This is a genomic window from Enterobacteriaceae endosymbiont of Donacia proxima (assembly GCF_012569285.1).
Lineage (GTDB): Bacteria > Pseudomonadota > Gammaproteobacteria > Enterobacterales > Enterobacteriaceae.
In genome coordinates this window covers 398,629-456,299 of the sequence record NZ_CP046198.1, presented here as the reverse complement: position 1 = coordinate 456,299, position 57,671 = coordinate 398,629, and the positions used below count along the sequence as shown (strand labels likewise).

The following is a 57,671-nucleotide window of genomic DNA, read 5'->3' as shown; positions in this document are numbered from 1 at the left end:
ATTGTTTTCCACCATTATCAAAAATAACATACATAAAATTATAATCCTTATAAAAAATTTATTAATATAATAGTTATTATATTTATAATAACTTTATATTAATAAATTTAACTTTTTAACCTTATTATTTTGGCACCTAAATTGATTAACTTATTTTCTATATTTTCATAACCACGATCGATATAATTAATGTTATTAATTATAGTTATACCTTTAGCAATACATCCTGCTAAAACTAAACTTATTGCACCTCTTAAATCATTTGCTTTAATTTCAGAACCATAAAGTGAATTTACACCTTTACAAAATACTTTATTATCTTTAATAAAAATTTTAGCTCCCATTTTTATTAATTCATATATATATATAAAACGATTTTCGAATATAGTTTCTGTTATTATACTTTTACCTAATGCAATACAATTTAATAAAGTAAATTGAGGTTGTATATCAGTAGGAAATTGAGGATATGGACCTGTTGTAATATTAATAGCTTTAGGTTTTTTATTATTCATATTAAGACTGCACCAATCTTTACCTATTTGAATTTTTGCACCTACATATTTCAATTTTTTTAACAAAATATCTAAATATTTAGGATTAGTATTTTTACATAAAATTTGACCTTTAGATATAGCAGCTGCTATTAAAAAAGTTCCGGTTTCAATTCTATCTGGCATAATAGTATAAATACCTCCTGTCAATCTTTTAACTCCTTTAATTATAATTTTTTTAGTCCCCCCGCCTTTAATATTTGCACCTATCATATTTAAAAAATTAATTAAATCTTCTATTTCAGGCTCTTTAGCTGCATTTTCAATTATAGTTATGTTATTAGCATAAATTGCTGCTAAAATACTATTAATAGTAGCTCCTACACTACTTTTTTTCATAAAAATATGAGCACCTTGAAATCTATTATTTATAGATGCTTTAATGAATTCATTTTTAATATAAATATTAGCACCTAATTTTTTTAAATTTTTAATATGCAAATCAATTGGTCTTTGGCCTATAGAACATCCACCAGGTAAATATATTTTTATTTTTTTAAAACGTATTAATAATGGACTTATTAACCAAATAGAAGCTCTAATAGATTGAATCAATTTTTTAGGTAAAATATAATTTTTGTATAAATTATTTGCATTTATTGTTAATGATTTACCTTTTTTTATTTTTACACCTAAAGTTAAAAGTAATTTAATAGTTATATCTATATCTTTTAATTTAGGAATATTTTTAATTTCTATTAATTCATTTGTTAAAAGAGATGCAAATAAAATAGGTAAAGCAGAATTTTTTGATCCAGAAATACTAACTTTTCCTTTTAATTGTACTGGACCTTGTATTAGAAATTTATCCATATTAAACTCTATAAATATTAATAGAATTAATTAAAAAAATAATTAATTTTGTTTTAAGATTAAATTTTTAAAATAAATAAAAATTTAACGTTTAGAAAATTGAGGACTACGTCTAGCTTTTTTTAAACCAAATTTTTTACGTTCTACTTTACGATCATCTCTAGTAATAAAACCTGCTTTTTTTAAATCTTTTCTAAAAAAATTATCATATTTTATTAAAGCTCTTGTAATACCATGTCTAATTGCTCCTGCTTGGCCTGAAACACCGCCTCCTTTAACAGTGATATATAAATCAAATTTATCACGCATTTTAACCAATTGTAAAGGTTTTAATACCATAACACGATGTGTATTTCTAGTAAAAAAAATATTTATTTCTTTTTTATTAATTAATATATTGCCAGTTCCTATTTTTATAAAAATTCTCGAAGAAGAACTTTTTCTTCTTCCTGTTGTATGATAATTATAATTTATTTTATTCATAAATTCATGTCCTTAATAAAATAATTAAATATTTAAAATATTATTTTTTTGTGCTATATGTTTATGTATTGTTCCTGTATAAATTTTTAATCTATTTAACATTAATATTCCTAATTTATTTTTAGGCAACATTCCTTTGACAGAATGTTGAATAACTTTACAGGAATTTTTTATCATTAATTTCTCTAATGATATTTTTTTTAATCCTCCTGAATATCCACTATGACTAAAATAAAATTTATTTTTTAATTTATTTCCAGTTATTTTAATTTTACTAGCATTTATAACTATAATATAGTCACCTATATCAATATGAGGTAAATATAAAATTTTATGTTTACCCATCAAATAATGGACAATTATACTAGATAATCTTCCTAAAATTTTATTTTCTGCATTTATAATAAACCATTTACGATTAAACTTTTTATTTAACAAAATATTCATTTTATATATATCCAAAATGTAAAAAATTTTATTTAAATTATTTATTTTTAATTTTTTAATAAAAAAATACATATTATTATTAAAATATGATAATATAGATAAATAATAAATGCAATTAGTCTTTTTATTTTTAAATTTATTCTATCGAATAAAATAAAATAGAATAAATAATGTAATTTTTATTTATATAAAAATTAATGTAATAGATTTGTTTTAAATAAAATATTTTTCTTTTATTTTTTTGGTGAACTTTATGAGTATAATTTCTGCAAAAAAAAAAGAAGCTAATTTAATTAAAATATTTAAAAATTTAATAAAACAAGAAAAATTTAGTACTCAGGTTGAAATTGTTCGTGCTTTACAAGAAGAAGGATTCCAGAATATTAATCAATCTAAAGTTTCTAGAATGTTAACTAAATTTGGTGCAGTAAGAGTTAGAAATATAAAAATGGAAATGGTGTATTGTTTTCCCCTAGAATTAGGTGTTCCTAATACAACAAGTCCATTAAAAAATTTAGTATTAGATATTGATTATAATGATATTTTAATTATTATTCATACAAGTCCAGGAGCTGCACAATTAATTGCACGATTATTAGATTCTTTAGGAAAATCAGAAGGTATATTAGGTACTATTGCCGGTGATAATACTATTTTTGTAGTACCTACTCGTCTTTTTAAAACGATTCATTTATATAATTCTATTCAAAATTTATTTGAACAAAAATTATAATTTTATTAATTATTTATCTTTTTATATATTTCATACCTTTCATATAAGGTTGAAGTACATCAGGGATTTTAATCGTTCCATTTTTAAGTTGATAATTTTCTATAATAGCAGCTAATGTTCTGCCTACAGCTAAACCAGAACCATTTAAAGTATGTATAAATTTAATTTTTTTATCTTTTATTCTTCTATATCTAGCTTTTATTCTCCTAGATTGAAAATCACCCATATTAGAACAAGAAGATATTTCATAATATTGATTTTTTGAAGGAAACCATACTTCTAAATCATAAGTTTTACTTGAAGCAAAACTCATATCTCCTGTACATAATAATATTTTTCTATATGGTAAATTTAATAATTGCAATATTTTTTCTGCATGTACAGTAATTTGTTCTAAAGTTTTTATTGAAAATTTTGGTTTTACTAATTGTACTAATTCTACTTTATCAAATTGATGTGTACGTATTAATCCTTTATTATATTGACCATATGACCCAACTTCTGATCTGAAACAGGGGCTATGAGCAACATATTTAATAGGTAATTGATTTTCTCCAATAATTTTATTAGATACTAAATTAGTTAATGGTACTTCTGCTGTAGGAATTAAAAAATATTGACATTTATTATTATCTTTACCATTTTTTATATGGAAAAGATCTTTATTAAATTTAGGTAATTGTCCAGTACCATATAAAGCATTTTCTTTAACTATATATGGTATATAAACTTCTTGATAATTATGCTGATTTATATGTATATCTAACATAAATTGGATAAGTATCCTATATAAATAAGCTATTGTTCCTTTTAATACGAAAAATTTTGATCCACTTAAATGAACACCAGATTCTATATCAATTCCTTTATGTAATAAACCTAATTCTAAATGATCTTTTATCGTAAAATCATAATTAATTATTTTACCCCATTTTTTAATTTCTTTATTTTTTGTATTATCAATTCCTATAGGAACCTCATGAAGAGGTAAATTAGGAATAGAAGAATAAATATATTCTATGTTTTTTTTAATATTATCTAATAGAGATTTATATTTTAAAATATTATTAGTCATAATAATAGATTTTTGTTTTAAATCATAAATATTATTAATATCTTTTTTAGATAAAATAGAAGATATCTTATTTTTTTCTATTTGTAATTTTTCTATTCTAATTTGAAATAATTTTCGTTTTGTTTCTAATTTATTTATTAAATTAATATCTAAAATAAAATTTCTTTTTTTTAACATTTTATATACATAATTAATTTTATTACGTAATAATTTTATATCTAACATAATGTTTTTCTTAAAAATGGAAATATAATATTTTACTATAAAATTAAAATTTATATAAATTTTTTTTAAATTATTAATTTAAATATTCGATATTTTATATATAATAAAATAAATATTTTAAGTAATTAAAAAATATGAAAAATATAAAAAAAACAAAATTACTAATTATAGGTTCTGGACCTGCTGGTTATACAGCTGCTATATATGCAGTAAGAGCAAATTTAAATCCTATTTTGGTAACAGGAAATGATATTGGAGGACAATTAATAAAAACATTTAATATAGAAAATTGGCCAGGAAATTTTCCTAAAATAACAGGCCAAAAATTAATGGATAATTTATATAATCATACAATATTTTTAAAAGCTAATATTATTAATGATACAATAATTAAAATTATTAATTTCAAAAAAACACCTTTTATTTTAGAAGGTAATTTAAATACATATATATGTAATAGTATTATTATTGCTACTGGATCAAATCCTAAATCTTTAGGTTTATATTCAGAAAAAAAATTTATGGGTAAAGGAGTGTCATCATGTACTATTTGTGATGGATTTTTTTTCCGTAATAAAATAGTTTCAGTTATAGGGGGGGGTAATACTGCTATAGAAGAAGCAATATATTTATCTAATATTGCTTCTAAAGTACACTTAATACATAGAAAAAATATTTTTAATGCCGAAAAAATATTACTTAGTAAATTAAAATTTTTAATAAAAAATAAAAAAATATTTTTACATACTCCTTATGTACTAAAAGAAATTTTAGGCGACGAAAAAGGAGTTAATAGCATTAAAATTAATTCTATTCATAATAATAATATTATAAATATTTCAACATTAGGTGTATTTATATTAATAGGTACTATTCCTAATAGTAATTTATTCAAAAATAAAATAAAATTAGATAAAGATGGTTATATTATTACAAATAATTATAAATTAAATAATTTAAATTTTACACAAACAAGTGTACCTGGTATTTTTGCAGCTGGTGATGTTATGGATAAAAATTATAGACAAGCAATTACATCAGCAGCTACAGGATGTATGGCTGCATTAGATGCACAAAAATTTTTAAATAATATTAATAAATAATTCATTTAATTTTAAATTAAAAAAATTAAATTTTAACGACTACGAAAAATTATTCTACCTTTTCCTAAATCATATGGAGTTAATGCTACAGTTACTTTATCTCCAGTAAGAATACGAATATAATTTTTTCTCATTTTTCCTGAAATATGTGCTGTTATAATGTGCCCATTTTCTAGTTTTACATGGAAAATAGTATTAGGTAAAGTATTTAATACTATACCTTGCATTTCTATATTATCTTTTTTAGACATTATTATTCCTTATTAATATAATTATAATATTATAATATTATATTATTTTTAATATAATTCCAGTAATATTCTCTTTTATCTATTAAATTATTATGTTTTCCTTTTTCAATTATAGAACCGTTATTTATTAAATAAATATAATCCATTTTTTTTAAAATATAAATATCATGTGTTATAATTATAACAGTCTTTTTGTAAAAAAATGATAAAATTAATTTTATTATTTTAATAGATGAAGTTTTATCTAATCCTTCTGTAGGTTCATCTAATAAGATTAAATTTCCATTATGAATCATAATTCTTGCAAGACCTAATTTTTTTAATTCTCCTCCAGAAAGAAATCTTCCTCCGTCACCCATCCATGTATTTAAACCTTCATCATTTAATAACTTTTCTAAACCTACTAATCTTAAAATTTTTATTAAATAAGCATCATTAAAATTTTTATTATTTTGATTATTTAATAAAATATTATTTCTTAATGTATCACTAAAAAGATATATTTTTTGGGACATTACACTTATATTATTTCTTAATAAAGATAAATTCCAATTTTTTAAATTATATCCATTTAAGAAAATTTTACCTTTTACAGGATCCCATGCTCTAGTTAATAACATAAATAATGTTGATTTCCCACTACCATTATGTCCAGTAAAAGCTATTTTTTGATATTGATGTATATATAATGATATATTTTTTAATATGTATATATTTTTTTTATTAAAATAGAATGATAAATTATCTATTTTTAATAAAATTAAATAATTATTATTTTTTATAATATTATTTGTAAATATTATGGTAGGTTTTTTTTCTATTAAATAGAAGATTTTTTTAGCTGATAAAAAAATTTCATGAATATTTTGAAAAACATTACTTAAAGGAGATAATATTTTATAAAATGTAATAAAAAATAATAAAAATAATATAATTTGATATTTATATATATTATTATAATAATAATATATTATTATTAATAATATATTAATATTAATCACAATATTCATTAATAATTTAGATTGGACATTATAATTATTTTTTATTAATTGTATCTTTTTTAATCTTAATTCTAAATTATCTATTTTATAAGATATATATTTTATTCCTTCAAATATTTTATATTCTGTATGTTGTAAAATAAAATTATTTATGTAAAAAAAATATCTTTCTTTTAAAGAAATATATTTTTCTCCTATTATTTTACCTTTTTTGTAAAAATAAAAAAAATAAAATAATATTAAAAATAAAATAGTAATACATAATATTATACAAAAAATAAAATTAATAATACTTAAATAAATTAAAACTATAATAGTTATTATACTAATAACTATTATGGGAATTAATATTCTTATATATAAAAAATCTAAAATTTCAATATCTGAAATTAATATATTTAATATTTTAATATTAAACATAGACATTAAATTAGATGGATATAAAGGAAATATTTTATTAAAAATTAATATTCTAAAATTATTTAATAAATATAAAGTATTATTATGTTGAATTAATTTTTCAAAGTATTGTGTAATAGTTTTTATTATAGAAATTATTCTAATAATTATTGTAGGTATTATATAATTATAATACGTATTATTATTTTTTATTCCAATTAGAAAAGTAGAAGTTAATAAAGATCCGGATATTATAGATAATAATAAATTCATCAAATTATTAATTATTGATAATAATATACCTAACATAATTTTTTTAAAAAACTTACTATTATATTTAAAATAATATAATAAATAAAACATATTAAATTACTCTTTTAAAGAATATATTATTTTTTTTATATAAATTTTTATGATATGATTTTTTTATAATTTGCCCATTTTTCATATACCAAATTTCATTATAATAATTAATTTGATTAATTTTATGTGTGATAGTTATACTTATTTTTGAAGTTGACAAATTCTTTTTTATTGTTTGTAAAATATCATTTTGACTATTAATATCTATATTAGCTATAGGTTCATCTAATAATAGTAACATATAATTTTTAATTAATGCTCTAGTAATTACTATTTTTTGAATTTGTCCTACTGACAAACATATATTTTCTTTATTAATAATAGTATTTAATCCATTAGGTAATTTTTTTAAAAAATTAATTATATTAATTTTTTTTAAAATATTATTTATTTTAATTTTATCTAATTTTTTGGAAAAAAATAAATTTTTTTTAATTGTTGTTGCAAATAATTGAGGATTTTGTTGGACACATGATATTTGTTTATACCAACTACATAAATTAATTTTATTAAATTCAACATTATTTATTTTTAAAGATCCTTCATATGGATAAATTCCAAGAAAAACATTCAATAATGTTGTTTTACCAGCTCCATTAGGACCTGTAATAATTATATTTTGTCCAGAAAATATTTCAAATGATATAGGACCTATTAATATATGTCTTTTATTATTTTTTATAACTAAATTAGTAGCTTTAATTGTTAATTTTTTAGTTTGTTTTAAAAAATAATTTTTTTTTATATTTAAACTAATAGATTTATTATCTAATAATTGCACAATATTATTTGCAGCTCCAATAGCTTTTGATTTTATATGGTATAATATACCTAAATTATTAAAATTTTGAAAATATTCAGAAACAATAATAAGTATAAAAAAACTATGTAATATTTTAATATTTTTATTGTAAAAACCGATCTTTATTATATGTAAATATGAAAAACTGAAATACATAATAATAAAAGCTAAAGCAATAGAAGAAAAAAAATCTAAAATAGCAGAAGTTAAAAAAACAATTTTAAATATTTCAAAATTTTTTTTTCTTAATTTTTCAACAAATAATATCATTTTATTTATTTCAATTTTTTGAAAATTAAATATTCTAATAGTTTCTATTCCTTTTAATCTATCAAAAAATATTCCACTTAAAATAGATAATATTTTAAAATTTTTTTTATTTTTATTTATAGTTTGATCTCCAATTAATATTATAAAAAATATTATTAAAATACTTATAATAATTATTATAATTCCAAATATCCAACTAATCAAAAATATAGTAATTAAAGTTACTAATGAAAACATCGTAACTGCAAAATATTGAGGTATATATTGATGATAATAATCATGTAAATTTTCTATATTATTTATAATTAAAGATAAAGTAACTCCTGAAGATTGATTTTTAAAATAATTAAAATATTGTGAGGTTAATTTATGCAGAATTTTTTTTCTAATAAAAAATATAATTTTTTGACTATATAAAAAATTATACTTTTCTATTAAAAAAGAAAGTAATACATTCATTATGAAACATAATAACATAATTTTATAATAAAAAAGAACATTTTTTTTATTTGTATTTAAAAAAAAAAATTCTACTTGTGTCGTTAACATCCAATTTTTTATTATTAATAATAATATATTAATAAAATTTAAAAAATAAGATATCATTAATATATTTTTAGCTAAAAAAATATTTTTCTTTAACCAAAAAAGTGTTTTTTTTTCTTTATATATATTCATATTTAGTAAATAATTTTATGAAAAATAAAATTATACTATGTTGAATATATCAACATAGTCTATAAAATTCATTTATAATTGTTCTTCGATCCTAATTAATTGATTATATTTAGCATTTCTATCAGAACGACTCATAGAACCAGTTTTAATTTGATCTGCATTTGTACCAACGGCTAGATCAGCAATAAATGTATCTTCTGTTTCTCCAGATCTGTGTGATATAATAACCTTATATCCTGATTTTTTAGCTATTTTTATAGTTGATAATGTTTCTGTAAGAGATCCAATTTGATTTAATTTTATTAATATAGAATTAGCAATATTATTCTTAATGCCTTTTTTTAAAAATTTAGGATTTGTGGCAAATAAATCATCACCTACTAACTGAATTTTATTACCTAATAATTTAGTTTGATATATAAAACCTTCCCAATCATTTTCATCTAAACCATCTTCTATAGATGTAATAGGATATTTTTGAGTTAAATTATATAAAAAATTTGTGAATTCTTTAGAAGAAAAATTAATATTTTCACTTTTTAAATGATATTTATTATTAAAAAATAATTCAGATGCAGCACAATCAATAGCAAAAGTAATATCTTTACCAAGTATATACCCTGCATTTTTAATTGCTTGTGAAATCATATCAAATGCTTGATTATTATTTTTTAAATTAGGAGCATATCCACCTTCATCTCCAACTGAAGTAATTAGTTTATGTTTTTTAAGCACGAATGATAAATGATGAAAAATTTCTGAACCACAACGTATTGCTTCTTTAATATTTCTTGAATTAATAGGTTGGATCATAAATTCTTGTATATCTAAATTATTATCTGCATGTTTCCCACCATTAATAATATTAATCATAGGTATAGGCATAAAAAATTTTTTATCTATACTATAGATATCAGCAATATATTTATATAATGGTAAACGATGAAATAAAGCAGATGCTCTAGCATTAGCTAATGAAACAGCTAAAATAGTATTAGCTCCTAAATTAGATTTATTTTCAGTATTATCTAAATTAATCATAATTTCATCAATACATGATTGATCAGATGAATTTTGATGAATTAAATATTTATTTAAAATAGTATTAATTATTTTTACTGATTTTAAAACTCCTTTCCCTAAAAATCTTTTCTTATTATTATCACGTAATTCTATCGCTTCTTTAGATCCTGTAGAAGCTCCAGAAGGGACAGAAGCAATTCCAATAATATTATTATTTAAATGAACTTCTGCTTCAATAGTAGGATTACCTCTAGAATCGATAATTTCTCTACCTATTATTTTTTTTATTTTAGACATTTTATTTCCTTAATATAATTCATAAATACTTATAATAAATTATTTTTAAATTTATATATGAAAAAAGTATTTAAAATAAATATAAATTTAACTTTTTTTTATATAAATTTTATTAATTAATTTTTTTTTTTTGAAATCTTTTAATAGAAGATAAAATCTCTTTTTGAGCTTGAAATAAATCTCCCCAATTCTCTATTTTACACCATTTTTTGTTTTCTAAATCTTTATAATGTTTAAAAAAATATATAATTTGTTGTTGTAATAGTTTTGGTAAATCTTTAATTTTTTTAATTAATGAATATTCTTGTGAAATTTTATTATGTGGTACTGCAATAATTTTTTTATCATCTCCTGATTCATCTGTCATATTTAATATTCCTATAGGACGACATCTTATTACAGTTCCTGGGATGATAGAATATTTAGTTATAACAAGCACATCTAGTGGATCACTATCTAGTGATAATGTATTATTTATATATCCATAATTACATGGATAAAACATAGGTACACTAATAAAACGATCTACAAATAATATTCCATATTTTTTATTAACTTCATATTTTATCGGATTTGAATAAGAGGAAATTTCAATAATTACGTTAATATCATTAGGAATATTTTCTCCAGAATTAATATTATTATAATTCATATTATTTTTCCTTTAGTTATATTAAAATTTCTTATATATAAAAATTTTTATTAATTTTAAAATTTATATATTTTAAATATATATATATGATAAAATAATTAATATTACTAATTATATTTTTAATATTAAATAAATTTTTATAAAGAAGATAAAATCTTATGGCTAGAGTTACAATAGAAAAAGCAGTTCAAAAAATAGGTAATAGATTTGATTTAGTTATTTTAGCAGCTAAAAGAGCAAGACAAATACAAATAAGAGGCAAAATTCCATTATTATCTGAAAAAAATGATAAAACTACTATTTTAGCATTACGTGAAATTGAAAAAGGGTTAATTAATAAAGAAATCATAAATAATTATGAAAAAAATAATGAGGAAGAAAAATTTAAATCTATAAATTTGGACAATTATTAGTTTTTTTATAAATTTAAATATTACTTATTTAAGTAGATATTTTGTTTGAATAATAAACTTAAAAATCAATATTCAATGCTTTTGAAGCATTTTCTTTGATAAATAATTTTCTAGGTTCTACTTCATCGCCCATTAAGGTTGAAAATAATTTATCAGCTAGAATTGCATCTTGAATCGTTACTTTTAACATATTACGAGTCAAAGGATTCATAGTAGTTTCCCATAATTGATTTGGGTTCATTTCACCTAATCCTTTATATCTTTGTATAGAAAAACTTTTTTTAGTTTCTTTTAATAACCATTCTATTCCTTCTTCAAAAAAATTAATATTTTTATATTTTTCTCCTTTTTTAACATAAAAAATACCTTTTTCTTGTAAAGAACATAATTTTATTCCTAATAAACATATTTTATTATATTCATTGCTTGTAAAAAAATCATTATTTAATGAATATTTATTTATATTTTCATATTTATTTTCATAAATTACTAATTCAAAAATATTATTATTAATATCTTTATTTATATCGCTTGAAAATTTAATATTTATATAATTTTTATTTAAAAAGAAAAGTAATTTATGTAACCATATATCTACATTAATATAATTATTTAATTGAGTTAATTTTTTATTATATAATAATGCATGTAATATTTTATTATTAATAGTAAATTGAGAAGATTGTATAATTTTTTTAATATAATTATATTCATTTATTAATATTATGATTTTTTTTCCAATTAATTTTTCTTTAGATTTTTTAAAATAAAAAACAGCTTTTTTTACAGCTGATTTTAATATAAACATTTCCATTTCTTCATTATTTCTAATATAAAATTTTTTATTACCTTTTTTAATTCTAAAAAGTGGAGGTTGTGCTATATATATATAGCCTTTTTCAATAATTTTAGGCATTTGACGATAGAAAAATGTTAATAATAAAGTACGGATATGTGCTCCATCAACATCTGCATCTGTCATGATAATAATATTATGATATCTTAAATTATTTAAATGATATTTTTTAAAATTAATACTGAAACCTAATGCTGTAACTAAAGTTATTATTTCTTGCGAAGTAATAATTTTATTAAATTTAGCTTTTTCTACATTAAGAATCTTGCCTTTTAAAGGTAAAATTGCTTGTGTTCTTCTATCTCTACCTTGTTTTGCAGATCCTCCTGCTGAATCTCCTTCTACTAAATAAATTTCAGATAATTTAGGATTTTTTTCTTGACAATCAGATAATTTTCCTGGTAGTCTTGAGACGTTGTTTATATTTTGATTTTTTATTATATTTTTAGTTTTTCTAGCTGTATCTCTTATTTTAGCTATACTAATAATTTTTTCTACAATATTTTTAGCATCATCTGGGTTTTCTAATAAAAAAAACATTAATTGTTGATTTAAATAACATTCTACTGATGATTTTACTTCTGATGATATTAGTTTTTCTTTAGTTTGAGAAGAAAATTTTGGATTTAAAATTTTTATTGATATAATTGCAATTAAACCTTCTCTAGTATCTTCTCCTTTTAAAGGAATATTCTTTTTTTTATTATATCCTTCTTTTTCTATATAAAGTTTTATTGTTCTTGTTATAGCTGATTTTAATCCAGATAAATGAGTACCTCCATTTTTTTGAGGTATATTATTGGTAAAACAGTATATTTCTTCATTAAATGAATTGTTCCATTGCATAGCAATTTCTATATCAATATCATTATTTTTAGTATAACAATAAAAAATTTGCTTATTAAGAAAATTTTTATCTTTATTTAAATACTTAATATATTCTTTTATACCTCCTTTATATTGAAAGATATCTTTTTTATTTTTTTTATTATCAGTAATTGAAATAATTAATCCTGAATTTAAAAAAGATAATTCTTTTAGTCTATTAGATAAAATTGTATAATTAAAATTTTGGATTGTAGTAAAAATATTATAATTAGGCCAAAATCTAATATGTGTTCCAGTAGTATGACTAATACCAATAATTTTTAATTTTTCTTTAGGTATTCCATAAAAATATGATTGTTTATATAATTTTCCATTTCTTCTAATAATTAATTCTAATTTTTTTGATAAAGCATTTACTACTGAAATTCCTACTCCATGTAAACCTCCTGATAATTTATAAAATTTATTGTTAAATTTACCTCCTGAATGTAATATAGTCATAATAACTTCAGCAGCTGATACTTGAGCTTCTTTATGTATGTCTGTAGGTATTCCTCTACCATCATCAATAATAGAAATAGAATTATCTTTGTGTATAATTACTTGTATATTTTTACAAAAACCGGAAAGAGATTCATCTATCGAATTATCTATAACTTCAAATACCATATGATGTAATCCGGTACCATCATCTGTGTTACCAATATACATTCCTGGTCTTTTTTTTACAGCATCTAATCCTTTTAAAATTTGGATACTTGATGAATCATAATATTTATTTGTCAAATTAAACTCTCATTTTTTAAAATTAAATAAAATTTATATCTTCATTGGCATAATTAAGTAAATTTTATTTTTATCATAATTATCTTCTATTTTAATGCTAGAAATAGTATCAATAAATGATAATTTAATAAAATTACTTTCTAATATATTAACAACGTCAATTAAATAATTAATATTAAATGATATTTGAATATTATATTCCTTTTTATTTTGAAATGTTTTTATTTCTACTATTTCTTCAGCTTTTTCATTATTAATATTACTAGTAAAAATTTTTAAATATTTATTATTAAATAATAAATTTACTCCCTTTGTTCTTTCATTTACTAGAATAGAAATTCTATTTAAAGCATTTTTAAATGAAATACGATTAATTTTAATTATTTGATAAAATGATGTAGGTATAATTTTTTTATAATCAGGAAAATTACTTGTAATTAATTTAGATATAAATTTTAAATTTTTAAAAGTAAAACAAATATTATTACTATTAATCTTAATATTAACTAATTCATTAGTATTATTAATTAATTTAGATAATTCAAAAATACTTTTACGAGGGATTATAACATTAAAATTTATAATATTTACATCTAAAATATATCTATAAAAAGATAATCTATGTCCATCAGTTGATACAATATTTAAAATATTATTTTTAATTTCTAAAAATAATCCATTTAAATATTTTCTTACATCATTATTTGCTATTGAAAAATAAGTAGCACATATAAAATCTTTTAATATTCTATTTGTTAGATTAAATTCTATATCATGTTTCAAAAAATTTATATTTGGAAAATTATCTGCAGGTAAAGTAGTTATCGTAAAATGACAATTTTTTGTAGATATAATCATTTTATTTATATTAAATATTAGTTTAATATTATTTTTTTTAGGTAAAGAACGACATATATTATAAAATTTTTTTCCTTGAATTATAACAGAATATTTTTTATTTAAAAATTTATTTTTAATAAAAGATGTAATTTCTATTTCTAAATTAGTACTTTTAAATAGTATGACTCCATCATTTAAAATTTCTATTAAAATATTACCAAAATTAGGATATAAAAATTTATTACTAATAATGTTAGTAACATATTGTAGTGGTTTAATTATTAATTCTCTATTAATAATAATATTATTTTCCATAATTCTTATTTTAAAATATACAATATAAAATTATTATTTAATATAATAATATACTATATATTTAGTATTTTAACTTAAGATAAATATACAAATTTATAATTTAAAATGATAAAAATATATATATAAAAAAATTATTTTATGTAATAATAAATATATATTAAACAGATATAAGTGTAAATTAAATGAAACGTACTTTTCAACCATCTATATTAAAAAGAAATAGATCTCATGGTTTCAGATGTAGAATGAAAACAAAAAATGGTAGAAAAATTATAAATCGTCGTCGTGCTAAAAAACGTGTTTATTTGAGTGTTTCAGATAAAAAATTCAAATAAAAATGTTTAGTTTTAATTTAACAAAAAATAAACGTTTAATTACATCAGATTTTAATTTAATTTTTAAAAAAAGTAATAAGTTAAACAATTTATATTTTACCATATTAAATAAAAAAAATAAAATTCAATATTCTAGAATTGGCATAATTATTTCTAAAAAAATAGTTCGTAAAATATATATTAGAAATAGATTTAAAAGAATAATTCGTGAATATTTTCGTTTAAATCAATATTATTTTTTAAATAGAGATTATATTATTATTTTAAATAATAAAAATGTATTAAAGATTAATACTTTTTATTTTAAAAGATATTTAAAAAATATATGGTCTAGTTTCAAAAAAAAAATTTAATATAAAAATAAAAGTAAGCTAAACTTATTATTTTAAGTTATAATTATACTTATATTTTGTGATAAAAATGAGATTATAAATAATGAATTCAAAAAATAATATTTTTTTAATTATTTTTTGTTTATTTTGTTTTGTTATTTTAAATAATTGGAAACTAATATATAGTTATACAAAAAATAATATAATAAAAAATACTATTAATAATAGTAACAATACTTATTCAAATAAGTATCCTAAAAATATTTTAGAAGATATAAAAAAAGATAATATTTTAATTAAAACAGATAAATTTTTTATATCTATAAATCCTTATGGAGGTACTATTGAAAAAGTACAGTTGTTAAATTATTTTGAAAAATTACATTCTAAAAAATTTTTTACTTTCTTAAGAAAGGAACCTGATTTTATTTATCAAATAAAAAGTGGTATAATAAAAAACGATAAATCAAAAAAAGATATTAATTTTTATCAAAGTTCTAAATTTTTTACAAATTCAAATTATTTTACATTTAAAAAAAATAAAAACATATTAAAAATACCTTTTTTTTTTATAAAAAATAATATTTTATATATAAAAACTTTTGTTCTTATAAAGGGAAGTTATTTAATTAAAATTAATCATCAAATTTTTAATCTTAATAATAAATCTATTAATATGAGTATTTTTGGACAAATAGATAAATCAAGTATTACTCCTCAAAAATATTTAAATAAAAAACATAATAATGTAACTATGAAAACATTTGATGGAGTTGCTTTTTCAACGGAAAAAGAAAAATATAAAAAATATAAGTTTCCTTATATTTTAAAAAAAAAAAATATACAGTTTAAAACTTATACTGGGTGGGTAGCTATGTTACAACAGTATTTTACTTCAGCGTGGATTTTACCTCATTTTTCTCAAGAAAATACTATTTACATAAAAAAAATCTTTACTAATATTATTAGTATTGGTTTTAAATCTCCATCATATTTAATTTTACCAGGTCAAAAATATAGTTTTACATCTCAATTATGGATAGGACCCAAAATTCAAGAAACAATGTCTAAAATAACACCTTTTTTAGATTTAACTATAGATTATGGTTTTTTAGGATTTTTATCTAAGTTATTATTTAAATTATTAAATTTAATTTTTAGTATAGTAAAAAACTGGGGAATTTCAATTATTATAATTACTATTATAATAAGGATATTAACATATCCATTATTTAAACAACAGTATATAACTATTACTAAAATGAATGATTTACAACCAAAAATAAAAAAATTAAAAGAAAAATTTGGTAATGATAAAGAACGTTTTAGTAAAGAAATAATTTTATTATATAAAAAAGAAAATTTAAATCCTTTTGCTGGGTTTTTCCCTTTTATTATACAAATGCCTATTTTTTTAGCTTTATATTATATGTTAATTAGTTCAATTGAATTAAGACATGCTAAATTTCTTTTTTGGATACAAGATTTATCATCAGAAGATCCATATTATATTTTACCTATTATAATGAGTATTACTATGTTAGTTATACAATATCTTTCTCAAAATAAATATGAAAATAATAGTTCTTTACAAAATAAATTTACATATATAATACCTATTATTTTTAGTTTCTTTTTTTTATGGCTTCCTTCTGGGTTAGTTTTATATTATATAATTAATAATTTAATTACTATTTTACAACAAAAATGGATTATTTATTTAATAAATAATCAAAATTATAAAATTTCATAATTAAATTTAAAATTTATGGAAAAACAATATAACACAATTATTGCACGAGCTACTCCCTTAGGGAAAGGTAGTATAGGAGTTATTAGAATATCTGGAAATAAAGTTATTAATGTAATTAAACATACATTAAAATTAGAATATATAAAACCACGATATGCATACTATTTACCATTTTTTTATAAAAATAAAATTATAGATAAAGGCATCGCATTATGGTTTCCTAAACCTAATTCTTTTACTGGAGAAGATATTTTAGAATTACAATGTCATGGTAATGGGATATTAATGGATTTATTAATAAATGATATAATTGTGCATATTAATGATATTAGGATCGCATATCCAGGAGAATTTTCTAAAAGAGCTTTTTTAAATAAAAAAATAGACTTAACTCAAGCGGAAGCAATTACCGATATTATTTCTGCTAATTCTAAGCAAGCGATTTTTTCAGCAATGAATTTAATGAATGGTAAATTTTCATTTTTATTAAAAGATTTTAAAAACATAATTATTGACTTAAGAGTAAAAATAGAATCTTTTTTAGAATTTAATCATGAAATTAATTTTTCTATTTTTTGTAAAAAAATTTTAATAAAACTAAAAAAATTATTAAAATTTTTAATAAACATCATAAAATATGTAAAAAATGGAATAAGAATTAAAGAAGGAATTAAAATAGTATTAATTGGGCCTCCTAATACTGGAAAATCTAGTTTAATGAATTTAATTACTAATAAGGATGTTTCTATAGTAACTGATATTCCTGGTACCACTAGAGATATTTTACATGAAAATTTTTATGTTAATTCAGTACCAATAGAAATTATAGATACTGCAGGAATCAGAAATACTACAAATAAAATTGAAATTTTAGGTATAAAAAAAACATTTCAAGAAATAAAAAGTGCAAATTATATATTTTTAGTAGTAGATGATCAAATATCAGAAAAAACTTTATCTCTAATAATTAGAGAATATTTAACAAATTTTATAAACAAAATTCCTATTATTGTTATACGTAACAAAATTGATATTACAAATAGTAATCCTGAAATAATTTATAAAAATTATTATGTAATTATAAAATTATCTGTAAAATATAAAAAAGGAATATCTATTTTAAAAGATTTTATAAAAAAAAATATTATAAATACTAATAATAATGAAGATCAATTTACAGCTAGAATGAGATACATGGATTCTTTAAATTCTATTTATAAGATATTAATTAAAGGACAAAAAAATTTTTTAAAAATTTTTTCATTAGAATTAATAGCTGAAGATTTAAGATTAATACAAAAAGATTTAGATTTAATTACAGGAGAATTTACTTCTAAAGATTTATTAAATAATATTTTTTCACAATTTTGCGTTGGTAAATAATTTTATGCCTGAATTACCAGAAGTAGAAGTTATTAAAAACATGATAAAACCCTTATTAAAAGGAAAAATAATTAATTATTCTATCGTTAGAATTAAAAAATTAAAATATATTATTTCTGATAATATTATTAAAATAAATAATCAAAAAATTTTAAATATTAAAAGAAAAGGAAGATATATTTTACTTATTTTAGTAAATAATACAATTATTATCCATTTAGGGATGACAGGAAAATTATTTATAATAAATAAAATAAAAAATTTTATTTATTTTCAAAAACATGATCATATTGATTTAATCATTGATAATAATTTAATCTTAAGATATACAGATATAAGAAAATTTGGTTTTTGGTTATGGGAAAATAAAAATTATAAAAAAAACATTTTTTTAAAAAAATTAGGCCCGGAACCTTTAACTAATAAATTTAATAATTTATATTTATATAATATTAGTAGAAAAAAAAATATTCCTATTAAAATATTAATAATGGATAACACAATTGTAACAGGGATAGGTAATATATATGCGAATGAATCATTATTTATGTCTAAAATATTACCCATACGTATATCTAATAATTTAAATTTTCAAGAAATTACATTATTAGTACAAAATATTAAATTTATTTTAAATAAATCCATAAAATATGGAGGTTCTACTATTATTGATTATAGATTACCTAATAAAAATATTGGTACTTATTCTAAGTATTTTACTGTTTATAGAAAAAAAAATAAACCATGTAAAATATGTTATACAAAAATTACTAAAATAAATCAAAGAAATAGAAGTACTTTTTTTTGTTCTAAATGTCAAAAATAACATATATATTAAATAATTTAATCTAATAAAGAATTTATTTTATCATATGATTTATATTTACCTAAAATAATTTTGCTTATAATTACTAAAAATAACGATACTATTATTAGTATCGTAGCTAAAACATTAATTTCAGGAGTAATACCTATTTTTATCATTGAATAAATTCTTAATGGTAAAATTTCATATTCTGGTCCAGTTACAAATGTTGATATTGTTATATCATCCATAGATAAAACAAAACTTATTAACCAACTAGAGATAATTACAGGAAATATTATAGGTAATATTATTTTTGTTAAAATAATAATTTCATTAGCACCTAAATCTTTTGCTGCTTCAATTATACGAGTATCAAAATTTTGTAGCCTAGAATAGATATTAATAACTACATATGGCAAACAAAATGTAATATGTGCAAATAATAAAGACCAAAATCCTAAAGGGAAATTTAACAAAAGAAATAATAATAATAAAGAAATACCCATTACAATATCAGGAGAAATAATTACTATAAATAATAAAGTATTTATTAATGATTTAATATGTACATCATAATAATGTAACGATAAAGATGTTAATAAACCGATTAAAGTTGTAAAAGTTGCTGTAATAATACCAATACATAAGGAATTATATGTAACTTCTAATAAAGAAGAATTCTGTATAATTAAAAAGTACCATTTAGTACTAAATCCTCCCCATATAATTCCGAAACGTGATGAGTTAAAAGAATTTATAATTAGTAATATAATAGGTATATAAAACCATAAATAAATTACATTTATAAAAATAATTCTACATATATATTTAAACATTTTTTTTAAATTTCTTTTTATTTAAAAAATTTATAATTTTAAAATATAATATTAAAAAAATACCAGTAAATAATATTATTATATTACTTGTTGCAGCTCCTAAGGGCCAGTCTCTAATATATAAAAATTGATTCTTAATTATATTACCAATTAATAAATTTTTAGACCCTCCCATTAAATCAGAAATATAAAACATTCCCATACTAGGTAAAAAAACTAATAAACAACCTGCAATAATTCCTGAAGCAGTTAAAGGAATAATTATATAGAAAAAAATTTTCCATGATTTAGCCCCTAAATCTTTAGCCGCCTCTATATAAAATTTATCTAATTTTTCAAAACTAGAATATATTGGTACTACCATAAATGGTAGTAAAATATATACTAATCCTAAAATAACAGCGCTAGGAGTATAAATTATATGAATAGGATGATGAATAATATTTAAATATAGTAAAATATTGTTTAACCATCCATTAATTCCTAAAAATATTTTTAAACAATATATTCTAATTAAAGAATTTACCCAAAAAGGTAAAAATAAAAAAAATAACATTAAAGATTTTTTTCTTGCAGATATTTTTGTTAAACACCATGCAAATGGATAACCTATCAAAAAACATATTACTGTTGTAACTAATGAAATTAATAAAGTATTTATAAATACTTTAAGATATAAATTATTAAATAATTTAAAATAATTATTTAAAGAAAAATAAAATATTATTGAATCATAATTATCTTTTTTTAAAAAACTGATAATAATGATTATTATATTAGGTAAAAAAATAAATAATAATAACCAACTAATGATTAGAAAAATTATAATTTTTTTAATATATTTTATGATTTTTATCATAAGGTAATACAATCTCCCATGTTTCAACCCAATTAATTAACATTTTTTGATTAAGTAGATGATCTACATAAGGATCATTTTCATTAAAAAATTCACTTACAGTAATAATTTTTCCATTATTAAGTTTTAATATAGATTCTAAAGTCATACCTTTATAATTTTTTTCTTGTATATAACCTGTTATACCTGTATTTATATCAGTATTTTGATCAATTTTTTTTATTTTTAAATCTTCTGGCCTTAATAAAACATGTATTTTTTCTCCTGGAAAAACATTAAATGGTATTTTTATAGTACAAATAAAATTTTCTAAATTAACTTTAAATTGATTATTATTAATTTTTTTTAAAATAAAAGCATTAAATATATTAATATCTCCTATAAATTTTGCAACAAATAAATTTTTAGGTTCTTCATATATTTCTCTAGGAGTACCATCTTGTTCTATTTTACCATTACGCAATAAAATAATTCTATCTGATATACTTAAAGCTTCTTCTTGATTATGTGTTATTAATATAAAAGTAATACCTAATTTTCTTTGTAATGCTTTTAATTCGTTTTGCATTTTTCTACGTAATCTATAATCTAAAGCTGATAATGATTCATCAAGTAATAGAAGTTTTGGTTGATTTATTACCGCTCTTGCTATAGCAACTCTTTGTTGTTGTCCTCCAGATAATTCATGTGGTTTTCTATTTATAAATTTTTTTAACTGTACTATATCTAAAATTTTTTCTACTTTAGTAATTATTTCTTGATATGTTTTTTTTTGCATTCTTAATCCAAAAGCTATATTATCAAATACAGACATGTGAGGAAATAATGCATAACTTTGAAAAACAGTATTAATTTGTCTTTTTTCAGCAGGATATTTTGTTATTTCTGTATTATTTAATAAAATTATACCACTATCTACTTTTTCTAAACCAGCTATTAAACGAATAATAGTAGTTTTACCACAACCTGAAGGTCCTAATAAAGTAATAAATTCTCCATCATTTATACTTAAATTTAAATCAGAAATAATTTTTTTACCATAAAAAGATTTATTAACGTTTATAAGATTAAGTAATACTTTTTTAAAAATTTTTTGTTTCATAATAATACTCTAAAAAATATTATTTTTTAATAATTTTAAAAAAATAAAATAATTAATTTTAAATATTAAATTTTATTTTTTAATAAAAATTATTGTAAATATTGTTTTATAATTTTAAATTAATGGTATTCCTTTCTCAATAATACCACCTCCTAAACAAATTTTTTTGTAATAAAATACAGCTGATTGTCCTTGTGTGATACTAGAAATAGGAGTGTAAAAATACACTTTAATTTTATTTTTATTTAAAGAAATAATTTTACAATTAATATCTTTTTGACGATATCTAGTTTTAATTGTGTATGTTTTTTTTATTATTTTAGGAATATTAGTAATCCAGGTAATTTTTTTTATTATTAATCCAATAAAATATAAATTTAAATTTTTTCTATCTTGTACAACAATTAAAATATTATTTTTAATATCTTTTTTATATACATACCATGGTTTATTTTCATAAAATATTGATCCACCTAATCCGATTCTTTTTCTTTGTCCTATCGTATAATGAATTAATCCTTTGTGTTTCCCTATAATTTCACCATTAATATTTGTAATACTACCTTCTAAAGAAGGTAAATATTTATTTAAAAAATTAGGAAAATTTTTTTTACCTATGAAACAAATTCCCATTGAATCTTTTTTAGATGCATTAATAAATTTAAATTTTTTTGCAAAATATCTTACTTCTTTTTTTTTTAAACCCCCGATAGGAAATAAAATTTTTTTTAATTGTTTTTCCTTTATCGTATATAAAAAATAACTTTGATCTTTATTAGAATCTAAACCTCTTAATAAAAAAATCTGATTTTTAATTTTTTTACAACGGACATAATGTCCTGTGCTAATAAAATCAGCTTTTAAATTTTTTATAGCAAAATTCATAAAATATTTAAACTTTATAATTTTATTACATAAAATATCAGGATTTGGTGTATTACCTTTTTGGTACTCAGAAAGAAAATTTTTAAAAACATAATTCCAATATTCAAATGAAAAATTAATTTTATGTAAAGGAATATTTAATTTTTTACATATAACTTCTGCATAATATAAATCTTTTTCACTATTACAAATATTATTTATGTCATCTTCTTCCCAATTTTTCATAAATAATCCTTCTACTTGATAATTTTGTTTTTTTAATAACCAAGCAGCAAAAGAAGAATCTATTCCTCCAGACATAGCAATTATAACTTTTTTTTTAACATATTTTATATGAAATTAAATTTTATATATAAAATATAATAATATTATTTTTTATAAAAATAAAATATATTTATTAATAATATTTTTATATTTTTTCTATAATATCAATACCTAAAAGGTATAATCCTTGTTTTAAAAATAAAGACGTTAACAAAACAATTTTTAATCTACTAATTTTTAATTTAGTGTCTTTTATATTTAAAATATTACAATTTTCATAAAAAGAAGAAAATAATACTGTTATTTTATATAACCAATTACATAATAAATGAGGAGTACCTTTTTCAACAATTTTAAAAATAATTTCTTCAAAATCTAAAAATGATACAGCAAGATCAAATTCATATTGAGATATAAAATTAATTTCTAAATTAAGAAAATTATTTAAATTAATATTAGCTTTTTTTAATAAAGATATAGTTCTAACATAAGCATATTGAATATATAAAGATGTATTCCCATTTAATGATAATATTTTTTGCCAATTAAAAATATAATTATGAATTCTATTTTTAGATAGATCAGCATATTTAATGGCACCTATACCTATTTTTTTAGATAAATCTTCCAATAATTTTTTTTTAATTAGAGGATTTTTTTCTAAAATTATATTTTTAGATCTAATAATAGATTCATCAATAAGATGATTTAATTTAATATTTGTTCCTTCTCTTGTTTTAAAAGGTTTATTATTTTTATTTAAAATCATACCAAACATATGATGTTCTAATTGTAGATTATTAGGTACATATTTTGCATTTCTAACTATTTGAAAAATTTGATTAAGATATTGACTTTGACGCGAATCTACATAATAAATAATTCTATCTGCTTTAAAAAAATCATAACGATATTTAATACATGCAATATCTATTGTAGCATAAAGATACGCACCGTCTTTTTTTTGGATAATTACTGCCATTAATTTTCCTTTTTTATTTTGTACTCCCTTAATCGGAATCATTAAAGTTCCATTATTATTAACAGCAATTTTTTTCTTTTTTAAATCTTTAATGATGTTAGGAATCATATCATGATATTTACTTTCTCCCATAGTATCATGATGATTAAGTTTAATATTTAATTTTTTATATAATTGATAATTATAATTCATAGTAATATTAACTATTTTTTCCCATATTCTTAAACAAGAACTATCTTTTTGTTGTAATTTTACTACATAATATTTAGCTAATTTAGTAAAATTAATGTCTGTAATATATTTTTTTTGTGCTTGTTTATATAATTTTTCTATATCAGAAAGTAAAAAATTTATTTTTTTCTTTTTTTTTTTTAAAAAAGCAATAAGTATTCCGAATTGAGTTCCCCAATCACCAATATGATTTGATTTAATCACATTATGTCCAACAAAAGATAAAATACGTACCATTGAATCTCCTATAATTGTAGATCTTAAATGTCCTACATGCATTTCTTTCGCTATATTAGGACTAGAATAATCAATAACTATATTTTTAGATATAATATTTTTTGTTAATCCTAATTTTTTAGAGATTATTAGCAAATTAATTTGATTAGATAACCATTCTTTTTTAAGAAAAAAATTAATATATCCTGTTGGAGATACTGTAATATTAGTTAAAATATTATTTAATTTAATATTTTTTACTACTTTTTTCGCAAGATTATTAGGATTTATTTTTAAATGGATAGCAGCGGAAATAATACCATTTATTTGATAATTTCCAAATATTTTTTTTTTACATGAACGTAAAATAACATTATATTTAGATGGAATACCTGCTTGAATCATTGATTTATGAATTTTAATTGAAAGAAATTTTTTTATATTCATATGTTCCCTTTTTTTATATAAAAAATTATAAATATTTAAATAAATAATATTTTATTATATCTATGTACATATAAGATATACAATAAAATCACAATTTAATATTGTAATTAAAATTAATTTTTAATTAAATTATGATTTATTTTAGATATATAATTTTAAAAAATATTATTATATAAATTATTATTTATATTTAAAAATTAAAAAAATATTAAATATATTAATAATATAAAATATCATAATATTTAATAAATTATGTATTTTTATAATAAAAAACATTTTAATATATATTAAAAAAAATAATAATTTAAATTTTTGATATTTAAAATATATAAAATTTTTATTTATACAAATTATAATTTTAAATGAAATAAATTTCATATTAAAATTATTAATTATATAATAAAATTTTTTACAAAAAAGGTTTTATAAATGACAAAAAAATTATTTTGTGGTGAAATTAATAAAAAATTTCTTAATCAAGAAATAATTCTTTATGGATGGATTCAAAATTATAGAAATTTAGGAAAATTAATTTTTATTAATTTAAAAGATAGAGAAGGTATAATTCAAGCAGTTTTTAAACCTAAATATCAAGTAGCTTATAATATAGCAAATACATTGCGTAATAATTTTTGTGTGAAAATTAAAGGTAAAATAGTTAAAAGAACAAAAAAAAATAAAAATGTGAAATTACTAACAGGAGAAATTGAAATTGTTGTATTCGATATTTTTATTTTAAATAAATCTGAATCTCTACCTATAGATATTAATATTCATAATACAGAAGAAATTAGATTAAAATATAGGTATTTAGATTTAAGACAATTTAAAATGATCAAAAATTTAAAATTAAGATCTAATATAATGCATTATATTAGAAATTTTTTAGAAAAAAATAAATTTTTAAATATTGAAACTCCTATATTAACAAATTCTACATTAGAAGGTTCAAGAGATTATTTAGTACCTAGTAGAATTACTAAACATCATTTTTATGCTTTACCACAATCTCCTCAGATTTTTAAACAGTTATTAATGATTTCTGGATTAGATCGTTATTATCAAATTGCTAAATGTTTTCGTGATGAAGATTTGCGTTCCGATCGCCAACCAGAATTTACACAAATTGATATAGAGATGTCTTTTATAAAATCAGATATATTTAGATTATTTATAGAAAAAATAATATTTTATATATGGAAAAAAATAAAAAATATATCTTTAAATAAATTTAAAATTCTTACTTTTAAAGAATCCATGAAAATTTTTGGAACAGATAAACCTGATTTAAGAAATAAATTAAAGTTAGTAGATCTAAGTGATTTTTTTATTAAAACAAATAAAAAAAGAATTGTTTCTATTAATATTAAAAAAAAATATTTATCTAAAATAAAATTAAAAGATTTAAATAAATATATATCATTTATTAATAAATATGGTACAAATGACTTAAATATTTTCAAAGTATATAAAAATAAATTAATTAATTTATTTAATAAAAAAAGTACATATTTAATAAATTTAAATCAAAATAAAATACAGGATATTATTATTAAAAATAATTCTTATGATAATGATATAATTTTTATTGGAACAGAATATTTATACGATAATATATCTTCAATGGGATATTTAAGAAAAAAATTAGGAAATGATTTAAATTTAATTAACAATAAAAAATATTATCCATTATGGATAATTAATTATCCATTATTCAAAAAAGATAAATTAGGTAATTTAGTTTCGATGAATCATCCATTTACATCTCCTAAAAATTATTCTATAGATAATTTATATGATCTCTTAGAAAAAAATCCTCAACAAATAATATCTGATTCATATGATTTAGTTATTAATGGATATGAAATAGGTAGTGGTTCTATGAGAATAAATAATCATAAAATACAAAAAAAAATATTTAATATTCTTCAGATAAGTAAAATTAATCAACAAAAAAATTTTGGTTTTTTTTTAGAAGCTTTAAAATTTGGTACTCCACCTCATATAGGAATTGCTTTAGGATTAGATAGATTAGTAATGTTATTAGCTAATACGAATAATATTCGTGATGTTATAGCATTTCCGAAAACAACATCTGCAAATTGTTTATTAACTAATGCTCCTAATAAAATTGATACTCATCTACTTAAAGATTATGGATTATCATATACATTTTAATAAATATATAAAGGAATATTTTATGTCTGGACATAGTAAATGGTCTAATACTCGTCATCGTAAAGAATCTCAAGATAATAAAAAAGATAAAATTTTTTCTAAAATTATTAAAGAATTAAATTCAGCTATCCAAATAGGAAAAGGAATAAATCCACAATATAATTCAAAATTACGTTTAGTTATAGAAAAAGCATTAGCTCATAATATGAGTCGTATTACAATTAATAATATTTTAAAAAAAAATTTAAGTAAAACAAATAAAAATCAATTAAAAGAAATTTATTATGAAGGATATGGTCCTGAAAATGTTGCATTATTGATTAAATGTTTAACGAATAATAATAATAGAACTATATCTTTTATACGTAAAATTTTAAATAAAATTGGAGGTGATTTAAAACAAAAAGGTGCAGTAGATTATATGTTTAATAAACAAATATATGTTACATATTTATATAAAAAAAATATAGATTATATTATAGATATAGCAGAAAAATTAAAAGCAAATGATATTTTTTTAAATAAAAAAAATATTAAAATAATTTTTACAAAAGAAAAATATAAATTTCTTACAAAAGAAATAAAAAAATTTAAAATAAAACCAATTAAAATTAAATTAAATATAAAACCATTTATAAAAAAAAAAATTAGTATTTTTACAAAAAAAAAATTAATTTATTTAAAATCTTTATGTAAAAAAAATAAAGATATTAAAAATTTTTATCATAATGCAGAATTTTAACAAATTATTATAATAATTTTACTATTTTTTAATAAAAAGAAAAATATTTTATATATTAAAAAATATAAAAATATTATTTATATAAATATTAGAAATATTTAAATTATTTATTAGCGTTAAATAATAATCATTAAAAATAATTAGATTTATTTAATAAATAAAATAAATTAACATATAATTATAAATATAAAATCATTTTTTTATATACAATATATATAAAATATATTATCAGACATTTTTTAATAATTATTTTTTATTATTAAAAAATGTTTTTTATAAAAAAATTTTATTTATATATTTCTAATATAGGATCTATACCTGCAATAACATTTCCTGTATATTTTTTAATTTTGTTAATTTGGTCAATATTAGAAATAATTATTGGAGTATATATAGATTTAGCATTCTTTTTTAAAAAATCTAAATCTATTTCAATGATTATTTCACCTTTTTTTACAACATTAGTTTTTTTAAAATTAAATTTTCTTATAAATCCCTTTCCTTTTAAATTTATTGTATCAATTCCAAAATGAATAAATAATTCAATACTATTATTAGTTTTTATTGAAAAAGCATGATTAGTGTCAAAAATTTTACCTATAATCCCATCAACAGGAGATACTATAATATTTCCATTTGGATTAATAGCAATACCATCTCCCACTATTTTATCTGAAAATACAATATCAGGAACTTTTTCTATATTAATAATTTCCCCTGAAATAGGAGCAAAAATTTTGGTAATTTCAATTTTTTTAGATTTTTTATTGAAAAATTTAGAAAAAATGTTCATATTTTACCTTTTTAAAAAATAATTTTTTTTATTAAATTCTAGTAATAAATTTTGAATATCTTTAATAGTAGGTTGTAATAAAATATTTTTAGCTAGTTCTTTAGCTTTAATTATTTTAATATTACGAATAATATTTTTAATTTTTGGGATAGAAATAGCATTCATGCTTAATTCATTTAATCCCATTCCTAATAATACAGGAATAAAAAATTCATCACTTGCTAATTCACCACACATTCCTGTCCATTTACCTTCTTCATGAGAAATATCTATTACTTTTTTAATAAGCAATAAAATTGCTGGATGAATAGGATTATATAAATGTGAAATTAAATCATTTCCTCGATCTACAGCTAATGTATATTGTGTTAAATCATTTGTACCTATACTAAAAAAATCAATTTCTTTTATTAAAAAATGAGCTATTATAGCTGATGCTGGAGTTTCTATCATTACTCCTATAGAAATATTTTTATCAAAATCGTATTTTTGTTCTTGTAATTTTTTTTTTAAAAATTTTATTTGTTCTTTTAAAAAAAGAACTTCATCTATTGAAATAATCATAGGAAACATTATACATAATTTACCAAAAAAAGATGCTCTTAAAATAGCTCTTAATTGTGTATGTAAAATATCTTTTCGATCGATGCTTATTCTAATAGCTCTATAACCCAAAAATGGATTTTCTTCTCGAGGTAAATTCATATATGATATTTTTTTATCTCCTCCTATATCCATAGTTCTAATAATAACAGATTTTTTATTCATATTTATTGCTAATGTCTTATAAACAAAAAATTGTTCTTCTTCTGTAGGAAAAGAATCACGATTCATAAATAAAAATTCTGTTCTATATAATCCGATACCATCAGCACCATTATTTTTAATATTCTTTAATTCTTTTAAAGATCCTATATTACCACAAATTTTAATTTGATAATTATCTTTAGTTTTAGCAGGTAAATTACTAATTTTTTTTAATTTTTCTTTTTCTATTATATATTTTTCAAATAATATCTTTTTTTCTTTTATTATTTTTTGTGAAGGATTAATAAAAATATTATTATTAATACCATCTAAAATAATATAATCATTTGTTTTAATTTTTTTTGTAATATTACCAGTACCGACAATTGCTGGTATTTCTAATGAACGTGCCATTATAGCTGTATGAGATGTTTTACTTCCTAAATCAGTAATAAATCCTAAAATTTTTTTTAAATTTAATTGTGCTGTTTCTGATGGAGTAAGATCTTTTGCAATTAAAATTACTTTTTCATTTATATCATTTAAATTAATAATATCTAAATTTAAAATATTTTTTATTAAACGATCACCTATATCTCTAATATCGGTAGCTCTTTCTTTTAAATACTGATCACTTAAATTTTGTAATATTTTAATTTGAGATTTTATAACAGAATTTACTGCAGCATCTGCTGTTATAAAATGATTTTTTATTAACAAAATAACTTCTTTTGTCATTTCTTCATCTTGAAGTAAGAGAATATGTCCATCAAGAATTGATTTTTTTTCAGAACTGTACTTTTTAAGTAATTTTATTTTTATAAATTCTATTTGTTCTATAGATTTTTTTTGACTATTTAAGAATTTATTAATTTCTATATCTATTTGATTATCGGTAATTTTTTTATGATTAATAATAATATTATCTATTTTAAATAAAAATGCCTTACCAAATGAAATACCAGGAGAAGCTAAAATTCCTGAAATCATATTTTTTACCTCTAATGTATTAAAATTACATATTAAATATATATTTATATATTTAATATAATTTTATAAAATATTTAAAATTAAATTTTTTTATAAAATTTAATAATTTATTTATAAATTTTGAATAATTTTAGATAAATGTTCAATAGCTTTTTTTTCATCTTTCCCAGAAGTTTTTAAAATAATTAAAGTTCCTTTAGTTAATCCTAAAGTTTGTATTTTAAATAAACTTTTAGCATTTACTGTTTTACCATTAGACGTAATAGTAATATCAGAAATAAAATTTTTAGCTTCTTTTACAAATAATGCTGCAGGACGAGTATGAAAACCATGAGTATTATTAATAATAATTTCTTTTTGTAACATTATTTTTCCTTAAATTTTAATATTTTAAATGAATTTATATAAATTAAAAAATAAAATTTATTTTATTTATAATAAATTATAATAAATTATAATTATAAATTATATAAATAATTATGATATATTTTAAATATTTTATTTAATAGATAACATAGATAAATTATCTTGGCTAGTAAATTAATAAAATAACAATTTATTAAAAATTTATTTTAAAGATAGAATTTTTTAAATAAATTTTATTCTATATAGAATATATATAATTATTTAAAAACATTTATAAGGTTTATAAAAATGAACGTAAAAATTTTTGATAAAAAATTTAATAAAAATAATATTTCTATTAAAACTATTTTATTTCTCATAAAAAAATATAATACTCCATTTTGGTTATATTGTGCAGAAAATATAAAAAATAAAATTTTACAATTAAAAAAATTTGATATAATCAGATTTGCACAAAAATCTTGTTCTAATATAAATATTTTAAAATTAATGAAATATCAAGGAGTTAAAGTAGATGCTATTTCATTAGGAGAAATAGAAAGAGCTTTAACAGCTGGATATAATCCAAAAAATATAAATGACATTGTTTTTACATCAGATATTTTTGAAAAAAAAACATTAAAACGTATTATTTCTTTAAATATTACTGTTAATATTGGATCAATAGATATGTTACATCAATTAGGTAAAATATCCAAAAATCATAACATATTGTTAAGAATTAATCCAGGTTTTGGTTATGGCCATAATAAAAAAACAAATACAGGAGGAGAAAATAGTAAACATGGTATCTGGTATAAAGATTTAAAAAAATCTATTTTTTTAATAAAAAAATATAATTTAAATTTAATAGGTATACATATGCATATAGGTTCAGGAGTAAATTATAATCATTTACAAAAAGTATGTAATTCTATGTTATTAAATGTATTACAACCTTATATGCCAAAAATTAATATTATTTCAGCAGGTGGAGGATTAACAATACCTTATAAAAAAACTGACAGTATAGTAGATACTAATCATTATTTTGATTTATGGAATAAAACAAGAAATATTCTTAATAATTTTTTTAAAAAAAATATAAAAATAGAAATTGAACCAGGAAGATTTTTAGTAGCTGAATCAGGTATATTAATTTGTCAAGTATGTGCTATAAAAATTATTAAAAATAAAAGATTTGTTCTAGTTAATGTTGGTTTTAATGATTTAATTAGACCTGTAATGTACGGTAGTTATCATTATATATCTGCAATTTCTTCTAAAGGTAGAGATATGTCTAATGATTATAAAACTAAAACTATTGTTGCAGGTCCTTTATGTGAATCAGGAGATGTATTTACTCAATTAGAAAATGGAGAAATTAATTTTTTTATGTTACCAAAAGTCAATATTGATGATTATTTAATTTTTCATGATACTGGAGCATACGGTTCATCAATGTCGTCTAATTATAATAGTAGACCTTTAATTCCAGAAATTTTAATTGAAAATAATATTCCTAAATTGATAAGAAGACGTCAAAAAATAGAAGAATTAATTAATTTAGAATTATGTTAAAATAATTTTTATTTAAATAAATAATTTAAATATTTTTTTTTAAAATAAAAAGATTTAGGTAAAATATATAAAAATTTTCCATTTTGATTAATTGTTCTAGTTAATTGTTTTTTATTACCTTTATTTTTAATTAATAAAATATTACCTTTATAAAAATTAATTTTTTTTAGTTGTCCTATAATTAATAATTTTATTAAATTATTCCAATCGTTATTTAATTTAACTTTATCTTTAAAAGAAGGTTCCCAAAAAAATGGATCACCTATTTTTTTATTAAATATAGAAGTATTTATATTATTAGTAATAATAGGTATCCATAAAATTTTAGATATTTTTTTATATAATTTTTTTTTATAAAAAGATAAATTATGTTTAATAATTAAAGGAAAAGAACAAATAAAACAATCGTTTAAAACTTTATTTTTTAAATTTATAGTAATTGTTTTAATTTCTATTCCAAGATGGGGAATATCTTGATTTAATTTATTATTTTGTTTTTTCCCAATTAAATAATATTCGATTAATTTTCCTATTATTCCTTTATCTTTTATAGAATTATTATTTATCGGATAATTTAACCATTTTATAATATCAATTATATAATGACCAGTTATTAACTTTGCTCTTAAAAATAAAATATTTTTATTTAATATAATTGAAGAAAAAATTTTTTTCATATATATACAAATTTATTTATTAATTATTATTTATACAATAAATTTAAAATTTTATTAATAAGATAATTTAAAAATTTGTAATATTTAAAATATTTAAATATTACATTATTAATTAAAATTTTTTATATTAAAATTATTAATCTGATATAGATTATCATATCTATTTTTTTTTAAAAAATAAATAGTATTTATTAATACTGGTAATTAGTATTTAAATATGTAATTATATTATTATTTTAATATAAAATTTTATTTTTTATATAAAATATAAATATGTTTACAATTTATTATTCAAATAATATTGATATTTTATTAAATTTAATAAAAATTCAAATAAAAAAATATCCTTTAAAAAAGATATTAGAACCAGAATTAATAATATATGAAAATTATGAAAATTTTTCTGAATTAATAAAAATTAAATTTTCAAATATATTAGGAATATATGGAAATATAAATTTTATTAATTTTGATACATTTCTTTGGAATATTTTTAAAAAAATAATTCCTAATTTAGATGAAAATGATTTTTTATATAAAAAAAATATTGTTTGGTTAATATTTTTGTTAATTCCAGAATTAATATCTACTGTAGAATTTCAGAATTTTAAAAAAAGCTTTAAATTTAAAATTAAAGATACTAAATATTTATTTCAATTATCAGAAAAAATATCCGATTTATATAATTATTATCAAAAATATAAACCAGAATTATTATTAATGTGGGAAAAAAATAAACTTGAACCTTTATTGAAAAATAAACATCAAATATGGCAAGCAAAATTATGGCAAACATTATTAATTTATTATAAAAATATTTTACATAAAAAATTATGGCATTATGGAAAATTATATAATTTTTATCAAAAATATAAAAAATATAAAAAATTTAAATATGATTTTCTTCCTGAAAGAATATTTATTCTAGATATACAAAATATACCTTTAATATATTTAAAATTATTAAAAAAATTAGAAAAATATATAGAAATACATATTTTCTTATGTACTCCCTCTAAGGAGTATTGGGATAATTTTTTGTATAGCAAAAATAATCAAAAAATTAATTTTAATAAATTATTATTTTTATGGGGAAATTATACATTAAATAATATTAATAAGTTAATAGATTTATCATCTAGATATATTGAAACATTTATAAAATATAATAATGTAAGTTTATTAAACTATATTAAAAATGATTTTTTGTATATACAAGAAAAAAAAATAAATTTAAAAAAAAAGAAAAAAATAAATTATCTAGATAAATCTATACAAATTAGTGTTTGTGAAGATTTTTATACAGAAATAAAATTATTATATAATAATATATTATATACTTTGAAAAAAAATCAAAATTATTTTTTACATGATATAATTGTTATATCTCCTAAGTTAAAATTATATATTCCATTTATTAATTCTATTTTTAAAAATATTAATCTTCCTATTAATATATATTCTAGTTTAGATAATATGGAAAATTTAGATATTTTAAATAAATTTTTATTTTTATTAAATTTATCTTATAAAGATCTAACTCCTTCTGAAATTTTTTTTTTATTAGATAATGAATTTATATCTAAAAAATTTTTTTTAAATAAAGAAGATTTAAAATATTTATATTATTGGATAAAAAATGTAGGTATTAAATATAATTTAAATATTAAAGATTTTGATAAGATTAATTTACCACAAGATCAATATACATGGAAGTTAGGTTTATATCGTATATTTTTAGGTTTTACTTTAAATACAAATTTTGGTCAATGGAAAAATCTTATTCCATATAATATATCGATAGGATTATCTAAAGAATTATTAGGAAAATTTATTTATTTTTTATTAAAGTTAGAAAAATGGAAAAAAAAATTAAAAAAAAAATTTTCTTTAGAAAAATGGAAAAAAAAATTATTAAATCTTTATTATGATTTTTTCCCTGGATTTGATCTAGTATCAAAAAATGTATATTTTATTTTAAAAAAAATTTTATCTTTTCTTGATCAAGGTCTATATTTTAAATATAAAAAAAAAATTTCTGTTAACATAATAACAGAAAAAATTAATTATTTAATTAAAAAAAAATATAAAAATTTTTCTTTTTGTATAAATAAAATTAATTTTTGTCCTTTTCATATATTACAAAATATGACTTTTAAAAAAGTTTTTATGATAGGAATGAGTAATGAATATTTACCAAAAAAAATAAATCCTATAATTTTTGATTTAACTCATAAATTTTCTAATAAAAATGAAAAAAATTATTTAGATAAAGAAAAAAATATTTTATTAAAACTATTAATTTCTACGGAAAATAAATTATTTATTAGTTATACAAATAGTAATTTAAATAATGATAATAATAATTTATCTATATTAATTAATGAATTATTATCACATATTTCTAAAAATTATTATTTAAAAAATAATTATACTAAATATTTTTATAGAAACTATCATAATAATTTCCCAATAAAAAAAAAAAATATACTATATTCTAATAATTTTAAAAAATTAAAATTAATTAACATTACTAAATTATCAATTAATAATTTAATTAATTTTTGGAAACATCCTGTTAAAGGTTTTTTTAATCAAAGATTTAAAATATATTTAAAAAATATACGCGATATAACAACATTTAATGTAAAATCATTTAAAATTGATCCATTACAAGAATTTTTAATAAAAAAACAAATATTATATACATTTATATCAAATAAAAATATTAATGATTTATACCTTTTTTATTTAAATAAAGGTATCTTACCCTATGGGGATTATGGAAAAATATGGTGGGAAGAAAAAATTTATACAATAAATCAAATATTTAATAATCAATTTAAAAAATATCAATACATAGAAAAAAATAATAAAATCAATTTGAATATTTCTAATCTTAGATTAGAAGGTAATATTAATTATTTTAGTAATCAAAATAATTATATTATATTAGAACCTAAAAAAATAGATATTAAATCCATTATTAGTTTATGGATTAATCATTTAATTCTATGCATAAATAGTAATAAAAAATTTTTTTTATCTATCCATGGCATAGAAAATACAAAATTTAGTTTTCAATTTTTAGAAAAAAATCAAGCTTATTTTTTATTAGAAAAATATATTAATGGTTATATTTATGGTATAAATAATCCTATTTTATTACCTATGAAAAGTTCTTGGATTTGGATAAAAAGTTGCTATGATAGAATAAAAAAACATATTAATATGGATATTAATGTACAAAATCAATCAAAAAAAAAATTTTATTATTACTGGAATAATACTTTAAATGAGTATAATGATCCATATTTTCAAAAATTGAACTTTTATTTAAATCATAAAAATTGGTTAAATACTAAACAATTAATAAAAAAATGGATGTTTGATTTACTATATTATAGTAGTTAATAAATAATATGACAAAAAAAATAATAAATTTTAAAGAATTTAATCCTTTTAAAGAAAATCTTAAAGGTCAATACTTAATTGAAGCATCAGCAGGTACAGGTAAAACCTTTAATATTATTATTATATATTTAAGAATGCTTTTAGGTTTGCATCAAAAAAATACTAATATAAAACCACTAAATGTAGATCAAATTTTAGTAGTAACTTTTACTGATATCGCGATACAAGATTTATATAAAAAAATTAAAAATAGTATTCATTTTTTAAGAATCGGATGTATACAACAAACAAGTAAATATGATGTAATAAATAATCTTCTTAAGGAAATAAAAGATTATAAAAATGCTAATATTTTATTATTAAAAGCTGAAAAAAATATACATAACGCATCTATTTATACAATACATTCTTTTTGTCAAAAAATTTTAAATTTAAAAAATTATGAAATTGATGATTTTTTATTTAATACAAAGATTATTAATAATGAATTACTTTTACAAAGTAAAGCTTCTATAATGTTTTGGAAAACATACTTATATAATTTACCTAAAGAAATAATAAAAATAATTTTATCATATTGGAAAACGCCAGATGATTTATTAAAAACATTATTACCATTTTTATCACAACTAAAATTACCAGTTATAAAATATCCTTTTAAAAATAGAGATATTTATGTACAATTTTATAAAAATAAAAAATATATTCAAAATATAAAAAAATATTGGATAAAATACAAAGATAATATAATTAGAATTATTAATAACTCTAATGTTAATAAACATATTTATAATAAAAAATTTATAAAAAATTGGATAAATATTATTGATAAATGGAGTTTATTAGAAACCAAAAATAATTTCTTTCCTAAAGAATTATTTAGATTTTCTCAAAAAATATTAATTAATAATACTATTAATAAAATTAATATACCTCAATATATATTATTTCAATATATTGATTATTTTATAAATAAAATTATTAATTTAAAATATTTAATAATTATTAAAGCGATTAAATATATAAAAAAATTTGTGTTACAAAAAAAAAAAAGTAATAATAAAATAAGTTTTAATGATTTATTAGATATTTTAAATAAAAGTTTAAATACTAAATTTGGCATCCAAATTATAAAAGATATAAGAAAATTATTTCCTGTAATATTAATAGATGAATTTCAAGATACAGATATCCAACAATATAATATTTTAAAAAAAATTTATTTTAATCAAAAAAATCATTTAATGATACTTATTGGCGATCCTAAACAGGCAATTTATTCTTTTAGAGGTGCTGATGTTTTTACTTATTTAAAAGCTTCACTAGAAATAAAAAAATGTTATACATTAATATATAATTGGCGTTCTTCAAGTACGATAATTAATGGTATTAATAAATTATTTTCTAATAGAACTTATCCTTTTTTATTTAAAAATATAGTATTTAATCCGATTAAATATAAATCGAAAAAATTAAATGATCATTTTATTATAAATGATAAGATCAAATCTGGAATAACTTTTTGGTTTATTGATAAAATTATGGATATAAATATGTATAGGAAAAAAATATCATATATTTGTGCATATGAAATATGTCAATTAATAATTTTAGGTAAAAAAGGAAAAGCTTTTTTAAAAAAAAATGATAAAAAAAAAAATATTGATATTTCGGATATAACCGTTATAGTTCGTAATAGATTTGAAGCAATAATTTTACAAAAAGAATTTATAAAATTTAATTTACCTTTTATTTACTTATCTAATTCTAATCATATTTTTGAAAAAGAAGAAGCTAAAGAATTAGTTTTTTTATTACAAACTATTTTAAGACCAAATAGAAGACAAGAAATTATAAATATTTTATCAAGTGCATTATTTAATATAAATTTATCTTTTTTTGATAAAAAAAATAAAAAAAATCATATAGAAAAAATAATTAATAAATTTAATAAATATAAATTAATTTGGGAAAAATATGGAATTTTAAGTATGTTAGAAGAAATCTTTATAAAAGATAAACTAATATCTAAAATAAATATTTTAAATCAGTTTATGAAAGAAAAAATAAAAAATATTTTACGTTTAGGTGAAATAATACAAACATCATGTTTTGATATAAAAGATCATAAAAAAATAATAAAATGGTTATTACAACAAATTAAATATACAAATAAAAATTTATTAAATCAACAAATAAAATTAAATAATGAAATTAATAAAATTAAAATTATGACTATACATAAATCTAAAGGATTACAATTTCCTATTGTTTGGTTACCATTTATTTCTTCTAATATTATTGATTTTATAAATAAAGATGGCATTCTTTATCATAATAGGAGAAGTTTTAAAATAACTTTAGATTTTATCAAAGATGAAGAAAGTAAAAAATTATTTTTAGAAGAAACTCTTTCTGAAAATTTAAGATTATTATATGTATCTTTAACTAGATCAATTTTCCATTGTAGTATCGGTATTACTAATCTAAAATTTTATAATTTTAAAAAATTAAATTCATATATATCTTATACAAATGCTTTAAATTTTTTATTAAAAAAAAAAAATAATATTTCAGATACTAATTTTAAAAAAATTTTATATAATTTAAAAGATAAAAATATTTCTATTAAAATTTTTAATAAAATAAAAAAAATAAAATTAGATAATAATATTTATACAAAATTAAAAAATAAAAAATTATTTACATCTCCAATAAAAAATTTTTATTTTAAAAATAAAATAGTATCTAGTTTTTCTAAAATTAAAAAACAACAAGATTTTAATTTAAATTTTTTAAATATTAATTATCAATATAATTTTTTAAATTTAATTAAAAATAATGGTAAAAAAACACAATATAATTTTCCTGTAGGGAAAAATATGGGAATTATTATTCATAATATTTTAGAAAAATTAGATTTTACAAAAAAAATTTCTAGAATTTTTATAAAAAAAGAATTAATAAAAAAAAATATTAACTCTTCTTGGCATATTATGGTAACTAATTGGTTTAATAAAATTTTAAATATACCGATAGGTAAAAATAAAATTATTTTACATAAAATAAATAATAATGAAAAAAAAACAGAATTTAATTTTTATTTGTCTATAAAAAAAAGTTTTTCTTCTATAAAATATAATGATATTATAAGTAAATATGATATCATTTCGAGTAAATTAAATAAATTAAATTTTACAACAATTAGTGGTTTTTTATCAGGTATTATGGATTTAGTGTTTTTATGGGAAAAAAAATTCTATATTATAGATTATAAATCTAGTTGGTTAGGTAATAATAATGAAGATTATAAAATAAAAAATCTTGAAAAAGATATATATTTAAATCGTTATGATATACAATATAATTTTTATGCGTTAGCTTTACATAAATATTTAAAATATCGTATTAAAAATTATAATTATGAAAAATTTTTTGGAGGTATTATATACCTCTATATCAGAGGTCTTGATTATAAAATAAAAAAACATAATGGTGTATGGGAAACAAAACCATCGATTAAATTAATTAATAAATTAAACAAATTATTTTTATAAAATCTTATTTAAGAAATTTTGAATAAAATAACATGTATTTATTTTTAAAAAAATTATGTAAAATTAAAATTATTCGTTTAATTGATTTATATTTAGCATTTATAATAACAAATAAAAAAAAAGATTTATTAATGTTCGCTATTGCTTTACTTAGTAATTATATTGGGAAAGGTAATATTTGTTTACCAATATCTCAATTATATTTAAATATAAATATTAAAAATAAAAAAAATAATTTTTTTTTAAAGAAAATAAAAGAAATTAATAATATTAAAAATTGGGGGAAAATTTTATCGTCTTATGACGATATTGTTAGTAATGGTAAAAAAAATACTCCTATTGTTTTAATAAATAATTGTTTATATTTACATAAAATGTGGTATGAAGAAAATATAATCTTAAAAAATTTTCTTAATAACAATTTTTCTTTTATAGAACCAAAAAAAATAAAAAAAATTTTAGAATTTTTATGTAATAAAAAAGATTTTATACAACAAAAAGCTATTTGTTCTGCATTAACACATAAAATTAGTATAATTACTGGATCTCCTGGTACTGGTAAAACCAGTATTATATCAAAAATAATTTTTGCATTTATAAAAATTTTTAATAAAAATTTAAAAATAAAAATTGTAGCTACTACTGGTAAAGCTGCAGTTAGATTAACCCAATCTATTAATTATTTTTTTAAAAATATTTCTGATGAAATAATAGATAAAGAAAAAAGAAAAAATATTCCTAAAAAAGCAACTACTATACATCATTTATTAAAAATGAAAATTTATACTAAAGAAATCAAATTTAATCCATTAAATCAACTTAATATAGATTTATTAATTATCGATGAATCATCAATGATTGATTTTAATTTAATGTCTATTATTTTAAATATTTTACCTCCAAAGACTAAATTAATTTTATTAGGAGATGAATATCAATTACCTTCTATAGAATATGGAAATTTATTTAAAGATTTATGTTATTTTAAAAAATTTTATTTTACAAAAGAATATTTTTTATGGTTAAATTCTATAATTAAATATCAGTATAAAAAAAAAAATATACAAAAATTTTTTTTTCGTAATTTTATTACCGTTCTAAAATATAATTATAGGTATGCAATGAATTCTGGTATTAATAAATTAGCCTTAAATATAAAACATGGTAATCAAAAAAAACTTAAAAAAATTTTTTTATTAGAAAAATATGATGATATCCAATATTTTAATATGTTAAATGTAAATAAATATAAATTAATGATATCTTCTTTTATTAAAGAATATAAAAAATATTTTATTTATTTAAAAAAATATAAAATTTATGATAAAAGTATTTTATCTAAATTTAATAATTATCAAATAATATGTGCTATAAAATATGGATTATTTGGTACAAAAAAAATTAATTCTATTATTGAAAAAGAATTATTAAATAATAAAATAATAAATATTACTTCTCAAAATTATAATTGGTACATAGGAAAACCTATTATTATTACAAAAAATGATAATTATTTAAATTTATTTAATGGAGATATTGGTATTACCATACTAGATGAAAAAGATCAAAAATTAAAAATTAAATTTTTTTTATCTGATGGAAAACAAAAAATTATATGCATTGAAAATCTTCCATCATATGAAACAGCATATGCAATAACAGCTCATAAATCACAAGGATCAGAATTTCGAAATATTGCATTAGTGTTACCAAATAAATTTTATTCTATATTAACTAGAGAATTAATTTATACTGCTATTACAAGAGCTAAAAAAAATATTATTATTTATAGTAATAAAACTATTTTTTATAAAGCAATAAAATCTAAAATTCAAAGATTTTCTAATATTAAAAATAAAATAATTAGCCATATATAAATATTTTATTATTTAAAATAAATATTTATATAAAATATTTTTTATATAAAAATATTTTATTAAGTTAAACGTTCCTTAATACGTGCAGCTTTTCCTATTAATTTACGTAAATAGTATAACTTTGCTTTTCTTACATAACCTTTTTTTTTTATTTTAATATCATTAATTATTTTAGAATATAAAGAAAAAACACGTTCTATTCCAATAATATTGGATAATTTTCTGATAGTAAAAGAACAATTAAAACTATTTTTTTTCGAAATTGCAATTACGATACCTTCAAAAATTTGAATTCTTTTTTTTGAACCTTCTATAACCCAAATATGTATTTCTAATGTATCTCCAGGTCTAAATAATGGTAATTTTTTATAATTTTCAATTTGTTTTTGTTCAATATAATTAATAATATTATTCATTTATAATATTCCAAAGTATTATTTTTTTTTCAAATAAGTCTTTTTAAATTTACTAAATAAAAATTTTTCTTTTTCCGTTAATATTTTTTTTTTAAATAAATCTGGTCTTTTTAACCAAGTAAAACCTAATGATTGTTTTAATCTCCAATCTTTTATTTTTTGATGATTACCTGATATTAAAACTTTAGGAACATTATTATTTTTTAAATGTTTTAATGTTTTAGGTTTAGTATAATTAGGAAATCCTAATAATCCATTATTAAAGAAAGAATCTGTAGTACATGAAGATATTGTATTTAATACTCCAGGAATATTTCTTACTAAAGCATCTATTAAGACCATAGCTGGTAATTCTCCTCCACTAAGGATATAGTCTCCTATCGAAATTTCTTCATCTACAAAATTATTAATTACACGTTCATCTATACCTTTATATCTACCACAAATAAATATCATATTTTTATATGATAAAAGTTTTTTAATACAAGATAAATTTATTTGTTTTCCTTGAGGAGATAAAAAAATAATCTTTACATGATGTTTCATTTGTAATTTTGCTTGATAAATAGCTCTTATTAAAGGTTTTGCTTTTAAAATAACTCCTCCCCCTCCTCCATAAATTGAAGAATCTACTTTTTTATTTTTATTTTTAGTAAAATCTCGAAGATTAAAAATCTTAATATTTAATAGTTTTTTTTTTATACTTTTATTAATTAATCCATATTTTATAATTTCTTTAAACATTTCGGGAAATAAACTAATAATACTAATTAACATAATTATTTTTATTTTTAAATAAATTATATATCCCAGTTTACTTTAATAAGTTTATTAATTAAATCTATTTTTTTTATAATATTAGGTTCAATAAAAGGAATTAATATTTCTTTTTTACTAATTTTTAATTTATTAGGTTTAATAATAAGAACATCATATATTTTTAAATTTATTAAATCAATAACTTTACCTAAAAGGTAATTTTTATTAAAAACATAACATCCAATTATTTCATACCAATAATATTCTTTTGTATTTTTACATTTTTTTAATTCATTTTCAAAAATGAAAATTTTTTTATTAATCAAGTTTAAAATGTTATTAACATTATTTAAATTTTTAAATTTAACAATATAATTATTTTTATAAATTTTATATTTATAAAATTTTATAAAGTAAATATCTCCTATATTATTTTGTATAAATATTTTTTTATACAAAAAAATATTTTTTTTGTTTTGAGTATAAGAATATAATTTAATCCATCCTTTTATACCATAAATTTTACCAAATTTCCCTAAAATTACTTTTTTTTTTAAAATATTCATAAAAAAATGTACAGAATTATTTCACTAAACTATATACTCTGTTTGAAAGAATAGCTCCTTTAGATATCCAAAAATCCATTCTATTTTTATTAAATTGTAATTTTTTATTTAAATTTAAAGGATCAAAATAGCCTAATTTCTCTATAAAACGACCATCTCTAGAATTTCTACTGTTTGTAACAATTATTTGATAAAAAGGTTTTTTTCTAATTCCTTTTCTAGATAATCTAATTTTAACCATACATTATTCCTAATTTTTAGAATTAAATAAATTTTTTACATAATTAATTATTTTACCAAAATTATGATTTTTTTTCATTTTTTTAGTAACTAAATTCATTTGATTATATTGTTTTAGTATAACATTTATTCTAAAAATAGAAACTCCAGATCCTAATGATATTCTTTTTTTTCTAGAAAGGTTTAATATATCAACATTATTTTTTTCAAATTTAGTCATAGAATTTATAATTGCTTTGGTATTTTTTACAGTATTATTATCTATATTTAAAATATTTACAATTGGATTAGAAAAATTTTGAATATTATTTATTTTTATTTTATTTAAAAGATTAATAATGTTTTTATTACCTACTTGTTTTATTTGTTCTATCTGTTCTAAAAAATCTTGTAAATTTAATTTACTTTTATTTTTTAATTTTTCTATTAATTTTTTATTTTTTTGAAAATTAATTTTTTTTTTAATATTATCAATAATCGATAATTCAGAAGACATTCCTAATATTTTAGAAGCAATGATTTTAGGAGAAAATATTGACATATTATTTATTTTTTCTCCAGTACCAATAAATTTAATAGGTTTTTTTATTATATATTTAACTGATAAAATTGCTCCTCCTCTAGTATCACTATCAGTTTTAGTTAAAAATATTCCTGTAATAGGTAAAGTAGTATTAAATTTTTTAGCACTATTAATAGAATCTTGACCTGTCATAGCATCAACAGTAAAAATAGTTTCTATAGGAGATAATATATTAGAAATATCTTTTATTTCATTCATCATAAAATTATCTATATGAAGTCTACCTGCTGTATCAATAATTAATATATCATAAAAATTTTTTTTAGCATAATTTAGTGCTTTTTGAGAAATATCTTTTGGAAATAAATTATTTTTTACATCAAAATAATCAACTTTTATTTTATCTGCTAAAATTTTTAATTGTTTCATAGCAGCAGGTCTATATACATCTGTTGATGTAACAATAATTTTTTTTTTATATTTTTTTTTTAAAAAATATGCTAATTTTATTACACTTGTTGTTTTACCAACTCCTTGTAATCCAATAAATAAAATTATAGCAGGAGGTTTAGTTGCTAAATTAATATTATTATCAGAAGAATCTATGATTTTAATTAAATTTTTATATACTAATTTTATAAATTCTTGTCCTGGAGTAAAATTATTATTAATTTTTTTACCAATAGAATCTTTTTTAAGATTTTTAATAAATTTTTTAATAACTTCTAAAGCAACATCTGCTTCTAATAAATTATTATAGATTTTATCTAAAGTTTCTTGTATATTTTTTTCTGTTAAACGTCCATAATTTCTTATTTTTAATAATGTTCTAGATAATTTTTTACTTAGATTTTTAAACATAAAAAATTCCTTATATATATTTTTAAAATATTAAATTTTATTTGTTTATAACATATATTTTTTTTAAAATTAAAATGTAATATATTTATTTTAAAAAAAATATTTAATTATATAAAATATAAATGATTATATATATTAATTATATTAATAAAAAAAAGTTAATTAATATGATAAAAAATATAATATTAGAAAAAATAATTAATAATAAATTACAAAATAATTTAAACATAAAAGATTATATTCCTAATGGTTTACAAATAGAAGGGAAAAAATATATAAAAAATATTATACTGGGAGTAAGTATTTGTCAACAATTATTAAATATTGCCGTTAAACTTAAAGCTGATGCTATTATTGTTCATCATGGTTTTTTTTGGAAAAATGAATCTTCAGTTATTAAAGGTTTTAAAAAAAAAAGAATATATACATTATTAATAAATAATATTAATTTATATAGTTGGCATATTCCTTTAGATATTAACGAAAAAATAGGAAATAATATTTATTTAGCTAAAATTTTAGATATAAATATACAAGGCAAAATTAATCCTTTTATTTTTTATGGATATTTAAAAAATAAAATTAGTATTAAAAAATTTCTTTTAAAAATTAAAAATAAATTAAATCGTATCCCATTACATTTCGGAAAAAATGCACCTAAAAAAATTTATAAAATTGCTTGGTGTAGTGGAGCAGGACAAAAATTTTTAGGAAAAGTTTTACACTATAAAGTAGATGTATTTTTAACAGGAGAAATGTCAGAAATGAATTTTCACATCGCAAATGAAAATAAAATTCATTTTATTAGTGCAGGACATCATGTAACAGAAAGAGGCGGAGTTATTATGCTAAGTAAATGGTTAAAAAAAAAATTTAAATTAAAAACTAATTTTATAGATATATATAATCCAATATAAAAATTTTAAATGAATTTTATTTTCAATAAAATTTTATTTATATAAATAAAATTTTATTAATATAATTAAAGGAATTGTTTTGAATAAAAAATTAAATTTAATAGCACTTACATCATTAGTACTTAGTTCTATGTTAGGTGCTGGAGTATTTAGTTTACCCCAAAATATGGCTATAATTGCAAGTCCTTTAGCTTTAATAATAGGTTGGAGTATAACTGGTATAGGTATTATTTTTTTAGCTTTATCTTTATTATTACTTAATAAATTAGAACCTAATTTACAAGGAGGTATTTTTTCTTATGCTAAAAATGGATTTGGTAATTTAATCGGATTTTATTCTGTATGGGGATATTGGTTATGTGCTGTTATTGCTAATATTTCTTATTTAATAATTGTATTTTCTGCAATAGGTATTTTAATCGATACTCCAAATCATATTATTTTTGGCTGTGGAAATACATGGATATCTATCCTAGGAGCTTCTATATTATTATGGATAATCCATTTTTTATTGTTAAAAGGAACTGAAACTGCTTCTAATATAAATATAATTACTACATTATGTAAATTAATTCCTTTAAGTATTTTTATAATTTTAGTTTGTATATTTTTTAATTTTAAATTATTTAGTTTAGATTTGTTAGGATTACAAACAAAAATTTCTATCTTTAAACAAGTTAAAGATACTATGTTAATTACTTTATGGGTATTTATTGGTTTAGAAGGCGCTGTTATTCTTTCAAATAAAGCAAAAAATTCTAAAGATGTAGGAAAAGCAACATTGTTAGCAATTTTTATTGCTTTGTTTATATATTTACTTGTAACTTTATTACCTTTTGGTATTATGTCTAGATCTGATCTAGCTGCAATAAAAAATCCTTCTATGGCTAGTATTATGACTTTTTTGATTGGGAAATGGGGAGATATTTTTATTGCTTTAGGATTAATTATATCAGTATGTGGAGCATATCTTAGTTGGACTATAATGGCAGCAGAAGTACCTTGGATAGCTGCTAAAAATAAAATTTTTCCTAAAATATTATCTAAACAAAACAGTTATCAAGCTCCATCATATGCTTTATGGTTTACTAATATTAGTATGCAAATATGTTTAATATTAATTTGGATAACCAAAATAAATTATAATAAATTATTAACTATTGCATCTGAAATGATATTAGTACCATATTTTTTAGTTGGTGCTTATTTAATAAAAGTTTCTTATAGAAAAAAAATAAATAAATTAAATTTATTTATTGGAATAGGTTCTTGTATTTATTCAATTTGGTTATTATATGCTGCAGGATTTATAAATTTATTATTATCTTTAATATTATATACACCCGGGTTAATATTTTTAATATTAATTAAGATTAATAATCCAAAAATTTTTGTTTTAAATAAAATAGAAAAATTATTATGTTTTATTTTATTTATTGCATTTCTTTATGCTGTATATTTTTTATTAAATTAAAATTTTAAAATAAAATATATCATGACTATTATATATAGTAGTCATGATATTATTAGAATTAAAGTTTAAAATTTTTAAATTCTTGAATATTTACAGAAGAATCTATCTGTCCTATTAGATATGAACTGATTTCTACTTCTTGAGGAGCTACTTGTACATTATCCGATAATAACCAAGAATTAATCCATGGAAGAGGGTTTTTTTTTATTTTAAAAGGTGATTTTAAACCTACTTTTTCCATTCTAACATTAGTAATATATTCTATATATTGACATAATATATTTTTATTTAAACCTATCATTGAACCATTAGAAAATAAATATTCAGCCCATTGTTGCTCTTGTATAGAAGCATCAATAAATAATTTATAACATTGTTTTTCACATTCAAGAGCAATTTTTGCCATTTCTTTATCTTCTTCTCCTTTTCTCATACTATTAATTATATATTGTGTACCTATTAAATGTAAATATTCATCACGTGCTATAAATTTAATAATTTTAGCATTTCCTTCCATTAATTCTCTTTCAGCAAAAGCAAATGAACAAGCAAAACTTACATAAAATCTTATTGCTTCTAAAATATTAACATTCATTAAACATAAATATAGTTTTTTTTTTAAATCATATAAATTAATTTTAATTTTTTTTTTTTTAAATAAAAAAGTATTTTCACCAAATAAATGCCAATAATTAGTCATTTCAATAAGTTCGTCATAATATTTAATAATATCTTTTGTCCTCAAAAGAATATTATTATTAGTAATAATATCATTAAATATGATTGATGGGTCATTTACAATATTTCTGATTATATGAGTATAAGATCTAGAATGTATTGTTTCAAAAAATGACCAAGTTTCCACCCATGTTTCTAATTCTGGAATAGAAATTAAAGGAAGTAAAGCTATATTAGGACTACGGCCTTGAATTGAATCTAATAAAGTTTGATATTTTAAATTACTAATAAATATATGTTTTTCATTTTTTGGTAAATTTTGATAATGAATACGATCATATGATATATCTATTTCTTCAGGTCTCCAAAAAAAACTTAATTGTTTTTCAATTAACTTTTCAAAAATTTGATGTTTTTGTTGATCATAACGTGCAATATTTACAGATTGTCCAAAAAACATAGGTTCTTTTAATTGATCATTTTTTTTTTTCGAAAAAGTAGTATAACTCATTTTATTATCCAAAGAAAAATTTAAAATTATTTAAAACTAAATTATGCACGAACCATTTGAACATATATTATTTTCTTCTATAATATTATTATTATAAATATTCTGGGCTCCATCTCTAGTATTTTGATAATATAAAGTTTTTATACCTAATTTATAAGAAATTAATAAATCATATAATAATTGTTTCATTGGTATTTTATTTTTTTTAAAACGAGTAGGATCATAGTTAATATTTGAAGAAATAGATTGATCAATAAATTTTTGTATTATACCTATTAAATTTAAATATCCGTTATTATTTGGAATATTCCATAATAATTCATATTTTTTTTTTAATTTTAAAAATTCAGGAACTACTTGTTTTAAAGTACCATTTTTAGATGCTTTTATACTAATAAAACCTCTAGGTGGCTCTATACCATTAGTAGCATTTGATATTTGAGATGAAGTTTCAGAAGGCATTATAGCAGATAATGTAGAATTACGTAATCCATATTTTTTTATATCTTGTCTTAATTTTTCCCAATTATAATGTAATTTTTCTGTATGAATATTATCTACATATTTTTTATATGTATCTATAGGTAAAATTCCCATTGAATAATTTGTTTCATTAAACAATGGACAATAACCTTCAATTTTTGCTAAATTATTAGATGCTTGTAATAAATAATATTGTATTGTTTCAAATGTTCTATGTGTTAAATTATTTGCACTGTTATCAGAATAACGTACATTATTTTTTGCTAAATAATAAGCAAAATTAATAACTCCTATACCTAAAGATCTACGGCCTAAAGCTGAATTTTTTGCTGCAGGAATTAAATATTCTTGATAGTCTAATAAACAATTTAATGCTCTTACAATTAAATCTGATAAATTTTCGATCTCATTTAGGTTTTTAATTTTTCCTAAATTAAATGCTGCTAAAGTACATATTCCTATTTCTCCTTTAGGATCATTAATATTATTTAGTATTTTAGTGGGTAAAGTAACTTCTAAACAAAGATTTGATTGTTTTATTGGGGCTATTCCAGGATTAAAAGCGGAATGTGTATTACAATGATCAACATTTTGAATATATATTCTTCCTGTTGAAGTACGTTCTTGCATCATTAATGTAAATAAATTAACGGCATTAATAATTTTTTTTCTAATTTTATTGTTTTTTTCATATTTTTTATAAAGATTATCAAATTTTTTTTGATCTGAAAAAAAATACTCATATAAATCAGGAACATCTGAAGGATTAAATAAAGTAATTTTTTCTCCATTAATTAAACGTTGATATAATAATCTATTAATTTGTACACAATAATCAAGATGTCTTACTCTATTATCTTCTACTCCTCTATTATTTTTTAATACTAATAAATTATTTATTTCTAAATGCCATAAAGGATAAAATAATGTTCCTGCTCCTCCTCTTACTCCTCCTTGAGAACATGATTTAATAGCAGTTTGAAAATGTTTATAAAAAGGAATACAACCTGTATGGAATGCTTCTCCATGTCTAATAGAACTTCCTAAAGCTCGTATACGTCCTCCATTAATACCGATTCCTGCTTTTTGAGACACATATTTTACTATACTACTAGTTGTAGCATTAATAGAATCGATATTATCGCCGCATTCGATTAAAATACATGAACTAAATTGTTTAGTTAAAGTACGTACTCCAGACATTATAGGTGTTGGTAAAGAAATTCTAAAAGTAGAAATAGCATCATAAAAATTTTTAATATAATATATTCTTTTATTCGTAGGATATTGAGAAAATAAACAAGCGGCAATTAATATATATAGAAATTGAGCACTTTCATAAATTTTACCTGTTATTCTATCTTTTACTAAATATTTTCCTTCTAATTGTTTTACTGCTGCATATGAAAAATTCATATCACGATTATGATCAAGAAATTTTTCCATAATTAAAAAATCTTTTTTAGTATATTTTTTTAAAAGTAATGAATCATATTTTTTTAAAAAAATCATATTTTTTACATGATTGTATAATTTTGGGGGGGTAAATGTTCCATATGCTTCTTTTCTTAAATATGATATAGCTAATCTAGCGGCCATATATTGATAATCAGGATTTTTTTCTGAAATAAGATCTGCTGTAATTTTTATTATAATATTATGAATTTTTACTGTACTAATTTTATTATATAATTGTAAACATAATTTTTTTTTAATTTCTAAAAAAGATATATTTTTTAAATTTTGAGCAGTATGAGTTAATAAAACATTTATTTTTTTCATATTTATTAATTCTTTACATTTATTTCTTTTAATAACGAATAAATTTTTTTTCATATATAATGCCTTTTAAAATAAAAAATATTTATAATATTTATTAAATTAATCTTAAAATTTAATTAATTAAAAATTAAAAAATAATTTTATTCAATAATAATTAATTAATTAAATTAGAAAGATAATTAATATTATTATCTTTATTTGTTTTAGTATAGTATTTTTATAATTATAAGGATTTTGTATATACAAAAAGAAATAATATATTATAAATATATAATATTTTATTTTTTAGAAAATAAAATTTATATAGTTTATAACTAAACAATAAATTTATTTTAATCATTTATTTCTTAATAAAAAAATCATGAGTATTGAAATATCTGCTGGTGTAATACCAGGTATTCTTGAAGCTTGTCCAAGTGTATAAGGTTTGTAATAATTAAATTTATCTATTGCTTCATGAGATAAACTTTTAATTTTGTTAAATTTAATATTTATAGGTATTAATATTTTTTCATTTTTTTTTTGTTTTTTTATATGTTTTTCTTGTCTTTTAATATATCCTTGATATTTTAATTGTGTTTCAATATATTCAAAAATTTCTATTTTATTTTCATCAAAAGTAAGTATATCTAATTTTATTAGATCTTTATAACTTATTTCAGAACGTTTTAATAAAGTTAAACCATTAATATTTCCTATGTTATTATTTTTTAATAAATATTTAAATTTTTTTTGATTCAAATTAATAGAAAAATTTTTCATTTTTTGATATTCTTGTTCAATATTTTCTAACTTTTCATTAAATTTTTTCCAACGAAAATCATCTACTAAACCAAGTTTACGTCCTATTTCTGTTAATCTTATATCAGCATTATTTTCTCTTAATAATAATCTATATTCTGCTCTTGATGTAAACATACGATAAGGTTCTTTTGTTCCTAAAGTACATAGATCATCTAATAAAACTCCTATATATGCTTGATTTCTTAATGGATACCATTGTTTTTTATTATCTATTAAAAGAGAAGCATTTAATCCTGCTATTAATCCTTGTGCAGCTGCTTCTTCATAACCAGTAGTTCCATTAATTTGTCCTGCAAAAAATAATCCTTCTATAAATTTACTTTCCATTGTAAGTTTTAATCCTCTAGGATCATAAAAATCATATTCTACAGCATATCCTGGTCTCGTAATATATGCATTTTCTAAACCTTTAATTGATTTTATAATTAAAAATTGTATATTAAATGGTAGACTAGTAGAAATTCCATTAGGATATATTTCATGAGTAGAAATTCCTTCTGGTTCTAAAAAAATTTGATGTTTTTCTTTATTTGGAAATCTAATAATTTTATCTTCAATAGACGGACAATATCTAGGACCTTTAGCTTTTATTAAGCCATTATATATAGGACTTTTTCTGATATTATTTAATATAATTTGATGTGTTTTTTTATTAGTACATGTAATGTAACAAGGTAATTGTTTAGGATGTTGTTTAACATTCCCAATATAAGAAAAATATGGTAACGGGTTATCACTATTTTGTATTTCTAATTTAGAAAAATTAATACTTCTTTTATCAAGGCGAGGAGGAGTTCCTGTTTTTAATCTTCCTTTATTAATTGGCAATTCATTTAAACAATTAGCTAAATTAATAGATGAAATATCGTTAATTCTCCCTCCAGTATATTTATTATTTAGCCCAATATAAATTTTACCATTTAAAAAAGTACCAGTAGTTAAAATCACAACTTTTGAATTAATAATATCATTATTTATAGTTATTATACCAGTTACTTTATAATTTTTAATTATAATTTTTTTTACTTCTTGTTGAAAAATAATTAAATTTTTTTCTTTTTGTAATAAATATTTTACTTGAGTTTTATATAATTCTCTATCTGTTTGTGCTCTCGTAGATCTAACAGCTGGTCCTTTACTATGATTAAGTATTTTAAAGTTAATACCAGAATAATCAGTTGCAATTGCCATAATGCCATTTAATGCATCTATTTCTTTTACTAAATGACTTTTACCAATACCTCCTATTGCTGGATTACAAGACATTTGTCCAATTGTATCTATATTATTTGTGATTAAAAGAGTTTTTTTTTTCATTTTAGCACTAGCACAAGCTGCTTCTGTACCTGCATGTCCTCCACCTATAACTATTACATCAAATGTATTAAAATAACACATAAAATTATATACCTAATTAAAAAATTTTTAGTTGTTTTATATTTAAAACTAATAATTAAATTGGATCAACATTAATAATAAATTTAATTTTTTTAAAAAAAATAATTTTTTTTATAATTAAAAAAATATAATTTATAATTGATTGTAATCTTTTTTTAAAAAGATGTTGTAAAATTAATTGTTTTCTAAAAAAACCTTTTCTTTTACGTTGTTTTAATGATAATGGACCAATAATAATAAAATCTTTTTCATTTATATACTTTCCTATTATTTTTTTTTTTAAAATATTTAAAAAATTTAATAAAATTATTTTATTTTTAGATTCAAAAACTATAGAAATATGTTTAGTAAAAGGAGGTAATAACATCTTTTTTCTTTCTTTTAAAAGAAGATTAGTCATATCATGATAATTTTTATATTCTTTAAAAATTTTTAAAAATATTTCATTTTGTGGATAAAATGTTTGAATAATAACCATTTTTTTTTTTTTATCTAAATGATTATTTAATATATTAAAAATATTTTGTATAAAATATTCTGTAGTTTTAAAATTTTTAGAAAATAAAATATTATCTATATTAAAAAATATAATTAAACTATTTTTTAAAAAAGAAAAATATTCTTTATATAAAATTTGAGACGAAACAATTATTAATGGTTTTGTATTATCAATAAGTAAAATTTTTTTTAAAAAATTATTATTGTTTATATTTAAAATTAATATATTTGGGAAAATGTTATGTAACAATTCAATTAATTGTTCTGTACCAATACCTATTGGTATAAAAAAATTTTTTTTACAAAATGGACATGCAGTAAACATATCAATAGTTTTTTTACAACAATAACAGTATAATTTCCAGATTTTTTTATAAAAAATAAAATTATTATTACAATCTATACATTTTAAAATTTTTTGACAAAAATTACATAAGATATTAATTGAATATCCAATATACTTATAGTATATAATAATTTGTTCTTTATTTTTAATACATTTAAATATTATTTGTATTAATATTTTAGAAAAAAATTGTGATTTAAATATTTTTTTATTTTTATCTAATATTAAAAATTTAAAAAAATGTTTATATAATATTGTTATATTATTTTTAAATAAAAATTTATATTTACCAATATTAATATAATATATGGTTTCTATATTTAATGTATTAGAATTTAATATTATCGGAATATTTTCTGTTTTAGCTCTTAAAATAGCTATATTTCTTATATTATATTTATATATATTCGTTTTTCTATATATAAAATTATGTTCTTCTGTTAGGATTATTAATCCTAATTGTAGAAATTGTGTAAAAATAGAAAATTTAGTACCTATAATAATAGGTATTATACCATTTTTAATGCTTTTCCATATTAGTAATGTTTTTTTATTAGTAAAATTTGAGTATAATAAACAAATATGTATATCTAATTTAGATAAAAAATATTCATATAGCTCAAAAAAGAAATAATATTGAGGAACTATTATTAGTATCTGTTTTTTTTGTAATAAAATTTTTTTAATAATATTTAAATATATATTAATTTTTTCAAGGAAAATAATATTATTTTGTGTTACCCAAACAAAAAATTTATTTTTATAATATTTTTCTTCAAATTTTTTTAAAATATTTTGTATATCTTTCTTATAAAAATTATTATTTTTTTTTTTTTGAATAAAATTAAATTTCTTATTATTAAATATAAGATTAATTTTTTTTATTTTTTTAAAATTACAATATTTTATAATTTTACTATTATTTAAAAAAATAATCTTTTTTATTTGTAAAATATCTAATTTTTCTATAAGAAATTCATTTTTTTTTCTAAAAAAAATAGGTAATATTTGAAATAAAATACTTCCGATTGGATATTGATAATATTGAGAAATTTTTTTCGCGAAATTTAATATTAAAAAATTAAAAAGTGATTTTTTATCCAAAATTTTAGATATATATTTTAATTTATCTAGAGATTTTTTAGAAGAATAAGTAATTTTTATTACTATACCTATATAATTTTTTTTTTTAATTGATATTAAAACTCTACATCCAATAGAAATAATAACATTTTTTGGTAATAAATAATCAAATTCATTATTTATAATAGAATTATTAATTACTACTTTAATAATTTTCATAATTTAAAATTTTTATTTTTTTGTAAAATTTACTTGTAATAAAATTTTTTATTTATAAAATAAATAAATTACTTTTAATGAAAAATAAATATATATGAAAAAAAATATTCACCCTCAATGTAATAATATTACAGCTAAATGTTCATGCGGTAACTTAATTAATATTAAATCAACTTTAAAAAATAATAAAGAATTAAATTTAGATGTTTGTTATTTATGTCATCCTTTTTATACAGGAAAACAAAAAATAACAGACAATAAAGGACGTGTTGAAAAATTTAGAAAAAAATTTAAAAATTTTCAAATATTTAAATAAAAATTTTTTTTTAAAAAAGTTATATTAAAATTAATCAATAATGATTAATTAAAGAATCATTATTGATTAACAATTAATAAAAAATTTTTTATTTAATTTTTTTTTCTCTATATAAAATATGTTTTCTTAGTAAAGGATCATATTTTTTAACTAATAATTTTTTTGTATTTTTTCTATTTTTAGTAGTAGTATAAAAATGTCCAGTTTTAGCAGATGAAATTAATTTAATTATTACACGTTTTTTTTTCGCCATAAAGTTATTAACCTTTATTTTCTATTAAATTTAATATTTTCTATTCCTTTTTTATTAATTAATCTTATTCCTTTTGCAGATACTCTTAAAGTAATAAATTTTTTTTCTTTAATTAACCAAAATTTATGATAATGAATATTTGGTGAAAATTTTCTTTTAGTTGCATTCATCGCATGAGAACGATTATTACCTTTTATTGTTTTTTTATTAGTTATTTGACAAATTTTAGTCATTTATTAATTCCTTAATAATTTTTAATTATTAAAATAATAATATGTTCATTTATTATATAATAATTAATAAACATATTATTAATATTTATATTAATTATTTATATTTTCTTTTTTTTTAGATACAATAACCATTGCAGGTCTTAATAATCTTTTATTAAGGATATATCCTTTTTGTAAAATTTTTATTATATAATTTTCTTTTATTTTATCTGATCCAATTATTGACATTGCCTGATGTTTAGATGGATCAAAAGGTATATTAATTTCATTTATAATTGTTACACCAAATTTTTTAATTAAAATTATTAATAATTTTAAAGTTAATTTAATTCCTTCTATTATTGAAATTTTAAAAGAATTTTCTTTATGTATTTTTAATTCTAACGATCTCTCTAGATTATCTATTACAGGTAATAATTCATAAATAAATTTTTCTAAAGAAAATTTATATGCATTTGCTATATCTAAAGTTGATCTACGTCTTATATTTTCTATTTCAGATTGGGAACGTAATTTTAAATCCCATATTTTTTGTTTTACTGTTTTTATTTTATCTTTTAATTCAAAAATTCTTATTTTTAATAAATCATTTTTTTCTTTAAAATATTCAATTGTATATTTTTTTTTACATTTATTTATAAATAAATTATGATTTATATCATTTTTATCTAGTTCTGTACTGTTTTCAACACTATCATTTTTATCTAGTTCTGTACTGTTTTCAACACTATCATTTTTATCTAGTTCTGTACTGTTTTCAACACTATCAT

50 protein-coding genes (1 of these 50 running past the window's edge) are annotated in these 57,671 nt (G+C 18.1%); 17 read left to right on the top strand and 33 right to left on the bottom strand.

All coding sequences use genetic code 11. The features are described 5' to 3' along the window. The 4 genes from rplU to rplM all read right to left on the bottom strand — a co-directional run. Nucleotides 1-34 carry the start of a 50S ribosomal protein L21 gene (gene rplU, locus GJT97_RS02180; RefSeq protein ID WP_169767850.1) on the bottom strand. 284 nt of this gene lie to the left of the window's left edge, so only the first 34 of its 318 coding nucleotides appear in the window; its start codon is at nucleotides 32-34; its stop codon lies beyond the left edge, outside the window. A gap of 73 nt (nucleotides 35-107) precedes the next feature. Then, nucleotides 108-1,367: a UDP-N-acetylglucosamine 1-carboxyvinyltransferase gene (murA, locus tag GJT97_RS02175; RefSeq protein WP_169767849.1), complete on the bottom strand. Its 1,260-nt coding sequence runs from the start codon at nucleotides 1,365-1,367 to the stop codon at nucleotides 108-110. Between the two features lie 84 nt (nucleotides 1,368-1,451). Next, nucleotides 1,452-1,850: a 30S ribosomal protein S9 gene (gene rpsI, locus GJT97_RS02170; protein WP_169767848.1), complete on the bottom strand. Its 399-nt coding sequence runs from the start codon at nucleotides 1,848-1,850 to the stop codon at nucleotides 1,452-1,454. Nucleotides 1,851-1,874: 24 nt separating this feature from the next. Beyond that, a complete protein-coding gene (rplM, locus tag GJT97_RS02165) occupies nucleotides 1,875-2,297 on the bottom strand; it encodes a 50S ribosomal protein L13 (RefSeq protein WP_169767847.1) in 423 nt (140 codons plus the stop codon). A gap of 253 nt (nucleotides 2,298-2,550) precedes the next feature. On the opposite strand from rplM, the gene argR reads away from it, so the two are divergent. Continuing rightward, the gene (gene argR / locus GJT97_RS02160) at nucleotides 2,551-3,030 is read left to right on the top strand and encodes a transcriptional regulator ArgR (RefSeq protein WP_169767846.1); all 480 of its coding nucleotides are present in this window, start codon (nucleotides 2,551-2,553) and stop codon (nucleotides 3,028-3,030) included. Between the two features lie 13 nt (nucleotides 3,031-3,043). Here argR and serS read toward each other — a convergent pair whose 3' ends face one another. After that, entirely contained in the window at nucleotides 3,044-4,330 is a 1,287-nt protein-coding gene (gene serS, locus GJT97_RS02155; protein WP_169767845.1) for a serine--tRNA ligase, read from the bottom strand. A gap of 134 nt (nucleotides 4,331-4,464) precedes the next feature. Between serS and trxB the strand changes: the two genes are divergently transcribed. Then, on the top strand, nucleotides 4,465-5,433 hold the full coding sequence (trxB, locus tag GJT97_RS02150) for a thioredoxin-disulfide reductase (RefSeq protein WP_169767844.1): 969 nt from the start codon (nucleotides 4,465-4,467) through the stop codon (nucleotides 5,431-5,433). 32 nt (nucleotides 5,434-5,465) lie between these two features. Here trxB and infA read toward each other — a convergent pair whose 3' ends face one another. The 5 genes from infA to ppa all read right to left on the bottom strand — a co-directional run bounded on the left by infA (nucleotide 5,466) and on the right by ppa (nucleotide 11,169). After that, nucleotides 5,466-5,684, bottom strand: a complete 219-nt coding sequence (gene infA / locus GJT97_RS02145; RefSeq protein WP_169767843.1) for a translation initiation factor IF-1 — start codon at nucleotides 5,682-5,684, stop codon at nucleotides 5,466-5,468. 29 nt (nucleotides 5,685-5,713) lie between these two features. Continuing rightward, on the bottom strand, nucleotides 5,714-7,393 hold the full coding sequence (locus tag GJT97_RS02140; RefSeq protein WP_169767842.1) for an ATP-binding cassette domain-containing protein: 1,680 nt from the start codon (nucleotides 7,391-7,393) through the stop codon (nucleotides 5,714-5,716). 55 nt (nucleotides 7,394-7,448) lie between these two features. Beyond that, nucleotides 7,449-9,197, bottom strand: a complete 1,749-nt coding sequence (locus GJT97_RS02135; protein WP_169767841.1) for an ATP-binding cassette domain-containing protein — start codon at nucleotides 9,195-9,197, stop codon at nucleotides 7,449-7,451. Nucleotides 9,198-9,269: 72 nt separating this feature from the next. Beyond that, a complete protein-coding gene (eno, locus tag GJT97_RS02130) occupies nucleotides 9,270-10,517 on the bottom strand; it encodes a phosphopyruvate hydratase (RefSeq protein ID WP_169767840.1) in 1,248 nt (415 codons plus the stop codon). A gap of 112 nt (nucleotides 10,518-10,629) precedes the next feature. Continuing rightward, nucleotides 10,630-11,169 carry an inorganic diphosphatase gene (ppa, locus tag GJT97_RS02125; RefSeq protein WP_169767839.1) on the bottom strand — a complete coding sequence of 180 codons (540 nt, stop codon included), beginning with the start codon at nucleotides 11,167-11,169 and terminating at the stop codon, nucleotides 10,630-10,632. A gap of 158 nt (nucleotides 11,170-11,327) precedes the next feature. Between ppa and rpoZ the strand changes: the two genes are divergently transcribed. Further along, complete coding sequence (rpoZ, locus tag GJT97_RS02120) at nucleotides 11,328-11,582, top strand: DNA-directed RNA polymerase subunit omega (RefSeq protein ID WP_169767838.1); 255 nt, start codon at nucleotides 11,328-11,330, stop codon at nucleotides 11,580-11,582. A gap of 58 nt (nucleotides 11,583-11,640) precedes the next feature. On the opposite strand, the gene gyrB is transcribed toward rpoZ, so the two are convergent. Then, nucleotides 11,641-14,052, bottom strand: a complete 2,412-nt coding sequence (gyrB, locus tag GJT97_RS02115) for a DNA topoisomerase (ATP-hydrolyzing) subunit B (protein ID WP_169767837.1) — start codon at nucleotides 14,050-14,052, stop codon at nucleotides 11,641-11,643. Nucleotides 14,053-14,085: 33 nt separating this feature from the next. Next, on the bottom strand, nucleotides 14,086-15,207 hold the full coding sequence (dnaN, locus tag GJT97_RS02110; RefSeq protein WP_169767836.1) for a DNA polymerase III subunit beta: 1,122 nt from the start codon (nucleotides 15,205-15,207) through the stop codon (nucleotides 14,086-14,088). A 182-nt stretch (nucleotides 15,208-15,389) separates the two neighbouring features. Between dnaN and rpmH the strand changes: the two genes are divergently transcribed. From rpmH to mutM, 5 genes are all read left to right on the top strand, one after another. Then, nucleotides 15,390-15,542, top strand: coding sequence for a 50S ribosomal protein L34 (gene rpmH / locus GJT97_RS02105; RefSeq protein WP_169767835.1), 153 nt, complete (start codon nucleotides 15,390-15,392; stop codon nucleotides 15,540-15,542). A 2-nt stretch (nucleotides 15,543-15,544) separates the two neighbouring features. Further along, complete coding sequence (rnpA, locus tag GJT97_RS02100; RefSeq protein ID WP_169767834.1) at nucleotides 15,545-15,895, top strand: ribonuclease P protein component; 351 nt, start codon at nucleotides 15,545-15,547, stop codon at nucleotides 15,893-15,895. An 82-nt stretch (nucleotides 15,896-15,977) separates the two neighbouring features. Continuing rightward, the gene (yidC, locus tag GJT97_RS02095) at nucleotides 15,978-17,627 is read left to right on the top strand and encodes a membrane protein insertase YidC (protein WP_169767833.1); all 1,650 of its coding nucleotides are present in this window, start codon (nucleotides 15,978-15,980) and stop codon (nucleotides 17,625-17,627) included. Nucleotides 17,628-17,642: 15 nt separating this feature from the next. After that, nucleotides 17,643-19,010 carry a tRNA uridine-5-carboxymethylaminomethyl(34) synthesis GTPase MnmE gene (mnmE, locus tag GJT97_RS02090; RefSeq protein ID WP_169767832.1) on the top strand — a complete coding sequence of 456 codons (1,368 nt, stop codon included), beginning with the start codon at nucleotides 17,643-17,645 and terminating at the stop codon, nucleotides 19,008-19,010. Nucleotides 19,011-19,014: 4 nt separating this feature from the next. Then, a complete protein-coding gene (mutM, locus tag GJT97_RS02085; RefSeq protein ID WP_169767831.1) occupies nucleotides 19,015-19,836 on the top strand; it encodes a bifunctional DNA-formamidopyrimidine glycosylase/DNA-(apurinic or apyrimidinic site) lyase in 822 nt (273 codons plus the stop codon). A 17-nt stretch (nucleotides 19,837-19,853) separates the two neighbouring features. Here mutM and potC read toward each other — a convergent pair whose 3' ends face one another. The 5 genes from potC to argS all read right to left on the bottom strand — a co-directional run bounded on the left by potC (nucleotide 19,854) and on the right by argS (nucleotide 25,640). Continuing rightward, nucleotides 19,854-20,654, bottom strand: a complete 801-nt coding sequence (gene potC / locus GJT97_RS02080) for a spermidine/putrescine ABC transporter permease PotC (RefSeq protein WP_169767830.1) — start codon at nucleotides 20,652-20,654, stop codon at nucleotides 19,854-19,856. Then, nucleotides 20,647-21,510, bottom strand: a complete 864-nt coding sequence (gene potB, locus GJT97_RS02075) for a spermidine/putrescine ABC transporter permease PotB (protein ID WP_425482457.1) — start codon at nucleotides 21,508-21,510, stop codon at nucleotides 20,647-20,649. Before potB ends, potC begins: the two co-directional genes overlap by 8 nt. After that, the gene (gene potA / locus GJT97_RS02070; protein ID WP_169767828.1) at nucleotides 21,488-22,615 is read right to left on the bottom strand and encodes a spermidine/putrescine ABC transporter ATP-binding protein PotA; all 1,128 of its coding nucleotides are present in this window, start codon (nucleotides 22,613-22,615) and stop codon (nucleotides 21,488-21,490) included. The genes potB and potA overlap by 23 nt, the downstream gene beginning before the upstream one ends. Nucleotides 22,616-22,729: 114 nt before the next feature. Further along, on the bottom strand, nucleotides 22,730-23,833 hold the full coding sequence (mnmA, locus tag GJT97_RS02065; protein WP_169767865.1) for a tRNA 2-thiouridine(34) synthase MnmA: 1,104 nt from the start codon (nucleotides 23,831-23,833) through the stop codon (nucleotides 22,730-22,732). A 76-nt stretch (nucleotides 23,834-23,909) separates the two neighbouring features. Then, nucleotides 23,910-25,640, bottom strand: a complete 1,731-nt coding sequence (argS, locus tag GJT97_RS02060) for an arginine--tRNA ligase (protein WP_169767827.1) — start codon at nucleotides 25,638-25,640, stop codon at nucleotides 23,910-23,912. Nucleotides 25,641-26,069: 429 nt separating this feature from the next. Here argS and aspS point away from each other — a divergent pair, with 429 nt between their 5' ends. Beyond that, nucleotides 26,070-27,818 carry an aspartate--tRNA ligase gene (aspS, locus tag GJT97_RS02055; RefSeq protein ID WP_169767826.1) on the top strand — a complete coding sequence of 583 codons (1,749 nt, stop codon included), beginning with the start codon at nucleotides 26,070-26,072 and terminating at the stop codon, nucleotides 27,816-27,818. Nucleotides 27,819-27,840: 22 nt separating this feature from the next. Next, entirely contained in the window at nucleotides 27,841-28,560 is a 720-nt protein-coding gene (locus tag GJT97_RS02050) for a YebC/PmpR family DNA-binding transcriptional regulator (protein ID WP_169767825.1), read from the top strand. Nucleotides 28,561-28,846: 286 nt separating this feature from the next. Here the strand turns inward: GJT97_RS02050 and crr are convergent, their stop codons facing one another. From crr to GJT97_RS02035, 3 genes are all read right to left on the bottom strand, one after another. Next, nucleotides 28,847-29,353, bottom strand: a complete 507-nt coding sequence (crr, locus tag GJT97_RS02045; RefSeq protein WP_169767824.1) for a PTS glucose transporter subunit IIA — start codon at nucleotides 29,351-29,353, stop codon at nucleotides 28,847-28,849. A gap of 3 nt (nucleotides 29,354-29,356) precedes the next feature. Continuing rightward, nucleotides 29,357-31,090: a phosphoenolpyruvate-protein phosphotransferase PtsI gene (ptsI, locus tag GJT97_RS02040; RefSeq protein ID WP_169767823.1), complete on the bottom strand. Its 1,734-nt coding sequence runs from the start codon at nucleotides 31,088-31,090 to the stop codon at nucleotides 29,357-29,359. A gap of 111 nt (nucleotides 31,091-31,201) precedes the next feature. After that, on the bottom strand, nucleotides 31,202-31,456 hold the full coding sequence (locus GJT97_RS02035; RefSeq protein WP_169767822.1) for an HPr family phosphocarrier protein: 255 nt from the start codon (nucleotides 31,454-31,456) through the stop codon (nucleotides 31,202-31,204). A gap of 288 nt (nucleotides 31,457-31,744) precedes the next feature. On the opposite strand from GJT97_RS02035, the gene lysA reads away from it, so the two are divergent. Then, nucleotides 31,745-33,016 carry a diaminopimelate decarboxylase gene (gene lysA / locus GJT97_RS02030; RefSeq protein ID WP_169767821.1) on the top strand — a complete coding sequence of 424 codons (1,272 nt, stop codon included), beginning with the start codon at nucleotides 31,745-31,747 and terminating at the stop codon, nucleotides 33,014-33,016. Between the two features lie 8 nt (nucleotides 33,017-33,024). Here lysA and GJT97_RS02025 read toward each other — a convergent pair whose 3' ends face one another. Next, the gene (locus GJT97_RS02025) at nucleotides 33,025-33,693 is read right to left on the bottom strand and encodes a MutH/Sau3AI family endonuclease (protein ID WP_169767820.1); all 669 of its coding nucleotides are present in this window, start codon (nucleotides 33,691-33,693) and stop codon (nucleotides 33,025-33,027) included. Nucleotides 33,694-33,966: 273 nt separating this feature from the next. Here GJT97_RS02025 and GJT97_RS02020 point away from each other — a divergent pair, with 273 nt between their 5' ends. The 3 genes from GJT97_RS02020 to recD are packed head-to-tail and all read left to right on the top strand — an operon-like array spanning nucleotide 33,967 to nucleotide 42,541. Further along, nucleotides 33,967-37,107 carry an exodeoxyribonuclease V subunit gamma gene (locus tag GJT97_RS02020; protein ID WP_169767819.1) on the top strand — a complete coding sequence of 1,047 codons (3,141 nt, stop codon included), beginning with the start codon at nucleotides 33,967-33,969 and terminating at the stop codon, nucleotides 37,105-37,107. Nucleotides 37,108-37,115: 8 nt separating this feature from the next. Further along, nucleotides 37,116-40,664 (top strand): exodeoxyribonuclease V subunit beta, encoded by a 3,549-nt coding sequence (recB, locus tag GJT97_RS02015; protein ID WP_169767818.1) that lies wholly within the window; start codon nucleotides 37,116-37,118, stop codon nucleotides 40,662-40,664. Nucleotides 40,665-40,696: 32 nt separating this feature from the next. Continuing rightward, on the top strand, nucleotides 40,697-42,541 hold the full coding sequence (gene recD / locus GJT97_RS02010; RefSeq protein ID WP_169767817.1) for an exodeoxyribonuclease V subunit alpha: 1,845 nt from the start codon (nucleotides 40,697-40,699) through the stop codon (nucleotides 42,539-42,541). Nucleotides 42,542-42,600: 59 nt separating this feature from the next. On the opposite strand, the gene rplS is transcribed toward recD, so the two are convergent. From rplS to GJT97_RS01985, 5 genes are read right to left on the bottom strand one after another with little or no spacing between them, the layout of a single operon-like run. After that, nucleotides 42,601-42,957, bottom strand: coding sequence for a 50S ribosomal protein L19 (rplS, locus tag GJT97_RS02005; RefSeq protein ID WP_169767816.1), 357 nt, complete (start codon nucleotides 42,955-42,957; stop codon nucleotides 42,601-42,603). 18 nt (nucleotides 42,958-42,975) lie between these two features. After that, nucleotides 42,976-43,734, bottom strand: a complete 759-nt coding sequence (trmD, locus tag GJT97_RS02000; RefSeq protein ID WP_169767815.1) for a tRNA (guanosine(37)-N1)-methyltransferase TrmD — start codon at nucleotides 43,732-43,734, stop codon at nucleotides 42,976-42,978. 23 nt (nucleotides 43,735-43,757) lie between these two features. Then, nucleotides 43,758-44,282 carry a ribosome maturation factor RimM gene (gene rimM, locus GJT97_RS01995; RefSeq protein WP_169767814.1) on the bottom strand — a complete coding sequence of 175 codons (525 nt, stop codon included), beginning with the start codon at nucleotides 44,280-44,282 and terminating at the stop codon, nucleotides 43,758-43,760. Nucleotides 44,283-44,298: 16 nt separating this feature from the next. Beyond that, nucleotides 44,299-44,523 (bottom strand): 30S ribosomal protein S16, encoded by a 225-nt coding sequence (gene rpsP, locus GJT97_RS01990; RefSeq protein WP_169767813.1) that lies wholly within the window; start codon nucleotides 44,521-44,523, stop codon nucleotides 44,299-44,301. Nucleotides 44,524-44,532: 9 nt separating this feature from the next. Beyond that, nucleotides 44,533-45,906, bottom strand: coding sequence for a signal recognition particle protein (locus GJT97_RS01985; protein WP_169767812.1), 1,374 nt, complete (start codon nucleotides 45,904-45,906; stop codon nucleotides 44,533-44,535). A gap of 170 nt (nucleotides 45,907-46,076) precedes the next feature. On the opposite strand from GJT97_RS01985, the gene GJT97_RS01980 reads away from it, so the two are divergent. Both GJT97_RS01980 and GJT97_RS01975 read left to right on the top strand, forming a co-directional pair. Beyond that, the gene (locus GJT97_RS01980) at nucleotides 46,077-46,823 is read left to right on the top strand and encodes a Nif3-like dinuclear metal center hexameric protein (RefSeq protein WP_169767864.1); all 747 of its coding nucleotides are present in this window, start codon (nucleotides 46,077-46,079) and stop codon (nucleotides 46,821-46,823) included. Between the two features lie 79 nt (nucleotides 46,824-46,902). Continuing rightward, nucleotides 46,903-48,297, top strand: coding sequence for a basic amino acid/polyamine antiporter (locus GJT97_RS01975; RefSeq protein WP_169767811.1), 1,395 nt, complete (start codon nucleotides 46,903-46,905; stop codon nucleotides 48,295-48,297). Nucleotides 48,298-48,355: 58 nt separating this feature from the next. On the opposite strand, the gene nrdB is transcribed toward GJT97_RS01975, so the two are convergent. The 4 genes from nrdB to priA all read right to left on the bottom strand — a co-directional run bounded on the left by nrdB (nucleotide 48,356) and on the right by priA (nucleotide 56,099). After that, complete coding sequence (gene nrdB, locus GJT97_RS01970) at nucleotides 48,356-49,486, bottom strand: class Ia ribonucleoside-diphosphate reductase subunit beta (RefSeq protein ID WP_169767810.1); 1,131 nt, start codon at nucleotides 49,484-49,486, stop codon at nucleotides 48,356-48,358. A 36-nt stretch (nucleotides 49,487-49,522) separates the two neighbouring features. Then, complete coding sequence (gene nrdA / locus GJT97_RS01965) at nucleotides 49,523-51,805, bottom strand: class 1a ribonucleoside-diphosphate reductase subunit alpha (RefSeq protein ID WP_169767809.1); 2,283 nt, start codon at nucleotides 51,803-51,805, stop codon at nucleotides 49,523-49,525. Between the two features lie 282 nt (nucleotides 51,806-52,087). Beyond that, nucleotides 52,088-53,953: a tRNA uridine-5-carboxymethylaminomethyl(34) synthesis enzyme MnmG gene (gene mnmG, locus GJT97_RS01960; protein ID WP_169767808.1), complete on the bottom strand. Its 1,866-nt coding sequence runs from the start codon at nucleotides 53,951-53,953 to the stop codon at nucleotides 52,088-52,090. 55 nt (nucleotides 53,954-54,008) lie between these two features. Continuing rightward, nucleotides 54,009-56,099, bottom strand: coding sequence for a replication restart helicase PriA (gene priA / locus GJT97_RS01955; protein WP_169767807.1), 2,091 nt, complete (start codon nucleotides 56,097-56,099; stop codon nucleotides 54,009-54,011). A gap of 94 nt (nucleotides 56,100-56,193) precedes the next feature. Here priA and rpmE point away from each other — a divergent pair, with 94 nt between their 5' ends. Continuing rightward, nucleotides 56,194-56,415: a 50S ribosomal protein L31 gene (gene rpmE / locus GJT97_RS01950; RefSeq protein ID WP_169767806.1), complete on the top strand. Its 222-nt coding sequence runs from the start codon at nucleotides 56,194-56,196 to the stop codon at nucleotides 56,413-56,415. Between the two features lie 88 nt (nucleotides 56,416-56,503). Here rpmE and rpmG read toward each other — a convergent pair whose 3' ends face one another. The 3 genes from rpmG to grpE form a co-directional block, all read right to left on the bottom strand. Then, nucleotides 56,504-56,668 (bottom strand): 50S ribosomal protein L33, encoded by a 165-nt coding sequence (gene rpmG, locus GJT97_RS01945; protein ID WP_169767805.1) that lies wholly within the window; start codon nucleotides 56,666-56,668, stop codon nucleotides 56,504-56,506. A 14-nt stretch (nucleotides 56,669-56,682) separates the two neighbouring features. Then, on the bottom strand, nucleotides 56,683-56,901 hold the full coding sequence (rpmB, locus tag GJT97_RS01940) for a 50S ribosomal protein L28 (protein ID WP_169767804.1): 219 nt from the start codon (nucleotides 56,899-56,901) through the stop codon (nucleotides 56,683-56,685). A gap of 90 nt (nucleotides 56,902-56,991) precedes the next feature. Continuing rightward, nucleotides 56,992-57,671: nucleotide exchange factor GrpE (gene grpE, locus GJT97_RS01935; RefSeq protein WP_169767803.1), on the bottom strand; the 680-nt coding region annotated here is incomplete at its 5' end.

Coding starts and splice junctions, on each gene's coding strand:
- murA (WP_169767849.1), bottom strand. CDS start 1,367: ATGGATAAATTTCTAATACAAGGTCCAGTACAATTAAAAGGAAAAGTT.
- rpsI (WP_169767848.1), bottom strand. CDS start 1,850: ATGAATAAAATAAATTATAATTATCATACAACAGGAAGAAGAAAAAGT.
- rplM (WP_169767847.1), bottom strand. CDS start 2,297: ATGAATATTTTGTTAAATAAAAAGTTTAATCGTAAATGGTTTATTATA.
- argR (WP_169767846.1), top strand. CDS start 2,551: ATGAGTATAATTTCTGCAAAAAAAAAAGAAGCTAATTTAATTAAAATA.
- serS (WP_169767845.1), bottom strand. CDS start 4,330: ATGTTAGATATAAAATTATTACGTAATAAAATTAATTATGTATATAAA.
- trxB (WP_169767844.1), top strand. CDS start 4,465: ATGAAAAATATAAAAAAAACAAAATTACTAATTATAGGTTCTGGACCT.
- infA (WP_169767843.1), bottom strand. CDS start 5,684: ATGTCTAAAAAAGATAATATAGAAATGCAAGGTATAGTATTAAATACT.
- GJT97_RS02140 (WP_169767842.1), bottom strand. CDS start 7,393: ATGTTAGGTATATTATTATCAATAATTAATAATTTGATGAATTTATTA.
- GJT97_RS02135 (WP_169767841.1), bottom strand. CDS start 9,197: ATGAATATATATAAAGAAAAAAAAACACTTTTTTGGTTAAAGAAAAAT.
- eno (WP_169767840.1), bottom strand. CDS start 10,517: ATGTCTAAAATAAAAAAAATAATAGGTAGAGAAATTATCGATTCTAGA.
- ppa (WP_169767839.1), bottom strand. CDS start 11,169: ATGAATTATAATAATATTAATTCTGGAGAAAATATTCCTAATGATATT.
- rpoZ (WP_169767838.1), top strand. CDS start 11,328: ATGGCTAGAGTTACAATAGAAAAAGCAGTTCAAAAAATAGGTAATAGA.
- dnaN (WP_169767836.1), bottom strand. CDS start 15,207: ATGGAAAATAATATTATTATTAATAGAGAATTAATAATTAAACCACTA.
- rpmH (WP_169767835.1), top strand. CDS start 15,390: ATGAAACGTACTTTTCAACCATCTATATTAAAAAGAAATAGATCTCAT.
- rnpA (WP_169767834.1), top strand. CDS start 15,545: ATGTTTAGTTTTAATTTAACAAAAAATAAACGTTTAATTACATCAGAT.
- yidC (WP_169767833.1), top strand. CDS start 15,978: ATGAATTCAAAAAATAATATTTTTTTAATTATTTTTTGTTTATTTTGT.
- mnmE (WP_169767832.1), top strand. CDS start 17,643: ATGGAAAAACAATATAACACAATTATTGCACGAGCTACTCCCTTAGGG.
- mutM (WP_169767831.1), top strand. CDS start 19,015: ATGCCTGAATTACCAGAAGTAGAAGTTATTAAAAACATGATAAAACCC.
- potC (WP_169767830.1), bottom strand. CDS start 20,654: ATGTTTAAATATATATGTAGAATTATTTTTATAAATGTAATTTATTTA.
- potA (WP_169767828.1), bottom strand. CDS start 22,615: ATGAAACAAAAAATTTTTAAAAAAGTATTACTTAATCTTATAAACGTT.
- argS (WP_169767827.1), bottom strand. CDS start 25,640: ATGAATATAAAAAAATTTCTTTCAATTAAAATTCATAAATCAATGATT.
- aspS (WP_169767826.1), top strand. CDS start 26,070: ATGACAAAAAAATTATTTTGTGGTGAAATTAATAAAAAATTTCTTAAT.
- GJT97_RS02050 (WP_169767825.1), top strand. CDS start 27,841: ATGTCTGGACATAGTAAATGGTCTAATACTCGTCATCGTAAAGAATCT.
- crr (WP_169767824.1), bottom strand. CDS start 29,353: ATGAACATTTTTTCTAAATTTTTCAATAAAAAATCTAAAAAAATTGAA.
- ptsI (WP_169767823.1), bottom strand. CDS start 31,090: ATGATTTCAGGAATTTTAGCTTCTCCTGGTATTTCATTTGGTAAGGCA.
- GJT97_RS02035 (WP_169767822.1), bottom strand. CDS start 31,456: ATGTTACAAAAAGAAATTATTATTAATAATACTCATGGTTTTCATACT.
- lysA (WP_169767821.1), top strand. CDS start 31,745: ATGAACGTAAAAATTTTTGATAAAAAATTTAATAAAAATAATATTTCT.
- GJT97_RS02025 (WP_169767820.1), bottom strand. CDS start 33,693: ATGAAAAAAATTTTTTCTTCAATTATATTAAATAAAAATATTTTATTT.
- GJT97_RS02020 (WP_169767819.1), top strand. CDS start 33,967: ATGTTTACAATTTATTATTCAAATAATATTGATATTTTATTAAATTTA.
- recB (WP_169767818.1), top strand. CDS start 37,116: ATGACAAAAAAAATAATAAATTTTAAAGAATTTAATCCTTTTAAAGAA.
- recD (WP_169767817.1), top strand. CDS start 40,697: ATGTATTTATTTTTAAAAAAATTATGTAAAATTAAAATTATTCGTTTA.
- rplS (WP_169767816.1), bottom strand. CDS start 42,957: ATGAATAATATTATTAATTATATTGAACAAAAACAAATTGAAAATTAT.
- trmD (WP_169767815.1), bottom strand. CDS start 43,734: ATGTTAATTAGTATTATTAGTTTATTTCCCGAAATGTTTAAAGAAATT.
- rimM (WP_169767814.1), bottom strand. CDS start 44,282: ATGAATATTTTAAAAAAAAAAGTAATTTTAGGGAAATTTGGTAAAATT.
- rpsP (WP_169767813.1), bottom strand. CDS start 44,523: ATGGTTAAAATTAGATTATCTAGAAAAGGAATTAGAAAAAAACCTTTT.
- GJT97_RS01985 (WP_169767812.1), bottom strand. CDS start 45,906: ATGTTTAAAAATCTAAGTAAAAAATTATCTAGAACATTATTAAAAATA.
- nrdB (WP_169767810.1), bottom strand. CDS start 49,486: ATGAGTTATACTACTTTTTCGAAAAAAAAAAATGATCAATTAAAAGAA.
- nrdA (WP_169767809.1), bottom strand. CDS start 51,805: ATGAAAAAAAATTTATTCGTTATTAAAAGAAATAAATGTAAAGAATTA.
- mnmG (WP_169767808.1), bottom strand. CDS start 53,953: ATGTGTTATTTTAATACATTTGATGTAATAGTTATAGGTGGAGGACAT.
- priA (WP_169767807.1), bottom strand. CDS start 56,099: ATGAAAATTATTAAAGTAGTAATTAATAATTCTATTATAAATAATGAA.
- rpmE (WP_169767806.1), top strand. CDS start 56,194: ATGAAAAAAAATATTCACCCTCAATGTAATAATATTACAGCTAAATGT.
- rpmG (WP_169767805.1), bottom strand. CDS start 56,668: ATGGCGAAAAAAAAACGTGTAATAATTAAATTAATTTCATCTGCTAAA.
- rpmB (WP_169767804.1), bottom strand. CDS start 56,901: ATGACTAAAATTTGTCAAATAACTAATAAAAAAACAATAAAAGGTAAT.